Here is a 57,671-nt window from a genome sequence, read left to right on the forward strand (position 1 = left end):
CAGGCAGTCCTCGCCGGCACCGCCGGATTCGTCGCGGCAGCCCTGGTCAGGCGCATCCTGCCCGCGTACGTCATCACGACCGGGCTCCTGATCGCCGCCGTCGGCTTCGGGCTGACCGCGTACCTGGAGCCGACGTCGAGCCCGGCCCTGGTCGCGACCTCGCTCACGCTGGTCTCGTTCGGCGCGGGCATCGGCCTGACCCTGAGCAACGACATCATCATGAGCTCCATCAAACCCGAGCGAGCCGGACAGGCCGCCGCAACCTCCGAGACCGCCTACGAGATCGGCACGACGCTGGGTACGGCCGTGCTGGGTGGGATGCTCGTCGCCTGGTACACCAGGGCCTTCACCGCCGGAACCGAGGCACTGCACCTGCCGACGTCGCTCGCCGAACGGGCGTCCTCGACGATGGCGGAGGCCCTGCTGGTCGCCGGCGAGGTCGGCGGCGGCACCGGAGCCTCGATCGTCGACGCCGCCGCGACGGCGTTCACCGACGCGATCACCGTCACCGGCATGATCGGGTCAGCGATCATGGTCTGCGCCGCGATCTGGGCCTTCGTCACACTCCGGGGCGCCGCCGCGAACGCGGACCTCGCAGCGGAGCACGAGCACTGACCCGTACGGCTCGCCCCGCACGCCTCCGCAACGAAGCACCTCGATGTATCAAGGGTCCGGCTGCCACACTGGACGTACCCTCCCGCCACCGTCCGCCAGCGCACCCACCACCACCTCGCGGGCCTGTCCGGCAGCCCCGCCGGACGTGCCCAGTCCCGGGCGGGCACCGCACCCTCCACGTGAAGGAGCGCCATGAAACCGTCCCTCCGGGCCGTCCTGGCGGCGATCGTCCTCGCCGCCCCGCTGGCCCTGACCGCCCCCGCGCAGGCGGCCACCACCCTCACCATGCGCGGCGCCGACGTCTCGTCGCTGCAACGCAGCCTCGACCTCGGCGCGCGCTACTACAACGCCTCCGGCGCCCAGGCCGACCCCTACGACGTCCTCGCCGCCAAGGGCGTCAACCACCTACGACTGCGCGTCTGGAACAACCCGGTCAGCGGCTACAACAACAAGGCGAAGGTGCTCCAGCAGGCCAGGACGATCAAGGCCAAAGGCTTCAAGCTCCTGATCGACTTCCACTACTCGGACACCTGGGCCGACCCCGGCAAGCAGTATCCGCCCGCAGCCTGGGCCAACCACTCGCTGAGCCAACTGCAGACCGACGTCTACACCTACACCCACGACGTGTGCAGCGCCCTGAAGGCGCAGGGCACCACGCCGGACGCGGTACAGATCGGCAACGAGATCAACGTGGGCATGCTCTGGCCGACCGGGCGGGTCGTCAACAACGACTTCGCCCCGCTGGCGAGCCTGCTCAAGCAGGGCTACCAGGCCACCAAGGCGTGCAACAGCGGCACCCAGGTGTGGATCCACACGGCCAACGCCGACAGCCTCGCCAACGCCCGCTGGTTCTACGACGGCATCCGGGCACAGGGTGTCACCTGGGACGTCACCGCCCTGTCCTACTACTGCATGTGGCACGGCTCGCTGGCGAACCTGTACAACGTGATCGTCGACGTGAAGTCCCGCTACGGCAAGCCGGTGGTGCTCGCCGAGACCGCGTACCAGTTCACCACGGCCGACGCTGACCACCAGCCGAACGTCGTCCCCGGGACCGCGCTGTGCGACAACATCCCGGCCACCTGGGCCGGGCAGGCACAACAGTTCACCTGGGTCCAGAACACCGTGCGCAACGCCGGCGGCGTGGGCGTCTTCTACTGGGAGCCGACCTGGTACGCGATCCGGGGCAACGGTTGGGACCCGGCGGACATCAACGGCACCGGCAACGGTTGGGACAACATGGCCGTCTTCGACTGGACCGGACGCGTCAACCCACACGTGGTCTGGACCCCGTGACCCGCTGCCCGGGGGCCCGGCGGCTCAGTCGCAGGGCCCGCGGAGGGCAGAGGACGGCCGGGCCATGGACGGGTACCTACGACGCAACCGGCCACGCCGCACCACCAGCACCACGAGCGCGGATCACGTGCCTCGCCGCACCGGCCGACGGTCGCAAACGCACCGTCAGGCGTCAGCCGTGGACGAGGCGGCGACCGCGACGATCTCGATCTGCAACCGCAGTTCCTCGTGGAACTCCGCGAGCGAGCTGACCACGGCATGACGGGCAGGCCGATTGTCCGGGTCGGGAAACATCTTCTCCCACTCCCGATTGACCAGAGGGCGGTCGGTCAGGTCGGCCAGGAACAAGGTCATGTGGCCGATCTGGTCGCTGGTGATTCCTGCGGCGTGCAGAAACGCACCGAGGTTCTGGAACGCCTGCCTGATCTGCTCGGGTGGGTCCAGGTGCAACCGGCCGGTTGACGGATCCTTCCCGGTGATACCCGAGGAGAAGATCATGTTCCCCACCCGTACCCCCGCGGGGATCGGAGAGGCGTGTTCGAGATCGGGCAGGAAGATCCGGGATCGGCGAGGGGTCTTGCCGTCGGCGGTAGTCATGCTGTTTCCGTCCTCAGGGCTTGTGCCGTGGTGGTGGGGGTGTCAGCCGGAGCGCGTCGCGGCGAGTGCACCGCTACGGCAGTGCCGCCCGGGGTGATGTCGTTGCCCAGGTCCGGACGCCAGCCGAACCGGGCCGAGACGGTGTTCGCCGCTCTGACCAACAACGGGTGCAGCATCAGAAGCTCCTCCAGGGAGGCCGTGGTGGCCGGCACCGAGATGGAGATCGCGGCCTCGGCGATGCCGCGAGCGTTGCGGACCGGCGCGGCGATACAGCGAACTGCGTCCTCGTTCTCGCGTTCGTCGATGGCGAACCCACGGTGCCTCACCTCGACCAGGTCCCGTTCCAGCGATTCGACGGTCACCAGTGTGTAGTCGGTGCGTCGTTGCAGCGTGCAGCGCGCGATCAGCGCGGCGGCCTCATCCGCCGGCCGGTGAGCGAGCATCGCCTTGCCCAGCGCCGTGCAGTGCAACGGGAGTCGGGAGCCGACCCGGGAGTACGACCGTACCGGCATTCGGCTCTCGCGCTTGTCGATGTAGACGACGTCGGTGCCCTGGCGTTCGGCGAGCTTGACGGTGTGGCCGCAGGCTGCGGCGAGTTGAGTGAGTGCGTCCTCGGCGACCTCACGCAGGTCCATGTCCTCCAGCGCCCGGTTGGCCAGCGCGAAGAGTTGGCTCCCGAGGTGGTAGCGCTGTTGCTCGTCTCGGCGCACGAAGGACTGCGCCTCCATGGTCTGCAGCATCCGCAGGACCGACGACTTGTTGACGCCGAGCCGGGCGGAGAGGCGAGCGAGCGTGGACGCCTCCTCGGCGAGCAGGGTCAGTGCGGTCAGGGCGCGTTCGACGCCCTGGTTGGCGCGCGGAGGTTCGCCGCGCATCGGGTTGTTATCCACGGGGGCCTTCCTCGCTGCCGTTCCGGCTGGCGATCTCGATTGTTTCGAGCATGTTGACAGCGACTGAGACGAGGTTATAGTTCGGTGGTCCATAAGGCAACGCCGTTGCCTACAGGGCAACGACAGTCAGAGACCAGGCGACGACGGCGATGGTGTGACGCGCTCGACGCGCAGCCATCGGGTGTGCCGGCGTGCGGCCGGTGCGGTGGTCGAATCCGCGCCGGCCACGAGTCCCTCGTAGGACTCGGATGCGCGGCGACAGCGACGACTCGAATAGCCATATGGCTATTTATCACTTTACTTGGGCTGATTTGGAGTTTCGATGAACCGCAAAGTAGCCGGAGTTCTGGCAGCGGCGATGCTGATGACGACCGCAGCCTGCGGCAACGGTGGGGACGACGCCGGAGCAGGGGGTGCGGTCCGGTTGTTGCTGCCCACCGGAGCCTTCGAACGATCGATGCAGCCGGTCCTGTCGGCATTCACCGCGCAGACCGGCATCACCGTGGACGCCATCTCCATGCCCCAGGAGGACGCCCGCTCACGGCAGGTACTCGACCTCAACAACCGGTCCGGGAACATCGATCTGATTCTGCTCGACGACGTCGCCTGGCTCAGCGAGGTCGCGCCACAACTCGAACCCCTCAACGACCGCCTCGCCGCCGACAACGTCGACACCAGCGACTTCATCGGTCCCCTCGTCGACATCTTCAAGGTGGACGGCAAGCAGTACGCCTTTCCACTCGGCGTCAGCCCACGGACCCTGATCTACCGCACCGACCTGTTCGAGGCCGCCGGGCTGAAACCGCCCACCACCTACGAGGAGTTCCTCCAAGCGGCCCGAACACTGAACACCGGGGGAGTCTCCGGATTCACCGGCCCCTGGGGGCGTGCCTCCAGCAATGTCTCGATCTGGCTCGAACTCGCCTTCAACTACGGCATGGAGAGCGCCCTGAGCGCCGACGGGAAGAAGGCCGCCTTCAACAACCCGGCGGGCCTGGCCGCGTTCCGACTGATGGGTGACCTCTACACCGAGGGGCTCATGCCGCGGGACGCGATCGAGTTCGCCCACGACGGCACGCTCGTCTCCATGCAACGGGGTCAGGCGGCGATGACGATCCTGCCCACCACCTTCCTCCGCGCGATGAACAACCCGGCCGATTCCGAACATGCCGGCAAGTTCCAACTCGCCCCGATGTTCACCGCACCCGGTGTGGATCAGGCGCGGTACGTCGTCACCGGTTGGGGTTACGGCCTGTCCCAGCACTCCAAGAACAAGGACAACGCCTGGCAGTTGCTCACCTTCCTGCTCGAGAACTTCCAGCGGCCGACCGCCGATGCCGATCCGGAGCAGTTGATCCGCCCGGCCTCCACCACCGCTTTCGAGAACCCGCAGGTCAAGGAGATCTTCCCGGACGGACAAGCCGACATCGTTCGCAGCGCACTGGAGTCCCCGGAGACCCGGCCCGGCGTGGTGCAGTGGGGCGAGATCGAGACCGTCCTCGGTGAGTCGTTGCAGCAGGTGTTCCTCGGCAACGCGACTGCGGAGCGGGCGCTGGCGGATGCGGAGCGCCGGGTCAACGACATCCTCGCCGGCTGATCCCCACTCAGGAGGAGACCCGTGGACAAGGACACCCGGGACACGGGCGGCGGTGCCCCCGCATCGGCGACCGTACGCCTGGATGACGCGGCGGCGCGGCCCGACCGGGCCGCCGCGTCCCCCCACGGTGGCGGGGCCGAGCGCCCCGCCACCCGACGGCCACCCTGGTGGCGCAGCCGCACCGCACTGGGCTACCTGTTCGTGCTGGCCCCGATGCTGTTCCTCTTCGTGGTTCTGATCGTTCCGATCGGCTACAACCTCTGGGTCAGCCTGCACAGTTGGCGACTCACGTCGGTCACCGGGCCCGAGTTCGTCGGCCTGGCCAACTACATCGAGGTGTTGCAGACCCCGCGCTGGCGCGACACCATCGTGCGGACAGCGATCTTCGTCGTGCTCACGGTCGTCCTGCAGGTGATCGTCGGCTTCGGCACCGCACTCTTCCTGCACCGGCACTTCCCCAAGGCCAGAGCGCTGCGGGTGGCGCTGCTGCTGCCGATGATGGTCTCCGAGGTCGCCGTCGGGAACGTGTGGCGACTGCTCTACAACTACGACGGCGGGCTGCTCAACTGGGCACTCGGCCTGATCGGTGTGGACCGGGTCTTCTGGCTCGGCCCCGACATGGCCTTCTTCAGCATCGTGCTGACCGACGTCTGGCAGAACGCACCCTTCGTCACTCTGGTGATCTTCGCAGCGCTACAGACCATGCCCAAGGACATCCTGGAAGCCGCAGACCTCGACGGGGCAACCGGCTGGGCGCGCATCCGACAGATCATCGTGCCCGTCGTCCAACCCGCGGTGCTGCTGGTGCTGATCTTCCAGACCATGTTCGCCATCCGCTCGTTCGGCACCATCTGGATCCTCACCGAGGGTGGACCCGGCACCGCCACGACCCTGTTGTCGATCGACATCTTCCGGGTCGCGCTGCAGAGCTACGACGTCGGCCTGGCTTCCACTCTCTCGTGGTTCCTGGTCCTGATCAACCTGGTTGTCGCGATCATCTACATGAGGTGGCTTAAGCGTGATTCGCTCAGCTGAGACAGCCCCGGCGCCGGCCCCGCAGCCACAGGCGGGCGCCCGCCGTGCCCGCCGTTCGCTCACCCCCGGCCGGCTCCTGGCCTACCTGGTCGCCGGCACCCTGATCTTCGTCGCGCTCTTCCCCATCGTGTGGCTGTTCCTGGTCTCGATCATGCCATCGAACCTGATCCTGCGTCAGGACCCGACGTTCGTCTTCGCACCCACGTTGGAGCACTACCAGGCGATCTTCCAGTCCACCCGTTCCTCGGTGCTGCGCAACCTGACCAACTCCATCGTGGTCACCCTGGTCTCCACGGTCGCCTCGGTGGTGCTCGCCGTCTTCGGCGCATACGGCCTCGCCCGACTGCGACCCCGTGGTCACGCCAAGATGAGCCTGATCATCCTGGGTACCCGGATGCTGCCCCCGGTGGCCCTGGTCGTCCCGCTGTACGTCATCGCCAACCGCGCCGACCTCTTCGACACCCGCACCGCGCTGATCGTCCCCTACATCGCCCTGAACATCCCCCTGGCGACGTGGATGTTGCAGAGCTTCTTCCTGGATCTGCCGCGGGAACTGGAGGAGGCCGCCATGGTCGACGGCTGCAACCGTTGGACCGCCTTCTGGCGGGTCGTCCTGCCGTTGGCCGGGCCGGGCATCGCCGCAGCCAGCATCTTCTCCTTCATCCTTTCCTGGAACGACATGGTCATCGCCCTGCCACTGACCCTCTCCGACGCGGTCACCCTGCCGCCCTTCGCCTCCCAGGTCCGCGAGGAGGAGGGCGTGGCGTGGGGCCAGCTCGGCGCCGTCACCGTGCTGATCATGGCGCCGGTGATCGCCTTCACCCTCGCGGTGCAGCGCTGGATCATCAGCGGGCTGACCGCCGGAGCGTCCAAGGGTTGACCAACCGACTCCGAACCCACCCGCAAACCGACCGAGGAGCAGTGCATGAAGATCGCCAAGGTGGACGCCGTACCGCTGTCCTACCGATACAAGGAACTACCGATGCCGCTGGCCACCGGCCAGTCGTACAAGCGTGACGCGGTGATCGTGCGGGTGGAGGACAGCGACGGAGCGGTCGGCTACGGCGAGGCCTACCACGGCAAGGCGCCCACCGCCATCGCAGAGCTGATCAACACCACTCTCGGTGATCTGGTGCGCGGCGAGGACGCCGAACACACCGAGGCGATCTGGGCGAAGGTGTTCCGTCGTCAGGTCCGTGGCGCCGGCACCGGAGCGGCGGCCATGGCCGGACTCGGCGGCATCGACATGGCACTGTGGGATCTGCGGGGCAAGCGGCTCGGGCTGCCGGTGTACCGCCTCCTCGGCGGTGAACGCCGCGCCTTCCGGGCGTACGCCGGCGGCATTCGCCTCGGCTTCCAGCCGCCCGAGCAGCTGGCCGAGGAGGTCGACCGGCTCCGCAAGCTGGGCTACACCGCCGTGAAGATCCGCTTGGGCGACACCTATGCCAATGACGTGGCCCGGCTGCGTCAGGTTCGCGAGGAGGTCGGCGACGACTTCGACATCATGGTCGACATCAACCTCGGCTACAGCTACGACGAGATGTACCGGCTCCTGCCGAAGCTGGGTGACTACCACGTGACCTGGGTCGAGGAACCCTTCTCCCGTACCGACGTCGGCTCCCTGCGCCAGCTTCGCCGCCGCTCGCCGGTCCCGGTGGCCACCGGCGAACACCTGTTCGGCGTGCACGAGTTCCTGCCACTGCTCCAGGCCGAGGCGGTCGACTTCGTGCAGCCCGACCCGAGCAGCGGGGGCGGCGTGACCGAGCTGAAGAAGATCGGCGACCTCGCCCACGCCTTCCACGTACGGATCGCTCCGCACATCAGCAACACCCGGCTCAACCACGCCGCGGTCCTGCACGTCATGTCGGCACTGCCCAACGCCTACATCTACGAGGCCGATGCCACCGACAACCGGTACGCCGACGGACTGTGCACCGCTGCGCTGGACGTCGATGCCGACGGGCTGGTCTGGGCACCGGACCGACCGGGTCTGGGTGTGGAGGTGGACGAGTCCCTCTTCGCCGAGTTCCCGGTGATCGCCGGTTCCCCGCATTTGCAGGACCGGCCGCGGTGACCGCCTCGGGTCCGCCGGACGACCCGAGGCACCACACGTCAACCGCCGGTACGGCGACCCAGGTGCTGCTGGTCTACTCCACCCATTTCGACCTCGATCCGCCCGACGTGGCAGCACTGCGGGACCGCTTTCCGGCGGTGCGGTTCGTCGAACGTGACGCGGCCGAGGTCAACGCCGACGACCTGGCCGCCGCCGAGGTGCTGATCGGCTGGCCCACCGCCGACCTGGGGGCCGCGGCCCGGCTGCGCTGGCTACAACTACCGAGTGTCGGAGTGGACCGGCAGTTGCGCGAGTCCGGCTTTCCCCCGGGCGTGGCGGTCACCAACGCCCGGGGGGTGTTCGCGGTGCCCGCCGCCGAACACGCACTCGCGCTCACCCTGGCGCTACACCGGCAACTCCCGCTGCACGTCCGGCAGATGGCGACCCGCACCTGGCGGCGTAATCCGCGCTGCCGAGAACTGACCGGCTCGACGGTGCTGGTGGTCGGCCTCGGTGACATCGGCGAAGCGGTGGCACGACGCTTCGCCGCGCTGGGCTGCCGGGTCCTCGGTGTCCGCCGTGTCCCGAGCGGCACGACGCCGTCCTTCCTCGCCCAGGTCTGCGGTCCTGAGGCAATGGCGGAACTGGCGAGCGAGGCTGACGTGGTGGTGCTCGCGCTGCCGTCGACCCCGGCGACGAAGCGGGTGTTCGGCCGAACCGAGCTTGCTGCCCTGCACTCCGACGCGGTGCTGGTCAACGTCGGTCGAGGTGACGCCGTCGACGAGGCCGCGCTGATCGAGGCTCTGGCCGCCGGCCGAATCGGCGGTGCCGGGCTGGACGTCACCGAGGTCGAACCGCTGGCACCCGACTCACCGCTGTGGACCTTCGACAACGTCCTGATCACCTCTCACTCGGTCGGGGTCAGCCCGACCCGCAGCCGACGGCGAGCCGAGCTGTTCGCCGACAACCTCGATCGCTTCCTGTCCGGGCGCGCGTTGCGCAATCTGGTCGATCCGGCGAGGGGCTACTGACCGGACAGCGACCGACGGCCCGGAGACCTCGAAGGAGTGCCATGAGCCGGATTCCCCGACCTCGACCTGACGAGATGGACCCCGCCCAGCGGGCACTGCACCGCGAGCTGACCGCCGGTGACCGCGCGTCCAGCCCGGTTCCGGTGGCCGCCCCGGACGGGCGGCTGCTCGGACCGTTCAACGCGATGCTGCTCAATCCCGTACTGGGCGACGCGGTGCAGCGGCTCGGTGCCGCGATCCGGTATCACGGCCGGCTGTCGGACCGGGCCCGGGAAGTCGCCATCCTCACCGTAGCGGCGCACCGGGACTGCGCCTTCGAGCAGACCAGCCACGAGCCGATCGCGCTGGCCGCCGGACTGACCCGCGCGCAACTGGCCGCGATCCGTGCCGGTGCCGAACCTGCCCTGAGTGACGCCCAGGAACGGGCCGTGTACCGCGGCACCCGGCTGCTGCTGACCGGACGCGTCGGTGATCCGGAGTTTCGCGAGCTGGTCGACGCGCTCGGCGCCGACCGGTTGTTCGAACTCAGCACCCTGGTCGGTTACTACGACCTGCTCGCCGTCCAGTTGGACCTGTTCGGGGTGAGCTGAGGTGGGCCTGACCGTCCACCGGGCAGGTCGCCGGCCGGCGGGGTCTCGCTCTGCGGATAGCGTTCAGGCCGGCGGGCGTGTCGGCCGATCAGGTACACCACCGACCGGCAGACGGACGTGGTAGAGCGAGCCACCGGCAGCGATGTAGAGGTCACGCCGGTCCGCTCCGCCCCAGGTCATGTTGTGTGCCTTCTCCGGCACGTGGATGACCCGCAGCGTTCTGCCCGCCGGATCCAGGACGTGGATACCGCCTGGCCCGGTCACCAGGATCTCGCCGTCACGGCTGCAGAGCAGCCCGTCCGGGCGACCGGGACGCCGCGCATCGGACAGGCCGGCGGCGAGTACCGACCAGGGACCAACCGGCACCGGACCCTCCATCCGAACGGAACGGACCTCGGCCCGCTGCGTGTCGGCGACGTAGAGGCGGCCGGCGTCCGGGCTCAGGCAGATACCGTTCGGCTGGGCGAAGTCCGTGGCGAGCAGGTGCAGTCGCCCGTCCGGATCGACGCGGTAGACGCCCTGGAAGTCGAGCTGCTGCTCGCGAGGTACGCCCAGCCGTTCCCGTCGGCCGTAGGTGGGATCGGTGAAGTAGACGTCGCCGTCCGCCCCGACGATCAGGTCGTTGGGAGAGTTGAGTTCCCGACCCTGCCAGTGGCTGGCCACTGTCTCCACCGTGCCGTCGTCGGCCTCCCGGGTCACCCGACTGGTGGCATGCTCACAGGCCAGCAGCCGATGCACGGCATCGAGCGCCAGACCGTTGGCGAGGTTCGTGGGCCGGCGCAGCACCCGTACCCCCCGGTGCGGATGCCACGCCCGTCGCACGTCGTGCAGCAGATCGCTGAAGATCACTTCCCCGGTCGTCGGGTGATACAGCGGGCCCTCCGTGAAGCCGAACCCGGTGGCCAGCAGCCGGGGCCGGGGCGACATCGGTCAGCCGTCCTGACCGGCCGGCGTGTCCAGTGGGGCGACGTCCTGCCAGGCGCCGGACTGCACCGATCGCAGGATCGCGTCGTTGACCGCGACATTCGCCATCGCGTCGGCCACCGGGACGCTGAAGTCGCTGCCGTCGCGCACCGCCCGGACGAAGTGCCCGAACTCGGCGGCGAGGCTGCCGGCGAGCCGTCGGTCGACCTCGGCCGAATAGATGAACTCCGGCGTCGAGGTGCGACCCTCCGCCCAGATGGTGACGCCGCTGCCCTGAGTGTTCAGCTCGATCGTTCCGGCCGTGCCGACCAACTCCATACCGATCTTCAGGCCGGTGGGCATGTGCTCGGCGAGGCTCCAGCCGAAGCAGAGTTGCCCGACCGCTCCGCTGCTGAAACGGACCAGTGCCACGATCGCGTCCTCGGAGTCGACACCGAGGGTGGGCAGGTGTTTGGCGACCCGGGTGGCGCTGACGGCGACGATCCGCTCACCGGTGATCCACTGGATCGCGTCGACCTCGTGCACACCGAGATACCACAGCACCGAGCTGTTGCCCTTGTTGCGCACGCCCACCCGGCTGAAGCTGAGCCGGCTGGCCGAGCCGTGGAGGAACTCACCGAGCGCCCCGGCCAGGACCGCGTCACGCATGGCCAGGTAGCGACCGTCGAACCGGAACAACTGTCCGACCATCAGCCGGGCACCGCCGGCCTGCGCGGCCTCGCGCATCGCCTGCGCCGCCGACAGGCTGTGCGCCATCGGCTTCTCCACCAGCACCGCCCGCCCAGCCCGCAGCAGTGGCTCGGTCACGGTGTGGTGCAGCCGGTCGGGAACCGCCACGGTGAACGCCTCGATACCCGGTTCGGCCAGGGCATCAGCCACGCTGGTCACGTGCCGGCAACCGAACTCGGCGGCCACGGCGGCACCGGTGCTCGGATCGGGATCGACGATCAGGCGAAGGTCGGCCTCGGGGTTCTCGTGCAGGGCTCGGGCGTGTCGGCGGCCGAAGATGCCGGCGCCGACCACGGCGGCCGGCAGCGGAGCGGACTGCGTCATCTGGTGCTCTCCTCGGGTGTGTCCCGCCACGGCGGCGTCGCGGGGGCGGAATCGTGGCGGTGATCGGTCGGCTCGGGAAGCGGAAACTGGTCAAGGTCGGTGGGGGTGAGCCGCAGCCGGCTTGCCCGCTGCGCGCTGTCCACCATGTCCGGGCTGGTGCAGCCGGGAATCACCACGACCGACGGAGCCTGAGCGAGCACCCAGGCCAGGGCGATCTCATGGGGGGTGGCCCCGTGCCGCTCGGCCACCGGAGCCAGTGCGGGCAGCATCGTGGCCAGTTGCGGTGCACGGCGTCGGCCACCGAGCGGCCCCCACGCCAGGAAGGCGATACCGAGGTGGGCGCAGTGCCGCGCGGTCTCCAGTTCCTCCCGGTCGAACAGGGACAGCCGGTTCTGCACCGTGCTGATCGGCGCGATGGGGCGTACCCGCTCCAGCATCTCGATGTCGAAGTTGCTGACCCCGATCTGCTGGATCTTGCCCGCCTGCCGGAGTTCCTCGAGGGCGCCGACCGAGTCCTCGATCGGCACCGCCGGGTCCGGCCGGTGCAACTGGTAGAGAGGAAGGCTGTCCAACCCCAGTCGGGCCAGGCTGTCGTCACAGGCCCGCCGCAGGTACTCCGGGCGGCCGTGCTGGTGCCAGCCACCGTTCGGGCCGCGCCGCAACCCACCCTTGGTGGCCACCGTGACCCGGTCGAACCAGCGCGGGCCGAAGCGACGCATCGCCTCGGCCAGCAGGTGTTCGCCGTACCCGTGGTCGGCGTCGGTGAGGCAGTAGGAGTCCGCGGTGTCCAACAGCGGCACCCCGGTCTCGACGGCGTGCTCCAGGGTGTGCACGGCCTGATCGCGGTCGGGTCGGCCTTCGGCGGCCAAGGGAAGGGTGCCGAGTCCGAGACGGCCGACATTCAGCGTCACGCGGAGCTCCTTCCGTCGAAGTGCTGCTCAGCACGGATGTGAGGGGGGACTTGCGGTTGGACGAAGTATGCTGCATCTTCCATTGGAAGGAAAGTGCTTCTGCCTGACGGAAGGATTGCGATGCTCGTCACGTACCCCACGAATCCCACCGAGATGGCCGGCCTGAGCACGACCGAGCTCCGGGACCGATTCCTGCTGGCCGACCTGTTCGCCCCGGGGGAGGTACGACTGGCGCAGACCAACCACGACCGCCTGATCGTGGGCGGGGCCTGCCCCTCCGGCGGGTCCGTCGACCTGCCCGTCCCCGCCGACCTGCGCGCACAGCACTTCTGTGATCGACGTGAACTGGCCGTGGTCTGCCTGGACGGCACCGGCACGGTCGAGGTCGACGACGAGACGTACACCCTCGCCGCACTCGACGTGCTCTACGTGGGTCAGGGCAGCCGGAACGTGCGATTCGCCGGTACCGCCACCTACTACCTGGCATCAGCACCGGCACACCGCCGCGAGCCCACCCGACTGGCCCGCCGCGACGACGCCGAAGCGCTGCACCTCGGCGCGCCCGCCGAGGCCAACGTGCGGACGATCCGCAAGTACGTGCACTCCGGCGGCCTGGCCTCCAACCAGCTCGTCCTCGGCATCACGGAACTGGCCGAAGGCAGCGTCTGGAACACGATGCCCTGTCACCTGCACGAGCGGCGAACAGAGATCTACCTCTACTTCGGGCTGCCGGAGACGGGCCGCGTCATGCACCTGTGCGGCGAACCTCGGAACAGCCGCAGCCTGATCGTGGCCAACCAGCAAGCGGTGGTCTCGCCACCCTGGTCGATCCACTGCGGCGCCGGCACGAGCGCCTACTCCTTCGTCTGGGCCATGGCCGGCGAGAACACCGACTACACCGACGTGGATGTCGTCGACATGGACGACCTGCGGTGAGCGTCGCCACCACCAGGTCCGGCCGCCCACTCAGCGGCCGGACCGCCCTGGTGACCGGCACCCGGACCGGCATCGGCCGGGCCTGTGCGCTGGCGCTGGCCGACGCCGGAGCCGACCTTGTCTGCTGGGACCGGCAGAGCAACGACGACATCGCGGAGGCGGTGGCCGCCCGCGGTGCCACGGCGGAGACCATCCGGTGCGACCTGACCGACGAGCCCGCCGCCAGCCGCGAGGTCCGACGTCTGCTCGACCGGCGCCGAATCGACATCCTGGTCAACAACTCCGGCACCATCACGCGTGCGCCCGCGATCGACACACCGATGAGCGACTGGCGGCGCGTGCTGAACCTCAACCTCGACGCGGTCTTCGCCCTCACCCAGGCCGTCGGCGGGCAGATGCTCGCGCACGGCGACGGCCGGATCGTCACGATCGCCTCGCTGCTGTCGTTCCAGGGCGGCATCCTGGTGCCCGCCTACGCGGCCAGCAAGCATGCGGTGGTGGGGATGACCCGGGCCCTGGCCAACGAATGGGCCAGCCGTGGCGTCAATGTCAACGCCGTCGCGCCCGGCTACATCGCCACCAACAACACCGCCGCGCTGCGGGCCGACCCGGACCGCGAGGCGACCATCCGATCGCGGATTCCCGCCGGTCGCTGGGGCGCGCCCGAGGACGTCGCCGGACCAGTAGTATTCCTATCCGGCCCGGACTCGCGGTACATCCACGGGCACGTACTGGTCGTCGACGGTGGCTGGATGGGGCGCTGATCGTTGTGGCATCCGAGCCGGCAGGCGAACCTCTCTCCGCGGTCGAGAAGGTCGTCCGGGTCCTCGACGCCCTACCCACGGAACGCCGGGTGTCGAGCATCCGCCAGGTGGCCGGGCTGTCGCTGAGCACCACCCACCGGATCCTGGCGGAACTGATCGCCGTCGGCTGGGTACGCCAGGACCCGGACCGGGGCTACGTCCCCGACAGCGGACTGCTCAGCCTGGCGGGCCGCCTGCTCACCGACGTGGGCCACCCCGAGCGGGTCCGCCGGGCGCTGCAACAACTCGCCGACGCGTCCGGCCTCACCGTCCATCTCGGCGTACGTCAGGGCGACCAGGCGGTCTACACCGAGAAGCTCGACGGACCCGGTGCATACCGGCTGCGTTCCTACATCGGCCAGGCGGTCCATCTGCATTCGACGGCGCTCGGCAAAGCCGTCCTGGCCGGTCTGGACGAGACCGAGGTCGACGCGATCGCCGGACGCACCGGCCTGCCGGCCCTGACCTCGGCAACCATCACCACACCGTCGCGCCTCCGCGAGGCGCTGGACCAGGTGCGGAACCAGGGCTGGGCATACGATGCCGGGGAGAACGAGGAGCACACCCGCTGCCTCGGTGTGGCGGTGCGGGACAACCGTGGCGTACCGGTCGCCGGGGTCAGCGTCGCAGGCCTGGCCCACGACCTCGGTCCCGAGCGTGCGGTCGACCTGGTCGAGCTGGTGGACGGGGCCGCGCGCGAGGTCAGTCGCGCCTTCGGCGCCGTCGTGGGCTGACGACGCCCGAACGGAGCCGGTACACACACACCCGCACGATCCCACCAGAGGCGTCATCACGTCGCCGACCGGCAAGTGCGCCCCTCGGACACCGATCAGGGACGCCGTCGCCCCTGCCGCGCGCCGACCACCAGCAACCCGGCCAGCCCGAGCAGGACGACCACCACGGCGGCGAGGCCCGGACCCCGGTCGACGGTGAACGTGCCGGGTCGCCCTCCGGTGGTGCCCGCCTGCGCGGCGACGGCACCGACGGCGGCGGCGGGGTCGATGACACCCCAGCCGTAGCGGGGATCGGGCGTCCGTTCCTGGCCCAGCTCGGCGCCGTCGACGACGCGGGCGACCACGGCGGCGGCGTCCAGGTCCGGGTGGGCGGAACGGACCAGCGCGACCAGGCCGGCCACGAACGGCACGGCGAAGTCGGTGCCACTGGCCTCGACCTCCCCGCTGCCGCCCAGCCCGACACTGGCCACCGCGACGCCGGGTGCGAGCACGTCGACGGCCCGTTTCGGGTACGGGTACGCCGGTTCGTCGTCCGTGCCGACCGCCCCGACCCGCAGCAGCCCGTCGTACGGGCCGCCGCCGAGCGCGGAGCCGTCCGGCGGGGCGGCGACCACGAGCACCACGTCCGCGTCGGCCGAGAAGCCGAGTAGCGCGGCACGGTGCCCCTCGGTCAGGGTCACCTGCGCCGGCACCATCACCACGTCGGCACCGGCGTCGACCGCCAGCCCGACGGCGCGTACCACGTCGTCACCGGTGGCCCTCCCGTCGTGCAGCGGGATCCGGATCGGGAGGATCACGGCCCGGGGCGCCATCCCGGTGAAGTGGCTACCCGGGCGGGACTGCGCCGCGACGATTCCCGCCAGGGCGGTGCCCCGCCCGAGACAGTCGGTGTCACCCCGGCCGTCGGTGACGTCCACGTCGGCGCCGGGGCGGACCCGCCCGGCGAGCGCCGGCACGGTGGCGTCCACCCCGGAGTCGACCACGGCCACGGTCACCCCGTTGCCGGTGCTCCGCTGCCAGGCGACGCTCGGGGCGAGCCGCAACTGCGCCCACGGCACCGCCATGTCGCTGGTGGTGGCCGCCGACCCGCAACCGTCGCCGGACGCACGACCGCCGGCTCTCGGCGGTGCCGGCGCAGGCGGGGTCGGGACCCGGGTGGGCAGGAGCCCGTGCACCACCCCGTCGCCGTACGCGTCCCAGGGCAGCACGAGCAGCCAGCCGACCCGCAGCACCGTCGGGTCGGTGAGCACGCCTCCGTCCGGCTGGGTCCGGTCCTGGTTGAGCGCGACGATCGACAGGTAGCGGTCACCGCTGCCCAGCAGCCGGGTCGAGATGTCCCACAGCGACTCCGCCGCGCCGCTGTCGGTGCCCCGTACGACGTAGTACTTGACCTGGGACCCGGCCGGATTCGGCACCGGTTCCGCCCGGGCCGGCAACGGGACGCCGAGACACAGCAGCGCGGCGACCAACGGTGCGACGAACCGTCGTGGTGTTCCCAACGATCACACCTCCAGGTCACCGATCGCCCACGTCGACTGCCCCGCCGTCCGGTCGGTGGTCCACCGTGCAAGATACCCGTGTGCACCACAGCCATCGGCCGGTCACCACACTGACACCAACGGGTGAACCTGACCGGCATGGCATGCGTAGTGGGTGCGGCATCCGGGGTGCGACGCGAGCGGTTCACAGTCGGGAAGGGACGGTCGACGATGGGGCTTCGCGGCAGTCGACACCGTACCGGTGGCACGGTGGCCGTGGCCCTGGTGCTCGCCCTACTGACGCTTGCCACCGGCGTCCCGGCCCGTGCCGCCGCACCGACACCGTCGACCTCCGGCTCCACCGAGACCCGGTACTACGTCGTCGGCGTGACCGACCAGGGCACCCCGGAGTTCCTGTACCAGATCGCGGCCCGGACCCTCGGCGACGGCAACCGGTTCCGGGAGATCTTCGAACTCAATCGGGACCGGTTGCAGCCGGACGGTGAGCGGCTCACCGACCCGCTGGTGCTGCGCGAGGGCTGGCTGCTGGAGCTGCCGGCCGACGCCGACGGGCCGGGGGTGACGGTGGGACCGTTGCCGGAGATCACCGGGCCCGCCGCCACCGGCAGCGAGGCACCGGCTGCCGGAGCGCCGCCGAACGCCCCGGACCCCGACGGCATCGGCGGCTTCCTGTTCCGGTTGGCGGCCTTCGGCGTCATGGTGGTGCTGCTCGCGATCGTGCTGTGGATGCTGCGACGCGCACGCGCGGGACCGGACCCGGCCGTCACCGCGTCGGTCGGAGACCAGCCCGCGCCACCGGCTGACCGGGAGAACACCCCGGTGACCGGCGTGCTCGACACCCGGGCACCCGAGCCGCCGACGCCTGCGGTCGAGGACCCGGCTGGCACCGGAGCGCAGTTCCCCGTCCCGGACCGGAGGACCGTGGCCCCGGTGCCCGCTCCCGTCGGCTCGACCACCGAGGTCGGCCCGGACCACGCGAGCACCCCCGAACCCACCGAAGGACCGGACCACCCGGACGTGGCGGACCACCCGGAGGGCCCGGACCCGGCGGACGCCCCGATCGTCGCGTCGAGTTCCCGCGACGGGATCCAGCAGCGGCTCGCCTCCGGCCCGCCGCGACCCGCTGTCCACCCCCGCCCCGACGACCCGACCGGCGGGCATCCCACACTGCGCACCGAACTCGACGACCCCACCACCGCACTGCGGGTGCAACTCGTCGGCGCGGCCGGTCCGTCCGAACCTCCCGCGTACGCCTGGTTGGCCGACGACGAGCAGTTCACCGACGCCCGGGTCCCGGTCCTGCTCGGCCACCGCGACGGGTGGGCCCTCTGGGTCGACCTCGCGCGCACCCCTGACGTCCTGACCGTGACCGGCGACCCGGTCGCCTGCCGACAACGGGCTGTGACGATCGCCGAACAACTGCTGGCGGCAGGCGTGGACGTGGCGGCCGTCGGCGACGCGCTCGGCACCGACCCGCCGCGCGGAGTCCGGTGGCTGGACGAGTTCCCCCTCGACCTGTCCGACCTCGGCCCGGAGGCCGCCGTCGTGTTCAGCGGCGGGCTACGCGGCGCCCGGCTGCGGGCCGCGCGGCGGATGGCGGTGGACAGCGGCGGCAGGGTGGTGCCGGTGCTCTGCGGCAAGGTGCTCCGCGCCCGGTGGTCGATCGTGGACGAAGGGCCGACGCCGACCGCTCCGGTCAGCCCGGCTCAGTCCGACACCGGTACGGCCGACGACACCGGTACGGCCGACGACAACAGCACGGCAGTCGACGGCCCCGGCACGGCCACCCAGCCCTGAGTCGTCGGCCGGAACCTGCGGGTCACCGTCACCCGCGGATAGGCCCGGCTCGGTAGCACCAGAGCGGCCCCGGCAGCCCGTAGTCGCGGAGCCCGGGACCGCACCAACGGCAGGCTGCCCAGCCGATCCGCGGTGGCGGCGACGTCGATCGCCCGCCGCGCCGGCACCCGCAGCTCGACCAGCCAGTGGCCGTCCCGGACCCCGGGCTGCTCCCGGTGCAGGGGCAACCAACCGCCGGGCAGCGCCCGTGCGGCGAAGGGCACCAGCGCATAGCAGCGGCCGACCCGGGCCCGGGGCCAGCGGTCCGCGTCGTTGGGCAGCCCGGCCACCCCGTGCCGGGCCCCGGAACACCGCAACCAGACCGGCGCCGGCTCGTCGAACTCCTGCTCCAACGTGGACACCGAGGCCCGGTCCAGCGAGTACGCGGCGAGCAGCCGGATCCGATCGAGCCGACCGGCCGGCAGCAGGTACGCGTCGGCCTGCGCCAGCAGATGCTGCAGGTCCGCCGGCACGTGCAGGTCGAGCGAGGTGACCCGGACCGCTCCGCCCGGCGCCACCCGGGCCCGGAACAGGTACCCGCGTCGACGCCCGGCGGCGGCCTGCGCCAGGTCGGGACGACCGATCAGGAACAGCTCCGCAGCCGGTACGCCTCCGGCCAGCACCTCGGCGGGCGGCACCGGAGCCGTCACGTACAACTCGACCGGGGCGGTGTTCACCGGCAGGCCGTCGGTCAACCAGCTCACGCCGTACCCGGCGGGCCGTTGCGGATCGGCGGCCAGCACCGGCCGACGGCCCGGCGGTTCGTCGCCCGGCACGTCGGTCGGCGCCATGCCGGTCCGAGGAGCGGCCGTCAGGCCGGCCATGATCACCTCGGTGGTCGGCAGCAGCCGCCCGTCGGCGGTGCTCAGGTAACGCGGTGGCCCGCCGCAGTCGCTGTCCGGCTGATGGTCCTGCCACCGGCCCGGCGCGCCACCGGCGTCCAGCGCCCGCAGGTCACCGGAGTCGGCAAGGATCTCGGCGGTGCCACCGACCGGCGGCGTCCACACCGTCGCCCCACTGGCCTCGGCGAGCGCGACGAGCGCGGCGGCCAGCCGGACCCGTTCGGCCGGATCAGCCGGCCAGGTGAGCCACAGCCGCAGGTCACCGCCGTAGAGCGGCAGGACGGACAGGGCCGCGGCCAGCGCCGGGCCGGTCAGGATCTCCTGGGTGCCCCGGTAGTCGCCGACCAGGAACCCGGCGGACCGGACCGTGACGGCCACGGTGACCAGATCCGGGTCGCCCGGAGCGAGGCGGGCCACCGCCGCCCGCCGGGCGGTGAAGTCGGCCCGGGTGGCCAGCGCCAGCCCACCGGGCAGCGCCAGCGCGACCGTCCCGGTCCGGGCCTGCACGGTCCCGTCGACCAGGTCGAACCAGCCGGGCAGCGACGAATCCAGACCCGGCGGCTGGATCACCATCCAGTCGACCGGGTTGCCGCCGGCCCGCTCCACGGCGACCGCGTCCCGCGGTGCCTCCGGCTCCGTGGGCAGCCACCGGTGCCGGACGTCGGCGCCCGCCGGTGTGATCAGCACGTCCTGCCCGAGCATCGCGGCGACCTCGCGGAACAGGCTCGCCCGGCGCTCCCCGTCGGCGGTCAGCATCCGCACGTCGTCACCGGCGGCCCCCGAGCGGCGTACCAGGTCGGCGATGTCCTTCGCGGTCAGCGCCGGGCCGGCCGACCCGAGCGCCGCCAGCGCGCCGTCCGGTCGCGGCTCCAACCAGACGTCGAACAGTCCCTCCACCCGGCGGTGCCGGGCCACGTCGAGGCGACGGATCTGAGGGGGACCGCCGGACGCCGCGCGCGCGATGGGCCGCATATCGTCCATCTATAGCACCGCCGTACGACCTATGTGGATCACCGGCGACACACGCGATGAACCGGTCCGGCGCGGCGTGCGTAGTGCAGGCGTCGACATGGGGTGGACCCACCCGAGCGGAGGAGGCTGTCGGTGACGACACAGCGGCGTCTGTGGATCCGATGGTGGTGCGGTCTGCTCGTGCTGGCCGTCGTCGCGTCGCTGGCCACAGCGCGTCCGGCGGACGCCGCCCCGGTGGAGACCTACGCCAAGTACTACGTCGTCACCTCGTCCTACCAGGGCGAGCCGGAGCGACTGTCGGTGATCACACAGCGGTTCCTGGGCACCACGGCACGGACCACCGACGTCCTGCACCTCAACGCCGGCCGGGTGCAACCCGACGGCGGCCGGCTCACCGACCCGGACACGCTGCGTCCGGGCTGGATCATCGTGCTGCCCTGGGACGCCTACGGCGAGGGAGTCCGCTACGGCATGCTCTCCGCCGTCGGCGCGCCCACCCCGACGCCGGGCCCCCGACCGTCGACCGACCCGACCCCGAGGCAGTCCCCGGCGCCCGACACCGGCCGCTGCGCGGTCGCGGCCGGTCCGCAGACCGGCTCGGACTGGGCCCGGCAGGAACTGGCCGCCGAGCAGGCGTGGGCACTCACCGAGGGCAGCGGCGTCCTGGTCGCGGTGGTCGACTCCGGAGTGGACGGCAGCCGACCCGCGCTCGGCGGGCGGGTCACCACCGGGGTCGACATCGTCGCCGGCAACGAACGCGGCGACGTCGACTGTCTCGGCTCCGGCACCGCGATGGCCGGCATCATCGCCGCCCGGGCCGACGGAACCGAGACCGGCGGCGGCATCGCCCCCGCCTCGGCCGTGCTGCCCGTGCGGGTGGTGACGACGACCCCACAGGCGCGGGCCGCCGACGTGGCCACCGGCATCGAGGTCGCCGTCTCCGCCGGCAGCACCGTGGTGGCGCTCGGCGGATACGTCGACCCGGCCACCCCGGAGGTGGCCGCGGCTATCCGCGCCGCGCTCGCGCACGACGTGGTCGTCGTGGCCGGCGCCGCGACGACCACCGACCCCGCGACCGGGCCCGACGACGCGGACGGTCTGCTGCGGGTCGCCGGCGTCGGGGCCGACGGCCAGCTGGCCGCCGACTACCGCAGCGGTGCGGTGGACCTGGTCGCCCCCGCCATCGACATCGCCACCCTCGTCGCCGGCAGGGACGGGACGCGGGCCGGCAGCGGCACCCAGTACGCGGTCGCGTTCGTCGCAGGAGCCGCCGCGCTGGTCCGGGCGGCGCTGCCCAACCTCGACGCCGCAGCGGTGGCCCACCGGCTGCGGGTCACCGCGAACCCGGCCGCCTCGCGGGTACCGGACCCGCTGACCGGCTTCGGCATGGTCGACGCCGGCGCGGCCGTGACCGCGAGGCTGTCCGAGGAGGAACGGCACGACGAACTCGCCACCCTCGGCGACGACGCGTCCCCCGGACCGGCGGCGGTGGCCGCGCTGGTGGTGCTCCTGCTGGCCGCGGCGGCCGGAGGTCTCGCCTGGTGGTCACGACGGTTCCGCGACCGGCCCGGCGGCACGATCCCCGACGACGTGCCGAGCCACGACCACCAGCACCGGCACGACGATGATCTGCCGGCCCGACCGCCGGCCGACCGGATCGGCTGAGAGGAGACGGCGGTGCCCGTCGGACGTACGGTCTCCCGAGCTGCGCTCGGCTTCTGTGTCGCGGTCACGGCGCTGGTCGTACCGGCGGCCCCCGCCCACTCCCGACAGAACGAACCGCCGGCCCTGCCGACGGTGACCGACGGGTGCGTCGGCGCGTCACCGGTCACCGTCACGGGGATGCCGTGGGCGGTGGCCCGGCTGGGACCGTCGGCGGCCTGGCCACTGACCCGGGGGGCCGGGGTGACCGTGGCGGTGGTCGACAGCGGGGTCAGCGCCACCGCGCCGGCACTTCGTGGAGCCGTGTCGGCTGGTCGGGACGTGACCGACGGTGCCCGCGCCGACCGGGACTGCCTCGGCCGGGGCACCACGCTGGCCGGGATCGTCGCCGCCCGCCCGGTCAGCGGCACCGCAGTCGTCGGGATCGCCCCGGCGGCGACGGTGCTGCCGATCCGGATCATCGGTCGCGACGGGCGGGTGCCGCCGACCGGGCTCGCCGACGGGATCCGGGCCGCCACCACCCTCGGTGCCGACGTGATCCTCGTGGGCACCGGCCGTCCCGGCACCGACGACCGGCTCGCCTCGGCGGTCGCCGAGGCCGTGGCCCGCGACATCGTCGTGGTCGCCGCCGTCAACGACCGGGCTACACCGTCGTCGGCCACCTCGCCACCGGCCTGGTATCCGGCCGCGTTCGCGCAGGTGCTGGCCGTCGGCGGGATCGACCCGGACGGCGTCCCGACCGAGGACAGCGCACCGTCGGCCGGCGTCGACCTGGTGGCGCCCGCCACCGGCGCGGTCAGCGTCGCACCCACCGGTACCGGCCACTACCGGGTCGGTGGTCCCGCCGTCGCCGCCGCGTACGTCGCCGGAACCGCCGCGCTGGTGCGGTCGTACCACCCGGAGCTGACCCAGGCGCAGGTCCGCGACCGGCTGCGGCTGACCGCCGAACCACCGTCGGTGCCGGGCGACCCCCGGCTGGGCGCCGGCACCGTCGACCCGTACGCGGCGGTCACCGTGATCGACCCGACGCTGACCGGCACCCCGACCCGCGAACCGGTCCCGGCGGCCGTCCTGGCACCCGTCCCGGCGGCGGATCCGGCGGTCCGCCGCGCCGCCGTGGCGACCACCCTCCTGCTCCTGTCGACCGCCGTGGCACTGCTCTCGATCGCGGTCCTGCGGCGTGGCCGACGCCGCCGCTGGGATCCGCGCTGACCGCAGGTCATCCGGCGACGCCGGCCACCGCCCCGGCCGACGGCGACAGCTCCGGCGGCGGCGTCCACCCGGTCTGGATCAGTCGATGCCCCCGGCGGGTGCACAGCAGCGCGCGCCCCGGCGGCAGGATGCGCGGCTTGGTGTTGCCGAGCAGCGGCCCCTCCGACGGCGGACAGGACAGCGCCAGGTCGGGACTGTTCGTCTCCTGTAGCCGACGGATCAGCGGGTCCATCGACATCCGCATCACCCCGGCCGCACCCCGCGTCAGGACCAGGTGGAAGCCGATGTCGGTGCCCTGCGGCAGGAACGGGATCAGCGGGGCCAGCGGACTGTCGTGGCCGGCCAGCAGGTCGTAGTCGTCGACGAGGACGAACAGCCGGGGCCCGGTCCACCAGTCCCGGCGACGCAGTTGCTCCGGCGTGACGTCGGTGCCCGGCATCCGGCTGCGCAGCCCCTCGACCGCACTGGCCACGGTCTCCTTCGTGGCCCCCGGGGACACCGAGTACCCGAGCCGGTACGGCGCGGGGACGGAGTCGAACAGCCGCCGACGGTAGTCCACCACCATGATCCGGGCCTCCTTCGGCGTGAACCGCCGGGTCACCCCGTCGACCAGCAGGCGCAGCAGACTGGTCTTGCCGCTCTCCGTGTCGCCCAGGGCGGTCAGGTGCGGCACCTCCTCGAAGTTGTGCCAGACCGGCTGCATCCGCTCCTCGTCGATGCCGAGGGCCACCCGCAGGTCGCCGTCCGGCGGCGGCAGCTCGGTGGCCGGCAGCAGGGCCGGCAGCGTACGCACCGGCGGCGCGGGCGGCCCGGCCCAGAAGTCCCGCACCGACGCGGTCAGGTCCCGGGCCCCCTCGGCCACGCTGTCCGCGTCACCGCAACCGTCGATGCGCGGGAGCCCGCCGAGGAAGTGCATCTTCTGTGCCGTCAGCCCCCGACCGGGCAGGTGCGGCACCGTGGCTGCCAGTCGCAGGTCGATGGCGGAGTCGACGGCGTCACCGAGACGCAGTTCCAGCCGGGTGCCGAGCTGGTCCCGCATGCCGTGGTGCACCTCGGACCAGCGGGCGGCGGTGAGCAGCACGTGCACCCCGAAGTTGAGCCCCCGCGCGACGATCTGCCGGATGGCGGTGTCCGCGGCCTCGAACTCCTGCCGCAACGTGAACCAACCGTCGACCACCAGGAACACGTCACCGTACGGGTCGTCGGTGATCGTGCCGTCGGCCCGCGCCCGCCGGTAGGTGGCCATCGAGTCGACGCCGAGACTGCCGAAACGTCGCTCCCGCTCGGTGACCAGGGCACCGATCTCGGCGACGATGCGGCTCACCCGGTCGATCTCCAGCCGCCCGGCGACGCTGCCCACGTGCGGCAGGTCGGCGATCGTCGACAGGGTGCCCCCGCCGAAGTCCAGACAGTAGAACTGCACCTGCGCCGGGCTGTGGGTCAACGCCAACCCGCAGATCAACGTACGCAGCAGTGTGCTCTTGCCGCTCTGCGGACCTCCGGCGATGCCCACGTGCCCACCGATGCCGGCCAGGTCCACCACCATCAGCTCACGGACCTGCTCGAACGGCTTGTCCACGAACCCCACCGGCACCGCCAGGCGACCGGCGCCGGGCCAGTCCGCGGCCCGCAGCCCGGCCTGCGGATCCGGGGCCAGCGCCGGCAGCAACTGGTCCAGCGTCGGCGCGGCGGACAGCGGCGGCAGCCACACCTGATGCGCCGGCGGCCCCTGGTCGACGAGCTGGGACACGACGACCGACAACACACTCGGCGCCGTCACGTCGGCCTCGCCCGGTGGCACCTCCGCCGGTGTCCGGGGCGCCTGCGTCGGGGTGCGGTACGGCACGTGCTCCAACAGATACGGCACCAACTGCCGCTGCACCACGTCCTGCCGCGACCGGACGGCCCTGGGCCGGTGCGCACCGGAGACGTACGCGGCCTTGAACCGGATCAGCGTCGACACGTCGGTCCGCAGATAACCGTTGCCGGGCTGACTGGGCAACTCGTGCGCGTCCGGCACACCGATCACCGACCGCGACTCCATCGACGAGAACGTCCGCAGCCCGATCCGGTACGACAGGTGCGACTCCAACTGGGCGATCCGACCGTCGTCGAGGCGCTGACTGGCCAACAGCAGATGCACCGCGAGCGACCGTCCCAGCCGACCGATCATGACGAACAGGTCGATGAAGTCACGGTGCGCGGCGAGCAGTTCACTGAACTCGTCGACCACGACGAACAACGTGGGCAACGGATCCAGCGGAGCGCCCTGAGCGCGGGCACGTTCGTAGTCCAGCGCCGAACTGTAGCCACCGGCCTGCCGCAGCAGCTCCTGCCGGCGGACCAGCTCCCCGTGCAACGCGTCGCGCATCCGGCTCACCAGCGCCGCCTCGTCGGCCAGGTTGGTGATCACCGCCGAGGTGTGCGGCAGCCGGTCCAGCCCCAGGAACGTGGCACCGCCCTTGAAGTCCACCAGGATCAGGTTCAGCGTCTCACTGGAGTGTGTCGCCGCGAGCGCCAGCACGAGGGTACGCAGCAGCTCGCTCTTGCCCGAGCCGGTCGCCCCGATCAGCATGCCGTGCGGACCCATCCCGCCCAGCGCCGACTCCTTGATGTCCAACTCCACCGGCGCACCGTCGGAGTCCACCCCGATCGGCACCCGCAGCCGGTCCGTCGCCGACCGGGGCGCCCAGGCGACGTCGAGATCGAGCCGGCTCAGGTCGGCGACCCCGAGCAGCGCCCCCAGGTCGAGGTCGGAGTCGAGCGCCTCGGCGACCGGCTCGGTGGCGACCCCGAGCCGGTACGGCGACAGGATCCGCGCCACCGCCCGGGCCCGGGCGACACTGAGCCGGTCGGCGCGGGCCAACGGCGACCGTTTCTCCCGACCGACCGCGTCGTGCCGCACCATCTCCAACCGGTCCTCGACCAGGTCGAGCCAGAGCAGATGCCGGGGCGTACTGGCCGGCGCGGTGCCGATGCCGACCAGCACCGCGTTGCGGTAACCGCCGGAGGCCATCCGGGCCCCGGTCGGGATCCGCCCACCGTCACAGACGACCAGCACGTACGGCTCGTCGCGACTCGGCGTGGCACCCTGCTCGTAGCGCGGCCGGGCGAGGAACCCCTCACCGAGCAGCCGCTCCACCCCCTCGATGCTCTCCGCGACCAGCCGCGTGGCCCCGGCCGCGTCCTGCTCGACCGGATGCTGGACGTGCGGTAGCCACTTGGCCCACTCCCAGGCGGCGGCACCCTCACCACCCAGACACAGCGCGAGCACCACCTCCTCGGGCGCGTGCAGGGTCACCAACTGGGTGATCATCGCGCGTAGCACCGCACGGACACCGTCGGCGTCACCGGTGAACCGGATCAGCGCGAAACCGCGCAGGAACACGGCGACCGGCTGGTCCTCGAGCGTGCTGTACGCCTTGATGAAGCGGCGCAGCGACTTCGCCGCCAACGGCTCCAGATCCTCGATCGGCTTGGTCTGCAACGGCACGATCGGGGTGGCCAAGCGCGCGCGGCCGGTGCCCAGCCGAACCTCCAGGAAGTCCGGATGGCTGGCCCGCCGCTCCCACCGCCGCGACGTCATCGCCACCGACCACAGCGCACCCGGGTCGGGGTGCCGCCAGGCGCCCGCGTCGCGCTGCTGCGCCACGGTACGTCGTACCCGGCGGCGGTTCTGCGCCAGGTAGCGCAGATAGTCGCGGCGGTCGCCGCCGAGCCGACGCTTGCGCTCACCGCCGGAACTCATCATCAGGCCGATCAGCATCCCGCCCATCGCGACCACCATCAGACCGATCATCACCCAGGTCATCGCGCCCCGGCCGCCACCGACGAACATGAGCATCATGACGCCGGACATCACCATCATCGGCATGATCGTCATGACCTGACGCAGCCCACCGGACTGCGTCTCGGGCAGTTCGGGCGGCTCCTGGAGACTGATCTCACCCGCCGGCATCTCCGGGCCGTTACGCCGCGCCGGTCGCCGGAACACCACTGTGGTCACGGTCCGCCCTCCTGTCCCCGCTGCGGGCCGCCCGACCGACCGCCCGCGCGCTCCTACTACGCACCGATCCGGGCGACGGGTCAGAAAAAATTCCGCACCTGCGTTGAACCGCCTCGGAGACGGCCCGTAGAGAGGGCATGACCATCGCCGTTGGTGAGCAGATGTGCCGACTGGTCGTCTGCGGACCGGACCGGCAGATCGAGCTGGCCGTACCCGCCCAGGTGCTGGTCGCCGACCTGCTGCCGGCGCTGCTGCACCACCTCGGGGAGGACCTGGCGGACACCGGGCTGCTGCACGGCGGCTGGGTGCTGCAGCGCCTCGGCGCACCACCGTTCGACGAGGACGGCACCGTCGCCTCCCTCGGTCTCCGCGACGGCGACACGGTGCACCTGCGCCCGCGCGCCGAACAGATCCCGCCGGTCGACTTCGACGACCTGATCGACGGCGTGGCCACCGGAGCCCGCGCCCGGTCCGGCCTGTGGCGACCGCAGATGGTGCGCTGGGCGGCGCTCGGCGCACTCGGTGTACTGCTCGGCACCGGCGTCGCCGTGCTGGCGGCAGCCGGCCCACCCGTACCCCGCCTGCTCTGCGCGGCCGGGCTCGCGCTGGGTTGCCTGGCCGCCGCGTTCGCGCTCACCCGCGCCGTCGGTGACCGGGCCGCCGGCACGGTGTTCCTGGTCGCCGCCGTCGCCCACGCCGGCCTCGCCGGACTGCTGGTGCCGGAGATCAGCCGCCCCGACGCCACCCTGACGGTGGACGGCCCACGGCTCGTCGTCGCGGCGACCGCCGTGTTCACCACCGCCGCCCTCGGCCGGATCCTGCTCGGCCGGGCCGGTCCACTCTTCGCGGCCGTCCTCACCGCGGCCCTGTTCACCGCCGCCGGCGCCGCACTCGCCGCGTTCGTCCCGATGAGCACCGTCCGGGCCGCCGCCGTCGTCGCGGTCGCCGCCACCATCGCCGGTACGGCCGTGCCCCTGCTCGCCTTCCGCCTCGCCGGACTGCACCTCGAACCGCTGCCCGTGCAGCCGGAGCATCTGCAGGACGGCATCGACCCCGAGCCGAGCGAACCGCTGCTGACCCGCACCGCCACCGCCGACCGCTACATGACCGCGCTGCACACCGGCCTGGCCGCCGTCACGCTCGGCGCCCTGACGCTGGTCGGCGCCGCCGACGGCTGGGCGGCACCGACCCTCGTCGTCCTCGTCGCCACCGTACGGCTGCTCGCCGCCCGCCCGATGACCAGCGCCTGGCACCGACTCGCACTGTGCGCACCGGCCGTGCTCGGACTGGCCACGGTGGTGCTGCACGTGAGTACCACCGGCACCGGCTGGCCGCGCCTACTGGTCCCGGTCGTGCTGGTGCCGATCGGCGCGGCCCTGCTGGTCACCACCGCCCGCACCCTGCCCGGTCGGCGGCTCATGCCGTACTGGGGACGCATCGGCGACCTGACCCACACCCTGGCGATGGTCGCGGTCTTCCCGGTCCTGCTCGCCGTCCTCGACGTCTACGCCTTCGCCCGGGCCCTGGGCGGCTGAGGGGCGTGCAGTCACGTCGGGACCAGGTGCAGGCCCAGTCGTATGTGCTGGGCCGACTCACCGGTGCGCTGGTGGCGGGGGAGCCGGAGACACCGGAGAACCCGCACCGTCGCATCCTGGTCGGCAGCCTCGCCGGACTGCTGGTCGCCGCCCTGGTCGTCGCCGGCTTCGCGGTCTACGGCTTCCTGCGCCCCGGCGGCGCCGACAGTTGGCGAGCGCCCCGACAACTCGTCGTCGAGAAGGAGACCGGCAGCCGGTACGTCCTCGTCGACGGCACGCTGCGCCCGGTGCTCAACTACACCTCCGCCCGGCTGATCTTCGGCGCCGTCCCCAAGGTCGTCTCGGTCTCCGGCCGCTCGCTGGCCGACGTGCCACGCGGTCGCCCGCTCGGCATCGTCGGCGCCCCCGACGCCCTGCCCGCACCCGGAGCGCTCGCCGGCACCGCCTGGCACGTCTGTGCGCAGGCAACCCGGGACGGCGCGGGCACCCCGGCCACCACGACCACCCTGGCGGTCGACCGGTCGGCGACCGACACCCCGCTTCCCGCGGAACAGGCGGTGGTCGCCCGCGTCGCGGCCGGTCCGACGTTCCTGGTCTGGCAGGGGCGCCGCTTCGCGTTGACCCGCGACTGGCTGAGCCGGGCCTTCGGCTACGACGGCGTACCCGTCCTGGTCGAGCCCGGCTGGTTGGAGCAACTGCCGGTCGGCCCGGACCTCGCACCGGTGCCCGTACCCGACCGGGGCCGACCGGGTCCCGAGGTGGACGGCCGCCCCACCCGGATCGGTCAACTCTTCGTGGTCCGCGTCGCCGGCCTGCCCGAACGTCACTACCTGCTGCACCGCGACGGGCTCAGCCAGCTCGGTCCACTGGCCCACGGCCTGGTGGAGAGCGACCCGGACACGGCCGGGGCGTACCGGCCCGCGCCGGTGGCGCCGACGGCGATGAGCCCCGCCGCGCTGGCCCGGCTGCCGGTCTCCGCCCAGCCGACCGTCCCCGCCGACCTGCCACCCACCCCGCCGACGCGGGCCGAACCCGGGCCGGGCCGGGTCTGGTGCGTGCGGCACACCGACGGCGGCGGCATCGGGGTGACGTCACGACCACCCCTGACCGCACCGGCCGCCCGCACCGTCGACGGCACCGGTGTCACCCGTACCGCCCGGACGGCCGGCGCGGTGTCGGTCGCCCCCGGGGTCGGCGGCCTGGTCCGGCTCGGTCGCCCCGGTCAGCTTCCCGGCACCGGCTACTTCCTGGTCACCGATGCCGGGATCAAGTACCCGCTGGCCGACCCGTCCGTCGCCGAGGTCCTCGGCTACCCCCTGGACGGCGCGGCGACGGTGACCAGAGGGCTGTTGGACCTGCTGCCGACCGGACCGTTGCTCGACCCCGAGCTGGCCCGCAGATGACCGGCACCGCGACCGCGACGGCCGGACGGACCGGACACCCGACACGAAGGAGAGCGAGATGCCCGCACAGAACGAAGTAGACGAACAGACCATCCGCCAACTGCTGTCGGCGTTCGAGGTGGCGATGGCCAACTGCAACGCCGCCGACGCCAGCGTCGACGCGGTCAACTCGTCGATGCAGTGGCACGGCGAGGCCCGCACCCTCTACGGACAGGAGCTGTCCAACTGGCGCGGCGGCCTCAACCAGGTCCGCAACGGCCTGGAGATGCTGCGGACCGCGATGAGCCAGTACCTCCAGGCGACCAGCAACGCCGAGCTGGAGACCTCCTCGCACTCCCGCTGGTACCAGGGCGACTGACCGCCTCCTGCGACGAAAGGAATCCCCGATGGCCACCTACGGACTCAACCCCGACGGACTGCTCGGCAGCGGCGAGGAGCTGCGCGGCGTCACCCGGTCGATCGACAACGCCCTCGACGAGCTGAACGCCGTCGTCAACCGGTTCATCACGATGAACCTCGGCGGTGCCGCCGAATCGTACCGGGCGGCGCAGACCGTCTGGGAGGGCGGAATGACGACGATGAACAACTCGCTCGGCTCCGGTGCCGCCGCCATCGACCGGATCCGCGAGACGTACCAGGTCGCGGACGCACAGGGCGCGGCCCTGTTCCAGGGCAACCTCTGAACGGGGTACGCGAATGCCGATCCACGTCGACGACGGGATGCTCAACGACTTCGTCGCCGTCAACATGACCCTGGCCACGCAGGCGCCCGGCGCGGCGCAGGGACCGATCAACAACCTGGTCATCCGTCCCGGACACGAGAACTTCGTGGTCGGGCAGACCCTCGCCAACCTGATCCGCACCAACGGCTCCGCGATCCAGGCCCGGCTGGACGAGATCGGCACCCTGTCCGCCACCCGCGGGCAGCAGTTGCGGGCGTTCATGGCGCTCACCGACGGTGCCGAGACGCTCAACGAGATGTCGGCCGCCGAGTTCGGCAGCCGGCTGCCGGCCTTCTGACCACCCTCGGGCCCGGGCACGACCTGCGACAACGGAAGGAGCAACATGACCCAGCCTGGTGACGCGTTCACCGGTAGCCGGTCCATGGAGTGGATGCCGGCGTTGCGGGACGTGCTCGGGTCCGAGGAACAGGCGGACCCGGGGGTCGCGGCCCGCAACACCTGGATCCAGCTCGACACCTCGTTCTGGCAGGTGACCGAGAACGGCAACCAGAGTCCGTGGAACCACTGGATGCCCGGTGACCAGGAGGGCTGGAACCGGATCACCCTCTATCGCAAACGCCGGCACGGCGGCCGGGACTCCCGGATGTACTTCCAGCTCATCCGGGGCTGGGTCACCTTCTTCGAAGGCGGCGACGACTCCCCGGCCAGCCATTCGCAGCGGACGGTGAACGCCAGCGGTCCGATCGTCTCCGGCATCCGCGCCAACCAGTTCCTGGACGCCCAGACCTTCTCCGACGCCGCCCACCTCTACTGGCAGGTGACGGACTGGCTGATGAACGGCGGCCAACCGGCCGTGCGGGCCGTGGTCGACCGGATCGACCAGGACCGGGCCGGCTTCGACGGTACGGCCGCCGACGCGTTCGTCTTCGCCATGGCCGACATGGCCCGGACCATGCTCTATCTCAAGGAGAACATCACCGAACAGGGCGACTGGGTCCAACTGCTCAACGACAACAGCACCGCGATCGGCACCTTCAAGACCGCGATGGAGAACGCCTGGAACGCGTTCGTCGCCTACCGCTACCACGACCCGAACTGGCTGGTGTGGCAGGTGCTGCGCGCCATGGAGCGCCAGGTCGACGAGCACGACGCGCGGACGAGTAGTGGGACCTGGACGGCCGGGCCCGAACAGCCGTGGACGTTCTCCTTCCCGGACCAGGGCCTCGGCACGTACGACCTGATGAGCAACGACGGCTGGAACCAACTGAACGACGCGATGAAGTCGACCTGGGTCAGCAACCTGGAGGCGTTGAACCTCGCCTCGGTCAACGCCACCCAGGCGCTCATCACCAGCTTCAACCTGACGATCCAGGCGATGCGAGGCGGGGTCTTCCCGCTGTACCGGGGCGTCTACTACTCGCCGCAGGACGACAACCCGTTCGGCAACGGTCCGAACAACCCGTTCGGCAACGGTCCGGGCGGGGGCGGCTCCGGCGGCTCCGACTTCGGCGGTGGGCCGGGCGGTGACGAGTTCGGCGCGAACATCGGCGGTGGCGGGAACGACGGCGGCTCCGGCGGCGCGGAGTTCGGTGGCGGTGGCTCGGGCGGCGCCGACTTCGGCGGTGGGCCGGGTGGTGAGGGCTTCGGCGGTGCGAACGTCGGCGGCGGTCCGGGGGGTTCCGGCTCCAGCGGATCCTTCGACCCGTCCGGCCTCGGCGCCGGGGGATCCGGCGGCGGGTCGGGCGGAGCGTTCGGCAGCGGTGGCGCGGGTGGGGGGTCCACCGGAGGGCCGTCCGCCGGTGGATTCGACCCGTCCGGTCTTGGTGGCGGCGGATCCAGCGGCACTGTCGGCCTCGATGGGCTGGGCGGTGGTACCGGCGGTGTCGGCGGTGGGATCGGCAGCGGCGGTACGGCCGGTTCCGGCTCCTTCCTGCCCGGCCTGGGCGGTGGTGTCGTGGGCGGCACGCCCGGTGGTGGGACGTCCGGTGGCGGTTCCCGATCCGGTTCCGGCGGTAGCGGCGGCCTGGGCGGCCTCACCCCGCCGTCCGCGCCGAATCCGGCGGGTGGTGACTCGGGTGTCGTCGGCGGTCCGGGCCGTGACGGCTCGGCGTCGGGCGGCGTGTCGACCGGCGGCAGCGGCGGCCTGGGTGGCCTGACGCCGCCGTCCACGTCGTACCCCTCGGTCGTCGACCCGGGGGCGGTCGGCGGTGTGGGCTCCGGTGGCTTCGACTCCGGCGGCTCGTCGGCCGGCCCCAACGGCGGTGCCGTCATCGGTCCGATCGGCGAACCACCGCCCGGCTACGTGCCGGGCTCGGCCCTACCCGGCTTCGCCGGCGTGGCCGGCACCGGCACCGGCGCGGTCACCAGTGGCGGGTTCATGGCCGGTGCACCGTTCGGACCCGCCGGGGCAGCCGGTGCCGCCGGCGCCGGGATACCCGGGACGGGCGGCATGGGCGGCTTCCCGATGATGCCGCCGATGGGTGGCCTGGGGCAGGGCGGCGGTCGCGACAACGACAAGGACCGCGAACGGACCACCTGGCTCGCCGAGGAGGAAGAGGTGTGGGGCACCGATCCCGACTGCGCCCCGGCCGTGATCGGTCGCGACGACCTCGACGAGGCGGACTCCGGTGAGGGTACGCGTCCCGGCCGGTCGAACGTGCCGTCGCGTGGCCCGGGATCGCCGTACGGCCCGACGCACCGGGACACCACCCGGCGTCGGAACTAGTGAGGAGGTAACGACATGCCCGGTCCCATGCAGGACCAGATCGAGCAGGCGTACGCCGAACTGGCCGCCAGCCAGGCGGCGATCGCCGACGTGCAGTCCCGTCTGGACGGCTCCGAGACGAGCGTGACGTCGAAGAACCGGGTCATCACGGTCACCGTCAACAGCCGTGGCGATCTCGTCGACATCCGGTTCCTGAGCCGGTCGTACCGCAGCATGCCGTCGGCCGAGCTGGCGACCCTGCTCGTCGACACCGTCGGAGCGGCCCGACAGCAGGCCCAGGCAGCCGTCGCCGCCGCCTTCGCCGCGGTCCTGCCGCCCGGGATGCCGGTCCTCGACATGATCAACGGAGAGGCCGACTTCGAGTCGATGATGCGCGACGCGATCCGGTTGGTGAACGACCCGTGGCCCGGCGCCGACCCGCCTCCGTCCCGGCCGACCGGGGCAGCGGCGGCAGACAGCGGTGACGGCACCGGGAGCCGACCGTGAGCGCCCCGCTGTCGGCGGACACGGACCGGCTGCGGCAGGAGGCGTTCGCCGCCTACTTCGCCCACATGCAGGCGGTCGTCGAGACGTTCGAGGGTGAGGTGGGTGCGAACACCCCGGTCGTGCTCAGCGTCCGCGGCGAGGTCGACGAGGCGGTCGCCGCCGACCTGGACCGCGAGTTGCCGCTGGCGAGGTACGTGCTGACCGGCCTGCGGGAGCTGGCGGTCGGCGATGGCAGCCGCGTGGCGGATCTGGCCGCGCTGCTGGCCAGGTACGAGGCGGAGAACGGGGACACGGCGACCGGCTGGTCCGGCAACGGTCCGGTGCGTACCTGACGGTGTCGGACCGGGGGAGGTGAGCGGAGATGGGGATCGAGGCGTCGGACGACCTCGCCGGTTTTCTCAAGTGGATCTCGGGGGAGGACTTCCCCGGGACCGACGAGGATCGCCTGTTCGGGCTCTCCCGGGCCTACAGCGGCGCGGCCGACGGGGTCGACTCCGCCCTTCCGCTCCTCGTCGACGCCGTCCGCTCCATCCGACGCGGTGTGTCCGGCCGGGCCGACGAGGCGTTCGTCGAGTCGATGCAGGGGTACGTCCGCAACCCCGGCTACCTCGCCGTCGCCGCCGACCAACTGCGTGACCTCGGCGCCAAGAGCCGCGCCTCGGGAACCCAGGTCCAGTACGTCAAGATGATGATCATCGGTGCGTTGATCCAGTTGATGATCGACTTCATCGTGGCCCTCGCCTTCTCGTTCTTCAACCCGGGCGCGGCCCTGAACTGGCTGGCGGCCCGGGTCGCCGTGTTCCGCTTCCTGGTCCGTACGCTGCTCGGCCGGCTGATCCAGATGGTCGCCGTCAACCAGGTGATCGGCATCGGCCTGCAGGTGCTGATGGACGCCATCGTCCAGCGGCTGCAACTGTCGATGGGCACCCGCGACCGTTGGGACGGCAAGCTGACCCGCGACGCCGCGGCGGTCGGCGCGCTCGGTGGCGCGGTCTCCACCTTCCTCGGTCCGGCGATCAACCTCCTGGCCCGGCGGCTCGGCGGCCCCGGTGCGCGAGCGCTGACCGACGCCGGTGCCGACTCGGTGCCTCCGCCCGGCACGACGTTCCGCCAGGCGCTGACCACACCCGAACCCAGGCCGACCGGGCGTCAGGCCACCGCCGACGCGGCCGGTGAGATGGCCTCCGAGGCCGCCGTCGAATACCTGACCGAGGGCCTCTACGGCGTGATGACCGGCCAGGGATGGAACGTCGGTGGTGCGGCGGCGGTCTCCGGCGCGGTGTCCGGCGCGGCCAGCGCCGCCGGCACGAACATCGGCGACGCGATCCGGCCGGGCCCCGACGGCGGCACCCGGGACACCGAGTCCGATGGGGACGCGCCCAGTCGCACGACGCCCACCCCGGATCCCACCTCGAAGTCCTCGCCTCCACCGCCCCCGGACGCCTCGTCGGCTCCCGACACCCTGCCGCCCCTTGACGTGCCCTCGTCGGCCGACACCCCGCCGCCCGGCCCGGACGGTGCCGGAGCACCCGCCGTATCCGACGGCACCGGCACACCCGTCGTGGTCGGTGTTCCCGGAGGGCCCTCCGACGGCAGATCCACCACCGCCGCCGGACCGGTCCCGGCCACCACCCCCGGCACACCCGGGGGCCGGGATGTCGACCGGTCAGGATCATCGCCGTCGGACGGCACCGGGGCCGTCTCCGGACAGCAGGGTGACCCGTCGGGGCCGCGTCCGGCCGGCGGACCGTCAGCGGCGGGCGGACCGGTGGCAGCGGGTGCCGTCACCGGCAACGGTGTCGCGAGCCCTCCGACCACCATCGGCGGGAACGGCACCGCCGACCCGTCGAGCACCGGCGCAGCCCCGTCGAACGACGCCCGGCCATCGGCGGTCCCGGCGGCAGCCGTCACCACGTCGGGCGGGCCGTTCGTCACGCAACCGGCACCGTCTGCCGCGCCCGCGCCCCCGGCGCCCCCCGCACCCTCGATGGGCGGCCAAGGGGCCGCGACCCCCACCCCGGTCACCGCACCCAACGCCGCAACCACGCCCGCACCCAGCACCGGCACGCCCCCGAACGGCGGCGGATCGACCGCCGCCGCCACGAACGGCGGGCCGTCGCCCACACGCCCCGCCGCCCCCACGCCGGTGCCGGCGGCGGCGACCACGATCACCCCGGCCGGTACCACGGTCTCGTCCACCGGCCCGGCACCCACCGGCCCGGCACCCACCGGCCCGGCACCCACCGGCCCGGCACCCACCGGCCCGGCACCCACCGGCCCGGCACCCACCGGGTCATCCGGCACGCCGTCACCCGCTACGCCGTCATCCGGCACGCCGTCGAACGGTCCGGTGCCGGTCCGGCCGGCGGCCGTGGCGGGCACGGTTGCCACCCCCGTACCGTCACCGGTGTCGTCGACCTCCACCGCCGCGCCGACGCCGGTGCCGTCCGCCTCGACCACCACCGCCTCCGCGTCGCCGCCCACCGCCCCGCTCGCCGGCCGGCCGGGAGCCGTGCCCCCTGCGGCCACCACCGGGGCGAGCACCGGCACCGTCACGCCGAGCCTCAGCCCGGCCACCCCGCCCGCCCGCACCCCGACGGACACCGCCCCGCAGACGAACGGTGGACCGCGTGGGGACCTCCGAGCGCGGGACGCCGGGTCGGGAACCGAGGCGATGCCGCGAACCGATCCCCCACCGGACGCCACGGTCGTCCAGCGCGACTACCCGTGGCTTCCCGGGATCAACCCGCACCGGCATCGGAAGGGCGAGTTCGGCACCAACTGCGTACTCACCGCGATCGTCACCGACCTGGCGTTCACCGAGAGACTGCGACCCGGTGAACGCCTACAGTCGTCACCGTCCACGCTGGCTCCACTGGAGCATTTGACCCGCTACCGCGACCGGGCACCGGTGGCCGTGGCGGACTTCGCCGCCGTCACCCGAGTCATGCGGTCCGCGCCGCAGGGCTCCCGGGGCATCGTCGTCGTACACGTCACGGGTCGGGACTTCGCCCACGCGTTCAACGTGATCCACGACCACAACGGGGTGGTCTTCCTCGACGGCCAGAACGGTACGGTCGCCGACCTCACGATTCAGCCCGACACGGTGCTGTTCGTGCCGACCACGGACGGCGTACCGGTCGACGGCCCGGTCCGGGGTTTGGACGTGCCGATCGGCGGTCGCTCGTCGGACACCACCGGCGGACGGCTGGACGCGCCCGCCGGAACCGGTACGGACTCCGACGGCGACGCCGAGACGGCACTGCTCACCGTCGACCACCCGGAAGGGGAGGTTCCCGCGCCGGACCCGCTCGACGACGGCCTGGTGGCGGTCGGCTACCTGGCCGCCGGCTCACTGGGTGCCGCCGAGGTGGTCCGGGTGACCGGCCTCGCCGAGGTCGAGCAGGCCGCGCGAGACCTCGTCCGGCAGCGCGGCAGCCGGAAGGTCCGCGGCCTCGACGAGTTCCTCCGCCGGCTGCACAACGACGCCGACGGCAGCGGCGACCTGCACGGGCTCGTCGGTCGAGGGGAGCACGTCCCGGTCACCGTCGACGGTCGGCAGGTGGAACTGCGCGTCTCGGTGACGCTCGACGAGCTGCGCCGCACCCCTGACCAGGACCCGGACACCGTGCTGACCCGGATCGACCGGGCGGGTGCGGTCACCACCACGAGCGGCGTCACCAAGTCGAAGAGCGGTGGCGTCGACGCCTCGCTGACGGTGAGCCCGGCTGGCGCCGTCGAGCCCGGTATCGTCGGCGGTGGACTCAACCTGCACGCCACCCTCCGGCGGCTGACGCAGGCACTGTCCACGCTCCGGTCCCTGGTGACCCACCGGCAGGCCCGGCCGAGCAACGGCGCGGACCGGATCGCGGCGCGGGCGACGTACCGGTTGGAGCTGTGGGAACGCGCCGCCGACGGGACCAACCAGCAGGTCGGCCCGGCCCGGGAGGTACCCACCGAGGCGATCCTGAAGATTCCCCGGCACGCCCTGGTCGCCGACCGGAACGAACAGCGCGCCGAGGGACTCGGACCGTCGACCGTCCCCCGGGTACACCAGGTCGAGGCCGCAGTCGTACCCGAGCTGTGGCGACTGGCCGAGCGCACGCTGCCACCCGGGCTGTTCGCGGTCGGCTCGGCGAGCCGAGCCGAACTGTCCCGCCTGCTCAGCGCCCGCAACGTCGAGGCGGCACTGGAGGAGTTCACCGGCGGGCTGCGCATCCCGGCCCTGTGGAACGAGACGACCAACGAGGTCGCCGGGCCGTTCACCATCACGGCCGGCAGCGCCGAGCACACCCTCCGGTCCACCGCCACCGACGTGGTGTTGCGCGACAGCGCGCAACTGGTGGTCGCCAACGAGCACAGCGCGGCGGCCTCGTCGAGTTTCGGGGCGGCGCTCCAGGCCGGGTGGAACGGGCCGCGCGACGAGACGGGCGTACCGCTGACCGGGTCGGTCAGCGTCGGCGTCTCCGGCCGCCGGGAACAGGCGGCGCTGGGCGGCGGCAGCGGCGGACGCAAGCGGGCGGTCATCTACACCGGCGAGACCGAGTTACGCGACTACCCGGTCACCTGGAGAATCCAGGGTGCCGGGATCGACGAGGTCTCCACCGAACCCGACCACCTCTTCGTCCGGGCGGCGACCGACCTGCCGCCGGACCTGCCCACCGGCCAGGGCGCCCGCCTGCCGGACGACGCCCAGGTGATGACCGGACCGCTCGGCGACGGCGCGGTACGGGACGTGACCGGGCTCGCCGAGGTCCTCGCCGACATCGAGACCGTCCTGCGGGCGCACCCGGGCTTCGTCGTCGACGGACCGGCACCGGTGGACACCATCCGCACCCTGCGGGACCTGATGGAGCACCGCCGCAACGAGGAGTCACTGCGGACCGCCCTGAGCCAGCCGGCGGTACGCGCCATGGTGGACAGCCTCTTCGACACCGGGATCGTGGTGGAGCTGAAGCGGTACGGCTGGTACCGCAACGAGTACGTCCGGATCGTGCTGACCGCGACCCGGACCGCGGGACGCCGCACCGGCCAGTCCCAGTCGATCTCGATGCGGGAGACCGACATCGGTGGCGACCGCGCGCAGGCCCACACCTCGGTCAGTCGGGACTACCAGGCCGGCATCCGCTTCGGCTTCTTCGACCGCTGGCGCAAGCCGTCGTCGCGGGCGTTGGCCGCCGCCGGCGTCGGCTACCAGTACACCCGCAGCAACGGACGCAAGCTGGCGACCGGACAGCAGCTCGCCCAGGTGGAGATGTCGGTCAGCCCGACGCCGAAGGACGGCCGGACCACCGCCCGCGAGTACGAACTGGATCTCGACTTCCAGGTGGAGGTCTCCTCGTACACCCGCCCCCGGGCGCTGTACCGCACCGTCACCGGCGGCCTGCTGTCGCACCGCAGCGACCGGCGGTGGATCGAGCTGCCGGACGGGCAGCACCTGGACACCGGCCACCTGGAGTTCTCCGGCACCCCGCAGACCATCCGGCTTCGGCCCGGCCGGATGCGGATCTGGTTGTCCGAGTTGTGGGCCGACCGGATGGGGGTCGAGGAGCCGGCCCCCCGGCCGGACGGTGCCACGGACGACCGGGCAGTCCCGGTCCTTCACGACGTCACCGAAGCCGCACCGCCGCCGCTGCCCTTCGCCGGCCTGCCGCTGCGCTTCCACACCGAGGGCGTCGGTCCGCTCGCCCCGATCCGGGACGCGGCGCTCGACCTGCTCGAAGGACTGCCGCACGGCGACGTGCTGACGTCCCCGGGGAGCGCGTCCCGTAGCCAGATCGACGCGTTCTTCACCCCCGAGTTCGCCAACGGGCGGACCCGTAACCTGATCAGTCCCGGCGAGACCTCGGGCACGCTGTTCGCCGGAGGAGTGTTCCGCGACGACCTCGGCTCGTTGCAGGTCGCGTTCGCGCCGACCGCCTTCCGCCCGGTCGACCCCGGCTCCTGGGAACTCGAGTCGTCGATGGCGGGCAGCTACCCGATCACCTCGGCGCAGGTGACCGGGGGAATGCACACCCTGCGGCTGTTCGGGCTGTTCGGGCACCGGGGCGACGGCGACTACGCCGGCAGCGCCGGCCTGCAACCCGGTGTGCAGTGGCACAACGACCTGCGGACCACGACGGCCACCGACACCGGTGGTGCCGAACGCAACGTCGTCCAGAGCGGCGCGTTCGTGTTCTACCGGGTCGACGGCGACTGGCACCTGACCGCACGGACCCGGTGGGCCGGCGCCTCCGACTTCCTCACCGGCCAGATCGGCGTCCGACACCAGCGGGTGTCCGTCGAGAACGGCCTGCTCATCGCCGTCGCCCTCCGCGACGTCCAGACCACCAACGCCTGGATCGAACAGCACAACGCCGACCCGGCCAACGCCGACCGGCAGATCCCGACTCTGCCGCTGCCGCCGGATCCGCCCACCCCACCGGCGACCATCCACCTGCCTCCGGCGACCGGTGCCCCGACCTGGCGGATCCCGGACAACCTGACGCTGGACTCCGGCGACCTGGGCCGAGCCTGGGTGGACAACCTGGGCGGCCCGGACCTCTACCAGCAGATTCGGGACCGGCTCCGGGAGCAGGGCGTCGACCTGCTCCCGGACGAGCCGCTGCGGGATCCGCTCGGCAACGTCGGCCGGGCCAAGGCGATCTTCGGCCGGTTCGGCCTGGCCGCGTTCGTCGACAGCCTGCTCTCCAACGACCTACTGGTACGTCTCTACGACCGGCGGCGTATGCGCCGGTTCGCCTTCGTGGCGCGGACGACCACCGGAGTCGACGTCCGGATCCGGGCCCGACTCACCCCGCCGCGCCTGGCAGAGATCATCTCCGACCCGACCGAGATCGAGTACTACACGAAGGCCAACCACACCGTCGCCGTGGACAGGTCGAGAGGCATCACCGTCGACGTCAGTGGGAGCTACGTCCCCGGGCGGGACACCAGTGGCAGCGACCCGGAGAACCCCCCCAAGCACCACGGCGGAGTGTTCGGCGCCGGCCCCGGTGCCCGCCTCGGACACCAGAGCGACGCGGACCGGTCCACCGCCACGGCAGCGGTCGACGAGCGCGTCGTCACCGGAACCGGACCACTGATCGAGTTCGAGAGCATCCTCGAACTGACCGTCACCACCTCGGACACGAACCGGAGCGCCCCGATCCGGGTACCGATCCGACTGCGGATCCCCGAGTCCGCCACCCGGGTCCGCGAACCCGTACCGGAAGCGCCGTCCGCAGACCGGCCCACCGGCGGACCACGGGCGCTGACCTCCGCACAGACCGAACCGAACGCCGTACGGCGGTGGCAGCGCGGCGGCACCCGCCTGCCGACCGAGGCGATGGTCACCTCCTTCCCCGCCGCGCGGGCGTCCGAGGACGCCGCCCGGATGGCGGTCGCCGCCCACGCGCGCACCTCGCGTCTCCAGCGGGCCATCGGCACCGACCCGCTGCGCAATCCACGGTCCATCGTCCCGGCAGCCGTTCACGACCAGGCCACCCCGGAATGGTCCAAGGCCCAGTACCCCCGGATCGCGAACGAGGGCGTCACGACCGGGCTGACCGGCCCCGGCATCGCGCCGCGCTACCGCGCGATCCTCGAACGGTACGCGCGCCTCGGCCCGCCGTCGCTGGCCCGGATCGTCACCGACGACCGGATGGAACGACCCAAACAGATATCGGTGGCGACCGTTACCCAGACGCAGTCCCGCAACCTCGCCGGCTTCGAGGTCGACCTCCGTACCGGGACCTCCGGCATCAACCCGGTCACCCGACACGACGCGCCGATGCCGGGCCAGCTCGGAGTCGGCTCGGGCAGCGCCGCCCGGTCCGGTACGACCGCCAACACCGGCTCGAACGTGAAGTACCGGGGTCGCACGATGGTCTTCACCTTCACAGTGCAGGAACGACACGTGGTCCGCGACCCGACGGACCCGCTCGGGGACCGGGCCGGCGCCGAGGTGACGCTGCCCGGCACGATCGAGGTGCAGGTACCCGAGGAGGTCGCCCGGGCCAACGGCTGGCTCGACGACACCGACCCGGCCCGCCGCCACGCCATCGACTCGACGGTGGCGGCCTGGGAGAACGCGTTGACGAGCCGGGCCGACTGGTTGCAGAGGGCAGCCGAGTGGCGTGCCGCCGAGGCCGAGCTACGCGACCTTCCCCCGGACGCGACAGACGTCCGACGCGACCAGGCCGAAGCGGAGGCCACGGCGGCCCGGATCGAGAGCCGGGCGGCCCAGGAGCGATACCTCCAGGCCAGAGCGGACGCCGAGGGGCTTGCCGACCGGCTGGCCGCGGGCCGCGCCCGACAACCGGCCGACGTCACCGCCCACCGCATCCCGGCGTTGCCGGAGAACGAAGCAGCCCGACGACGGTTCGAGCAGGCTCGTGGCCAGGCCCTGCACACCCTCGCCCTGACCACCGCCGAGGACCTGGCGACCGCCCTGGACCGCCACACCGCAGACTTCCGGACGGCGCTGCGCCGACCGCGCTCCGCCACCGTCGACCAACTGCGCCACCTGGCGACCGCCCGGGCGCACCGGGACCAGCTCGTTCAACTCGCCGACCAGGTGCGTCGCGGTGAGCTGACTCCGGAGGCGGTCGACGACGCGGGCCGGGAGCCAACCGGACGACCCGGTGTCGACCAGCGGCTGGTGCACCTGGCCGAGGCCGCCCGCGCACTGCTCGACCAGGTCACGGCGAACGCGCCCGCCGAGCCCGACCTGACCCCGGTGTTGCGGGCCCAGCGCCGAGTGCTGCGTCACCAGCTCCCACCACCCGGCGCAGGGCAGCGCGCCTGGTTCCAGACCAGGTCCGTGCGGATCCAGCACACCGTGGCCGGGCTCCAGCGCACCGCAGCCAGGCTCACGCACACCGCGGGTGGACTCCACCGCAAAGCCGCCGGGCGCGACCTGCACAAGGAGTTCCGCCGTCTGGTCGGACCCGGCGGTCGAGCCGGCGGCGACCACCTGCTGGCGCGAGCCGCCGCCCTCCTCGCCCTGGCCGAGGAGATCGAGGCCGCCTGGCACACCGGCACGACCGAAGCCGCCGCCCGGTACGCCTCCGAGTTCACCGACCGGCCCCTGTCGCCTGCACCCCCGCCCGGTCTGCCACCGGTCGACCGGGCCACCGTCGACCGGCGACTCGCGGCACTCGACCCCGACACACTGGTCCCACTGCGACACCGGGTGGACGCCATCGTCGCCGCCCGCAGCGCCGGTACGCCGCAATCGGCCGCCGCCCTGCTCGACCACGCTTACCGGGTCACCGCCGCGCTGCTCGACGGCACCGATCCGCACGTCGTCGCCCGCCGGCTGGCCCACACCCGGGCTCCGTCGACCGACACCGACCCCCCGACGCACCCGGTCGAGCACAGCCGTCGACGGACCGCCCGTCCCGCCGGAGACCGTCGCAGAGGTGCGACCAGGAGCGAGTCGCGCCGCACCGACGCCCCGGCCACCCGGGACCGGCTCCGTGCCGACCTGCTCGGAGGGCTGTCCCAGGAACGCCGCAACGACCTCGACGACAGGATCCGGCTGCTCGGGCTCGACGACGGGCAGCCGGTGATGCTGCTCTGGGTACGCCGCCCCGCACCGGAACCGGGCACGTACCCCGAACCCGACCTGCCGGACGTCCTCCTGGAGCAACTCGCGGGGGAGTACCAGACCCGACACCCGACCGGACGGGTCCTGCTGATCGGCGACGACCCCGGCCCTGCCCTGCGGAACCGCCGTCCCGACCTGTTCACCGACCCTCACCTGACCGGCGCACCGCCGACGGCCGACCCGAACGCCGACGACCGTGCCGACCAGGCGTACCTCCTGGACCGGCTCCGACAGGACGGCCACCGGCCACTGCTCTCGGTCGACGTGTCGGGCGACACCGCCGACCTGTCCGCGCTGCTCGGCATCGACACCGTGCACCTCGAACGAGGCGCGTCGCGAGGCGACCCCACCGATCGGGTCGCCCACTCCGGTGATGCGCCGGACGGTCCGGTCCCGCAGCGGGACGCGTCGGTGTCGACATGGCGTCGGCAGCGGTTCGAGGCCCCGACCGAGTGGCTCGTCCACCACGCCCGACTCGCCCACATCGTCGATCAGCTCCCCGCCGACGCCACCGTCGCGCAACGACGGACACACCTGCGCGAACTGTGGGAGGCGGTCGACGACTGGCGGCAGACGGTGACGGAGCAGGAGGTCCGGCTCACCGCCTCGGCCGACGACGCGCCCGACTGGATCGGCCGAGGCGAGGCCCTGGCCGAATCGCTGCTGGCCGCCTACGTCGCCCTCGACCCGGAGGCCGTCCCCGCGCATCTGCCCGACCCGCTGGTCGGTCCGGTCCTGGACCATCGGATCGCGGCCGCCCACGCCCTGATCGTCGAGCTGGACCCGACCCGGTATCTGCGACTGACGCCGGGAGAACTGGACCGGATCTTCGCACCGCCCGAGGGGACGCGGCGAGCCGGACACGAGGGCCCTCCCGACCGGTCCGGTCGCGACGAGACCACGCGGACCGACCGCACCGACCAGGACGACGAGGACACGCACGGGGTGCCGCTCGGCTGGCAGGCGCGGCAGGAACGGGGTCTCCTCATCGTCGAGACCGACGGCCTGCGCAGCGTCGACCGGGACGGCGGGTCCCCCCGCCCACCTGGACCACCGCCCCCCGGACACGGTCCGACCGACGGGGACGGTCCGACCGACGGCCGGCCAGAGGGTGCGGACCTCGATCAGGACCGCGACCCGGCCGCGGCGAAGGACGACGCCCACACCGGTGGGTCGCCGCACCAGCGGTCCCGGCAGGACACCGGCGGTCACCAGCGACACGCCAACGCCCCGGCGGACCGATCCGCCGGCAGCCGGCCCGAGGTCGGGCAGACCATCGCCGACGCGCGGCGGCTGCTGACCGTCGCACAGACCCGACAGATGGTCGACGGCCTGCGCGACCACATCGACCGCATGCTGTCCCGCGTGCCGCACGACAGCCCGGACCACGCCGAGCTGCGCCGGTTGCACGAACGCACCCGGGCCTGGCGTCCGGTCGGAATCCCGATCGACGTGCCCGGTGCCGGGCGGCTGCGGCTGCGTGACGTTCCCGACGACCGCGACTGTCTGTTCTGGGCAGTGCTCGAAGCGAGTCGGCGGCAACGTGTGCCGCTGCCCGGCGACCCGGCCGACCCGGCGGACCTCCGCGCCCGTGCCGCCGACCTGATAGCGCAGCAGCCGGCGAGGTTCGAGCCACACCTCGGTCGTACCGCCGGCCGGATCATCGCCGACCAGCTCCATCATCAGCACGCCGACACCCGACTCACCCCCGGCTGGGAGTACGTGCCGCCCACCGCCGAGACCCGGGAGTCCTGGCGTGCCGAGGCGGAGCTCGACGAACTACGGCGTCGGGCCAGGGCACACGACGTGGTCGGCGTCGACGACCTCACCCGGGAGGACCTGCGCGCCCTGCTGACCGCCGAGGACCCGACCACCGCTCGGACCCTCGCCGACCACGTTCGCACCGCCGTCGCCGAGCGGGAGCAACGGCAGCCGAGGGTGCAGTGGCTCCGGGAGGTCGCCGACCGGATCGACCGTGGTGACCGCAACGTCCTCGGGATGCTGGCCGTCCACTTCACCGGCCGCGACGAGGCCGGCAACGCCGAGGTGGTCAGGCTGGTCCTCGACACCGTCGAACGGCACGGCCGGACACCCAGCGGTGTGGAACTGCTGGAGGCCGCGATGCGGCAGCGCGACCTGTGGAATTCGGCGATCGGCGACGACCTGCCGACGGCCCTGGCCGTGGCCCTCGACCTCAACATCGTCGTGGTCCCCATCGACCGGGACCGCGACCGCGTGCCGTTCGTGGCCGGGGTTCCCCTGCCACTGCGGTCCGAGGCGCACCACGCCCTCTACCTCGCCCGCAGCTTCAACCACTTCCAGTCCCTCGAACCGACCGACGGCACCGCATCGGCGAGCACCGTCCGGTGGCACCGCTCCGATCTCAGTCCGACCGCACTGCGCCAGGCCGTCGACGCCGTCGTCATGCGGTACGACCTGTCCCCACCGGTCGACCCGACGTTTCTCGACGGACTGCGCACCCGGGTCCAGGAGGCACTGTTCCAGGGCACCGACCCGGTGGCCGCCGCCGACCGGTTCGCCGCCGTCCACGGCCACCTCCCCACGACCTTCCAGGCGGGACCATGACCGAGCAGCCCTCTCTCGCGCTGCACCACCTCCTGCTCCGCCTCGACGGGCACTTCCCCGACGACCTGGTCAGCGAGGCCCGCACCTGGCTGGCCGAGGGCCTGGTGCGCGACGTGGCCGAAGCGGTCGTGTTCACCGCGCTGACCGGTGACGTCCCGCTGACGGCCGCTGACGTCGTCGTACTCTCCGAGACGCTGTCGTCGTCGGGGGCCGACACCGCCGCCCTCGCCGAGGTCCGCCGCACCGACGGGCCGCCGCTACCCATGTACGCGCTGGCGCCCGCCGACCCCACCGCGCTGGCCGAACAGCGGCTACCGGCCATCCTCGACCTCACCAGCGGATACGTCGGCCCGGGTGCACCGGACCCGGCGGACACCGCGATCGTCGCCTCGATGCCGGCGCTCACCGGCGTCGAGGCGCTGTGGCGGTCGTGGCGCTACCCGACCGACGGCACCCCACCCCGACGCGTCTACCTCGTGCACCGACCCGACGGGCCGTTGCCGACGGCCGCCGCCCGGTTGCAGGCCGTGCTCCGCGAGGCGGGGGAGAGCACACCACTGGTGCAGGTCTTCGACGACGAGACGGCCCTGCCCGCGCAGCATCGGATCGCCCTGGGCTGTGCGGCGCTGCTGTGGACACCCCGGCCACCCGCCCCGGTCCGGTTCGCCGAGTCGCCCGGCTGCGCCCCCGACCAGCCCCGCCTCGACGGGCCGGACCGCGATCGGGTGCTGACCCGTCTCGCGTACGGAGTGCCGCTGCTGACCACCGCGACGTTCCTGGACGACGCCCTGGACCGCACCCGGATCGGGGCCGTACCCACGGACCTGCGCACCGACGGGGAGTGGATCTGGAGCGACATGGTGACCTACTACCTCGACCGGCACCGGCTCGCACCCGGGCCCACCTTCCTGGCCCACCTGCGCGCCTGTGGCCCGCACCCACCCCAGGTCGGACCCGCCGCACTGCACCGTGCCCGGGCCGCGCTGTGGGCGACGACCACGGGTCGACGGGAAACTGCGCGCCGACCGTGAACCGCGCCGGTCCGGCGGTCGTAGTGGGGGCACTCGGGCCGGGACGCCCACCACCGGCGGAAGGGAGAACCGCGGATGGCCGCGACGACGGTGGCGGTGACAGGGGTGCTGACCGAACCGGTCGGCGACGCGCTGCTGCTGCGCACCGCGGCCGAGGACCGGGATGCGGTGGTACGCCTCGTCGGGTCGCTGCCCGTCGAGACCGACCGGGTCACGGTGGTCAGCACGCCGCAGGTAACCGCCCTGCCGCAGTTCTTCGTGGTGCTGTCCCGGGTGCTCGGGGCGGAGCTGGGCGGCAGCGCCGACGGGATCCGGCTGCTGCCGCTCGGCGACTACGCCGACCGTTCCGTCGTCGACCGGGCCGCACGAGGACTGGCGGAGCGGATCGGTCAGGCGGTGACGATCCCACGAGATCCGCTCCCGGGGGATCAGACCGGGTTGACCGGCCCGTACGAGTGGCTGGTCTACCCACCCGGCCGCCCGGCCGGAACCGGCCACGTCTGGCCCACCCCGGCACCGTCGACCCGTCCCACCCCGCCGGGTCGACGCACCGCCACCGGCTGGTCGTTGCTGGACACCGGCTCACCCGTCACCGGTGCGCCCGCTACCGGGACCACCGCGGCGGGATACGTGGTGGAGATCGAGGTCGGCCCGACCGGGTTCCGGATCGCCGGTCGACCGGCACCACCGGCGACCCTGGCCGCCCTGCTCACGACGGTCCGGGCAGACGATCACCAGCCGATGGTGCTGGTCGTCACCGGCACGGCACCGACCGGTCCGGCCGCCGCCGGACTGATCTTCGGTGGACTGGCCACCGCCCTCGGCGAACCGATCCTCGTCTGCACCGACATCGTCACCGCGGCCGTCGACGGAACCCTGACGACCCCGGCGACGTTCCATCGCTGGCCGCCCCGCGTCGGTACCACCGCCCCACGTGCGCAGGAGGTCGGTGCCACGCTGCCCGTCACCCCGGTGCCGGACGGCCCTGCGGCGAGCGACGGGCCGACGCCCCTGGCCCCTGCCATGATCATCGAGCTGTGCGACGGCGACCGGTGGCGCGCGCCGAAGACCGTCGAACCCGCCGACAGCGCCCTGCCCCCGGACGGACCGAGGCCCGATCCGGCGCGGGTCCCGGCGCCCGCGCCGGCAGCACCGCCGGACCCGACCGACACCGAGCCGCGCCGTACCGACTCGGCGCAAGCCGCCTCCGTCCGGCCCGCCACCGACACTCCCGTCACGATCCCCGTGCACGCGGTCGGCCCGCCCGCGGATGCCGGTGTTCCGTCGGTCCTGGCGTCCGGCGAGACGCCGCCCGACGTACCGGCGGACACCGGGTCGGCCCCGCCGCCGCACCGGCCCACCAGCCCGGGGGACCCGCACCCGGAGCGGGCGTCCGGACCGCTCCCGTCCCGCGCCGTCGCCCGCCGGCTCGACGACAGGTGGGGCCCGGACGACCGGACCCGGCTCCGACAGGTGCTCGACGGCCGCTACGACGGGTACGCCCGGATGGTGACCCGGGTGCTGGCCGAGGAGCCCGGCCTCCGGGCCGCCGGCACCGCCGCCGACGTGGTCGCCGCACTGGTCGCCCTGTGCGCGTACGGCGGATCCGAGCGCGACCGGATCAACGCCACCCTGCGCGGCGGCACCGACGACACCCCGGACCGGCTGCTGCTCGCCCGGGGCGCCCTGCACGGACTGCGTCGGCTGCCCACCGTCCTCGGAGCGGTGCACGCCCACGGCGAGGTCCCCGCCCCGCTCCTCGCCGGCTACCGGCCCGGCGACGAACTGGTCGAGCCCGCCTTCGTCGACGTGGACCTGGTCCGGCGGCCGGCCCCGGCGGCCACCGTGGAGTTCGCCGTCTGGTCGGCCACCGCCCGCCGCGTCGACCGGTTCGGATCAGGGGCCCTCTTCCCGCCCGGCAGCCGCTTCGTGGTGCTCGCGGTCGACCCGGCCGAGACCGACGACCGACCGGCCCGGGTACTGCTCGGTGACCTGACCGGTGTCGGGCCGCAACCCGCCCACGCGGTCGGCCGGATGCGCGACCGACTGCGTCAGGCACTGGAACAGGACGCCGCGCCACCGTCCGACACCGCCGCTCCGCACGCGCCCCACCCGCTGCTGCGGTTCGCGCCCGGCCTGCACGACGACGGCCGACGTCTCGTCCCCGATGCCACCGGTCCGGCATCCGACCCCGAACGTGGAGGTACCCGACCGTGAGCCAGGGTGTGCTGTCGGTCTCCCAGACCGATCCGGACTGCCTGCCGACCATCTCCGACGCGCTCGCGCTGGCCCGCCCGGGCGCCACCGTCGCCGTGCAGCCGGGCGTCTACCGGGAACGGCTACGACTCACCGGCGACGTGACCCTGGTCGCCGAGGACGGTCGAGGGTCGGTCACCGTACACGGCGTCGGTGGTCCGGCGGTGTTCCAGTCCGGTGGCACCGTGGTGCTGCGCGGGCTGGTCCTCACCGGCGGCGACGAGGCGTTCCCGACGGTCCAGATCGCCACCGGCACGCTGCGCATGACCCAGTGCGAGGTACGCGCCGACGCGGTGGTCGGCGTGCACGCCGCCGCCGGTCGCCTCGAACTGGGCGACTGCCTTCTCAGCAATCCGGGCGGCGCCGGTCTCCTGATCGACGGCGGTGCGGCCGGTACGGTCACCGCCACCACCGTGCGCGACGTGGGAGCGGCGGCCGTCGTCATCGCCGGCGGCGCCGACCCGGTCCTACGTGACTGCACGGTCACCGGCGTGCGGGGCGCGGGCGTGCTGTCCACCCGTGCCGGTCGGGGCCTGGTGGTCGGCTGCGACATCAGCGCGGTCGACGGCCCGGCCGTCGCGGTCGAGCAGGACGGCGCGCTACGCGTCGAACGCTGCGTCGTGCACGACAGCCCCGGCTCCGGGCTGATCACCACCGGCGGCCGACCGGTCCTCGACGACTGCGAGTTCCGCGACCTCGGCGGGCACGGCGTCGTCGTCTCCGGGGACGCCGATCCGACCGCCCGTCGGTGCACCGTCACCGGCACCGCCGGCCACGGCGTGATCGTGCTGGAGAACGCCACCGGCGCGCTGCTCGACTGCCGGATCAGCGCGACCCGGGCGGCTGCGTTCGCCGTCACCGGATCGGCCACACCCCGGGTCGAGGGCGGCCGGATCGACGGCGGTACCGGGATCGCGGTGCTGCTCGACGGTCCGGTCGGCGGCACGTTCACCGGGGTGCGCGTCGACGGTGGCCGGACCGGATTCCTGGTGCGCGCCGGTGCGGACCCGGTGCTGACCGACGCGACGGTCCGCGACTGCACCGGCTACGGCGTCGAATCCGTCGACGGCGGCCGTGGCACCGTCCAGGGCGGCACGTTCACCGGCGGCACGGCCACGGTGCGGGCGGCCGCCGACGGCACGCTGACCCTGACCGACTGCCGGATCCGTGGCGGCGGTGTCGGGTTGCTCGTCGACGAGGGCGGATCGGTCACCGGGACCTCCTGCGATGTCAGTGAGACCGGCGGGTCCGGTGCCGACGTCGGCGCCCGCGCACGGCTGCGGCTGGCGCACAGTCGGGTGCACGGCTGCGCCGGCTCCGGCATCCGGTTCGCCGGCCGGTCCGCGGGGCGGCTCGACCGGTGCGAGATCTTCGACAACGCCGGCGACGGCGTGGTGATGGAGACGCTGGAGCCCGTCTCGATGGACGGCACGACCGTCCGTGGCAACGCCGGCCGACAGGTGCGCCGGACCGGACCCGTACCGGCGGAGGACGACCCCCGTCAGGACGGCCCCGCACCGGCCGACCGACCCGCCCCGACGACGACCGGCGTCCCGGCACCGGAACCACCCGCCGCCGCGGACGGGCCGGACCGACCGGGCGGCGACCCGGCCACCCCGTTGTTGGCGGAACTCGACGCCCTGGTCGGACTCACCGCGGTCAAACGGGAGGTGGCGACCATGGTCGGACTGCACCGGGTGGCGCAGCGCCGCAGCGCCGCCGGCCTGCCGATGCCGCCGATGTCCCGGCACATGGTCTTCGCCGGTGCGCCCGGCACCGGCAAGACGACGGTGGCCCGCCTGTACGGCCAGATCCTGGCCGCCCTCCAGGTGCTGCCCGGCGGACAACTGGTCGAGGTGTCCCGCGCCGACCTGGTCGCCGAGCACGTCGGCGGCACGGCGGTGAAGACCACACAACGGTTCACCGAGGCGATCGGCGGCGTGCTGTTCCTCGACGAGGCGTACACGCTGGCGCCGGTCGACGGTGGCGGCGGACACGACTTCGGTCGGGAGGCGATCGACACCCTGGTCAAACTCATGGAGGACCACCGCGACGAGGTGGTGGTGATCGTCGCCGGATACTCCCCGCAGATGCGGGCCTTCCTCGACTCGAACCCGGGGCTGGCATCCCGCTTCTCCCGCACCGTCGAGTTCGACAGCTACACCGACGACGAACTGGTCACCATCGTCGAGCGGCTGTGCAGCACCCATCACTACTCGCTGGAGTACGACACCCGCCTGGCGCTGACCGGATGGTTCCGGGCGATGCCACGCGGCGAGTCGTTCGGCAACGCCCGGGTCGCCCGCAAGGTGTTCGAGGACATGATCGGCCGGCAGGCGTTCCGGCTCTCCGAGGCCGGCGCCTCCTCCGGCGTGGAACTGGCCCAGCTACTGCCGCAGGACCTCGGTGTCGCGCCCGAGGCCGAAGGCAGCCCGGGTACGCCGCGACTCTCCGAACTGGACCTGCTGCTCGGCGAACTCGGCAACATGATCGGACTCGCCGGGGTCAAGCGTGAGGTGGCCGAACTGATCGACCTGCTGGCCAACATCCGCCAACGGGTCCGCGCCGGACTGCCCGCCCCGTCGGTCTCGCGGCACCTGGTCTTCTCCGGCCCACCCGGCACCGGCAAGACCACCGTCGCCCGCCTCTACGGCCGGCTGCTCCACGCGCTCGGGGTGCTGGCGGCCGGGCAACTGGTCGAGGTGGCCCGCGCCGACCTGGTCGGTGAGTACGTGGGCCACACCGCGCACCGGACCAAGGAGGCGTTCGAACGGGCCCGCGGCGGTGTCCTCTTCATCGACGAGGCGTACACCCTCGCGCCGCCGGACGCCCGCAACGACTTCGGACGGGAGGCGATCGACACCCTGGTCAAGCTCATGGAGGACCACCGCGACGAGGTGGTGGTGATCGCCGCCGGATACGAGACGGAGATGGCTGCCTTCCTGGCCGCCAACGCCGGCCTGCAGTCCCGCTTCACCCGCCGCATCCACTTCGACGACTACTCACCGGACGAACTCGTCGCGATCTTCGAGGGACTGGCCCGCGCCAGCGGCTACGAATGCCCGGGCGACACGTTGACGGCCCTACGTGGCCATTTCGAGAAGGTGGAGACCGGCCGTACGTTCGGCAACGGCCGGTACGCCCGGCAACTGCTCGACGAGGTGGTCACCCGGCAGGCGCGTCGGCTCCGCTCGGTCACCGCCCCCAGCGTCGACGAACTGCGGACCCTACGGGTCGACGACGTCCACGCCCGCCCGACCGTCCACAGGTGACATCGGTGAGCATGCGCGAGTCGGTACCGGATCGTAAAGTGACGCCCGTATGCTGTCGCCCGCACCGTCGGCACACGAAGCCGGACAGGGCCAGGGAGCGTGCCCCGACCCGGCGCCGACGGTCGCCGGACAGGAGAGGCGGGTCGGTGGCGACGGTGTCGAGCGGGGCCGGTGCGGACGCCTCAGCCACACCGGACGAGACACCGACACCCGGTGCCGACACCCGGATGAGCCTGATCTACGAGACCCACGCCGAACCACTGTTCCGCTTCCTGCTCAGGCTCTCGCTCGGGGCCCGACACATCGCCGAGGACCTGTTGCAGGAGACGATGGTCCGGGCCTGGCGCCACATCGACCACCTGTCGTCGGACCCGGAGACCCAGCGCCGCTGGCTGTTCACCGTGGCCCGACGGATCGCGATCGACGCGGCGCGGGCCCGACAGGCCCGCCCCACCGAGGTCGGCGCCGTCGACGTCTCCCGGATGCCGACCACGACCGACCACGTCGAGGAGATCGTCGCCGTGCACACCGTCCACGACGCCCTGCCGAGGCTCAAGCCCGAGCAGCGTACGGTGTTGATCGACCTGTACTTCCACGGCCGCTCCACCGCCGAGATCGCCGCCCGGCTCGACATCCCCGAGGGTACGGTCAAGTCCCGCGCCCACTACGGGCTGCGGGCACTGCGCGCCATCGTCGGGCCGACGGACGGGGTATGACATGTGCCATCCGCCGCAGCACCGCATCAACCCGGAACCGCGTGATGACTGACCTCCACAGCGACCACGCGGCAGCGCGGCAGACCTGTGCCCTCTATCTGGCCGGCGCGCTGGACCCGGTGGCCGAGGCCGCCTTCGAGGTGCATCTCGCCAGCTGCACGGAGTGCCTCGACGAGTGCGACCGGGTGGGACCCGTCGCGCTGGCCCTGGCACAGCTCGACGACGAGCCGTCCGACCTGGACCCGCACCCCACGCCCGGATCCGTGGCCGTCGTGCCCACGGACACCGCCCCCACCGACGCGCCCACCGTGGCACCGGCCCCTCGGTCCGGCGAGGTCGACGACCAGTCCGGCGCCCGACCGACCTCCACCGGCCCGCAGGGGCGGACGGCCCCGACCGGTCCCCGCGGCGCCCGCCCGGCCACCACCCGACGCCGGTTCTCCCGCCGACTACGGCTCGCCGCCGGCGCACTGGCCGCGACCGTCGTCCTCGCCGGTGCCCTGGCCGTCGGGTTGCCCCGGCTGACCGGCGAACCGACGGTGGTCACCCCGGTCGGTGTCGCGACCGCCGAAGGCGTCGGCGGCGGTTCGGCGCGCCTGTCGGTCTCGATCGCCGAGACCGACGGCCGATCGACCATCGTCGCCAGCGTCGTCGGGTTGGAGACCGGAGTCCGCTACCGACTCTTCGGCGTCACCCGCGACGGGCAGACCCACGAGGTGGTCGAGTGGGACGGCCGGCCCGGCGCGCAGGAGATCAGCGGTGAACTCGACACGACCCTCGCCGAACTGACCTTCTTCACCGTCGCCCGCATGGACGGCGGCCCGGTCGTCTCGGCCCGCCTGGACCCGGTCACCCCCACGCCGACCGACTGACTCTCAGCCCCGACGCCACTTCTGATTGGCCGTACCGGAGCAGGTCCACAACTGCAGCCGGGTGCCCCAGTCCCGGATGTCGACGCACTTGTCGGTGTGCGGGTTGACGATGTCGCCCGCACTGGTCAGCCGGAACTGCTGGGCCCAACCACCGTTGCAGTCGGCGAGCTGAACGGCGGTGCCGTCGGTGGTGCCCGCCCAGGCCAGGTCCATGCACTTGCCGAGCGCCATCATCGTGCCCTTGCTGAACGACCACTTCTGGCCGACGTTGCCGGAGACACACCCCGCCATCTGCAACTGGGCACCATCCACCGACCTTGCCCCGGGCACCTCGATGCAGCGGTTCTCCCAACCGATCATCGGCCGCCCGGGGTAGCTGGGCGCGGTCGTCGCCGCGGGTGGCGTCGTGCGGGCCGGGGTCGCTCGGGCCGGGGTGGGGACGACCGGCGTCGGTGGGGCCGGTGGGGCCGGTGGGGCCGGCGGGGGCGACGGGGGAGCGCCGGCGAGCGGCGGTGCCGAGGGGCCACCCGACCTCGGGCCGGCGGTCGGCGTGGCCGGGGGCGCACCGAGCCGTGGGTCCCGCGCGTAGTGCTCGGCGTACGCCAGCACCATGCCGGTGAAGTCGCGCAGCCCGGCCGCATCCGGCACTCCACCGGCCTGCTGCACCACGGTCGTACCCCACTGGTAGGCGGCCAGGGCGATCGGATACGGGTCCGCCCCGAGGCCGGCCAGCTCACCGGAGAGGCTGCACATCGCCCGCCCCAGGGTCGGGATCGCCACGGTCGGATCCCACGGCGAGGCGGACGGCTCGGCGTAACGGGCCCAGATCGCCGGCAGGAACTGGGCGATGCCCTGCCCGCCGTTGGGGCCGAGCAGGTTGGGGTTGAAGCCGGACGACGCCATCAGTTGCGCCGCCACCCGGGCCGGGGTCACCGTCGCACACACCTTCCCGGCGGACAGCACCAGATCGAGGTAGGCGCCGGGTACCGGTCGGGGCGCGGTGCCCGGCGACGGCGCGGCCTCGACCGGGCGCGGCGGTGGGGTCGGCTCGGCGGTGGCGGCCAGGTCCGGCCGGCCGGCATAGCCCTCGGCGTAGGCGGCGACCGTCGTGACGTAGTCCTCAGCGGACGCCGGCACGCCGCCGGCCGCGCGGACCGCGGCGACGCCGGAGTGGTACGCCGCCAGCGCCAACCGCCACGGATCACCGCTGACACCGGCGTGGCGCACCTGACCGACCAGGTCACACACGTGGCGGGCGAGCGCCAGGATGTTGGCCGTGGCGTCCAGCCGGGGCGCCTGCGGCCACGGGGCCCACCGCTGCCACGTCTCCTCGCTGAGAGCGGCCACGCCGGCGCCACCGGCGGCGGAGCGTTGATTGACCTCGAAGCCCGACGCCGCCATCACCTGACCGGCGAGTCGCGCCGGAGTCAGCGCGGGACACGACAGGGCGGCCGCGACGATCGCCGTCGCCTGGTCGGCCGGTACGTCCTTGCCGACCAGGACAGCCGGTTCGGCGGTCGCAGTGCCGATGCTGGACGCCACGGCGGCGACTCCGAGCATGGCGAGTACTCCGGTGATCGCCACCGCCCGGCGCATCCGCACGTCGAGCCGACGGTAGCGAGCACCGAGGCGGCCGGCCAGGTTGCCGATCCGGCGGATGGCGTCGGCACCAGACGTCCCCTGCACAGCGACCCTCCTCGTCGTGGAATCCGCTGCCTACTACGCCCGTGGGTCGACCGGAGTTCACGGCCGATCGTCACGAATCGAAGCCTACTGTCCGCCACGACCGCCGTACGGCCCGCGTCCACCGTGGGGCCGTGGCCGGCGCATGGGCGAGGTACGGAATCGTTCGGTTTGCGCCAGGACCGGAAGGGCAACTATCTGCCTCGGCCCGCACGAGGTTCGCGATGGAGGTTGCCGTCATGTCGGTGGACGCGTTGGTGGAGACGAAGCGACCGGGATGGCCGGAGATCCTCGTCGGGCTGGCCGTCATGGCGGTGGTCGGCTACGGCCTACCGATCACCCTCGACCGGACCGGGGTCACCGACGGGTTCAGCCCGGTCACGTCCGGCCTCATCCTGGCCGCCCTCTCGGGTGTCGCCGGTCTCCTCGCGTTCGCCGCCGCCGCCCGCATCCGCTCCACGAACTGGAGCGACCTCGGCATCCGCCCGACGACCGGCCGTTGGCTGCTGATCGGGGTCGCCGGTGGTCTGGTCGCCCTGGTCGTCTCCCGGCTCGTCGCCGCCACGGTCTACTACCTCACCGGCCCGTCCGAGAACATCCAACAGCCGTATCTCGACGCGGCCGGCGACGGCATCCTCACGCTGATCCTGTCGTTCCTGTTCCTGGCGGTCCTCACGCCCATCGGCGAGGAGTTCCTGTTTCGCGGGATCGTCACCACGGCACTGCTGCGCTACGGCACGGTCGTGGGTGTCGTCGGCAGCTCACTGATCTTCGCGCTGATGCACGGCCTGAACCTCGTCTTCGTGACCGCACTGGTCGTCGGCCTGGTCGCCGCCGAAGTGTTCCGCCGCAGCGGTTCCATCTGGCCCGCCGTCGCGGTGCACGTCACCAACAACCTGCTCGGGCAGGTGCTGGCCCTGCTCGTGGCCGGCGCGGCCTGACCGGACCCTGGCACGCGCCGACACACCGGGATGCTCGTAGCTGTGGCACCGGTTCGGTGTCACAGCGGACGTCGGCGAGGGGCCAGGTACGCGACGGGCGCTCGGCGTCTACCGCGACCAGGATGACTTCCTAGGATGCCCTGGGAGGTGTGGGCGGCGAAATCGCTTGTCGATTGATGCTCTGCCTGCCTAGCCTGCACGGCTGTGCAGACCCCTTCCCTCCCGACTCACTTGGTGCGCCGGTGAGTCAGCGTCTTCGTGAGATCGCCCGCCAGACCGTGTCCATCGCCGAGTCCGGCCGCTATCGCAATGGTTACGGTGACGAGGTCGTCATCGGCGACGCGGTGCGGGCCGCCGTCGCCGGCACGCGGCACCACCTGCCCGACGACGTGTTGCACGGGGAGAGCACGGCGCCCGGTGTCGGCCGGGTGGAGGTGACGCACGAGTCGACGTTGCAGGCGGCCTCCCGGCTGGGACCCGCAGCGGCCTGTCTGGTGTTCGCCTCCGCGAAGAACCCGGGAGGCGGCTTCCTGGGCGGGGCGAAGGCACAGGAGGAGAGCATCGCCCGCTCGTCGGCGCTGTACCCGTGTCTGCTCGCGGCGCCGGACTTCTACGCGTTCCATCGTGCGCAGCGGGATCTGCGGTACAGCGACCGGGTCGTCTACTCGCCGGGGGTTTCGGTGTTCCGGGACGACAAGGGCACCCTCCTCGACCGGCCGTACCTGACGTCGTTCCTGACCGCGGCGGCGCCGAACCTGGGCGCGGTCCTCCGCAACCAACCCGAGCACGCGGCGGA

The 57,671-nt window shown here is 72.6% G+C and carries 39 protein-coding genes (2 of these 39 cut by a window edge); 30 read left to right on the forward strand and 9 right to left on the reverse strand.

Features of this window, described 5'->3' with window-relative positions; genetic code table 11:
• Nucleotides 1–615, forward strand: the end of a protein-coding gene (locus ACIBMZ_RS16095; RefSeq protein ID WP_396694355.1) for an MFS transporter. 930 nt of this gene lie to the left of the window's left edge; the window shows 615 of its 1,545 coding nt (coding positions 931–1,545); its start codon lies off the left edge, out of view; its stop codon occupies nucleotides 613–615.
• Nucleotides 616–807: 192 nt separating this feature from the next.
• Nucleotides 808–1,911, forward strand: a complete 1,104-nt coding sequence (locus ACIBMZ_RS16100) for an arabinogalactan endo-beta-1,4-galactanase (RefSeq protein WP_396694357.1) — start codon at nucleotides 808–810, stop codon at nucleotides 1,909–1,911.
• A gap of 165 nt (nucleotides 1,912–2,076) precedes the next feature.
• Here the strand turns inward: ACIBMZ_RS16100 and ACIBMZ_RS16105 are convergent, their stop codons facing one another.
• Together ACIBMZ_RS16105 and ACIBMZ_RS16110 are read right to left on the reverse strand one after the other, a co-directional pair.
• On the reverse strand, nucleotides 2,077–2,508 hold the full coding sequence (locus ACIBMZ_RS16105; protein ID WP_396694359.1) for a RidA family protein: 432 nt from the start codon (nucleotides 2,506–2,508) through the stop codon (nucleotides 2,077–2,079).
• The gene (locus ACIBMZ_RS16110; RefSeq protein WP_396694361.1) at nucleotides 2,505–3,398 is read right to left on the reverse strand and encodes an IclR family transcriptional regulator; all 894 of its coding nucleotides are present in this window, start codon (nucleotides 3,396–3,398) and stop codon (nucleotides 2,505–2,507) included. Before ACIBMZ_RS16110 ends, ACIBMZ_RS16105 begins: the two co-directional genes overlap by 4 nt.
• Nucleotides 3,399–3,720: 322 nt before the next feature.
• Between ACIBMZ_RS16110 and ACIBMZ_RS16115 the strand changes: the two genes are divergently transcribed.
• Genes ACIBMZ_RS16115 through ACIBMZ_RS16140 form a run of 6 tightly spaced genes read left to right on the forward strand, consistent with a single transcriptional unit; the run spans nucleotide 3,721 to nucleotide 9,704 of the window.
• Nucleotides 3,721–4,995 carry an ABC transporter substrate-binding protein gene (locus tag ACIBMZ_RS16115; RefSeq protein ID WP_396694362.1) on the forward strand — a complete coding sequence of 425 codons (1,275 nt, stop codon included), beginning with the start codon at nucleotides 3,721–3,723 and terminating at the stop codon, nucleotides 4,993–4,995.
• Nucleotides 4,996–5,016: 21 nt separating this feature from the next.
• Nucleotides 5,017–6,030 carry a carbohydrate ABC transporter permease gene (locus ACIBMZ_RS16120; RefSeq protein ID WP_396694364.1) on the forward strand — a complete coding sequence of 338 codons (1,014 nt, stop codon included), beginning with the start codon at nucleotides 5,017–5,019 and terminating at the stop codon, nucleotides 6,028–6,030.
• Nucleotides 6,014–6,910, forward strand: a complete 897-nt coding sequence (locus tag ACIBMZ_RS16125; RefSeq protein WP_396694366.1) for a carbohydrate ABC transporter permease — start codon at nucleotides 6,014–6,016, stop codon at nucleotides 6,908–6,910. Before ACIBMZ_RS16120 ends, ACIBMZ_RS16125 begins: the two co-directional genes overlap by 17 nt.
• A gap of 45 nt (nucleotides 6,911–6,955) precedes the next feature.
• Nucleotides 6,956–8,104 carry a mandelate racemase/muconate lactonizing enzyme family protein gene (locus ACIBMZ_RS16130; protein WP_396694368.1) on the forward strand — a complete coding sequence of 383 codons (1,149 nt, stop codon included), beginning with the start codon at nucleotides 6,956–6,958 and terminating at the stop codon, nucleotides 8,102–8,104.
• Nucleotides 8,101–9,114, forward strand: a complete 1,014-nt coding sequence (locus ACIBMZ_RS16135; protein ID WP_396694370.1) for a D-2-hydroxyacid dehydrogenase — start codon at nucleotides 8,101–8,103, stop codon at nucleotides 9,112–9,114. Before ACIBMZ_RS16130 ends, ACIBMZ_RS16135 begins: the two co-directional genes overlap by 4 nt.
• A gap of 41 nt (nucleotides 9,115–9,155) precedes the next feature.
• Nucleotides 9,156–9,704: a carboxymuconolactone decarboxylase family protein gene (locus ACIBMZ_RS16140; protein WP_396694372.1), complete on the forward strand. Its 549-nt coding sequence runs from the start codon at nucleotides 9,156–9,158 to the stop codon at nucleotides 9,702–9,704.
• Nucleotides 9,705–9,767: 63 nt separating this feature from the next.
• Here the strand turns inward: ACIBMZ_RS16140 and ACIBMZ_RS16145 are convergent, their stop codons facing one another.
• Genes ACIBMZ_RS16145 through ACIBMZ_RS16155 form a run of 3 tightly spaced genes read right to left on the reverse strand, consistent with a single transcriptional unit; the run spans nucleotide 9,768 to nucleotide 12,592 of the window.
• A complete protein-coding gene (locus ACIBMZ_RS16145) occupies nucleotides 9,768–10,631 on the reverse strand; it encodes an SMP-30/gluconolactonase/LRE family protein (protein WP_396694374.1) in 864 nt (287 codons plus the stop codon).
• A 3-nt stretch (nucleotides 10,632–10,634) separates the two neighbouring features.
• Nucleotides 10,635–11,681, reverse strand: coding sequence for a Gfo/Idh/MocA family protein (locus tag ACIBMZ_RS16150; protein WP_396694376.1), 1,047 nt, complete (start codon nucleotides 11,679–11,681; stop codon nucleotides 10,635–10,637).
• Nucleotides 11,678–12,592, reverse strand: a complete 915-nt coding sequence (locus ACIBMZ_RS16155) for an aldo/keto reductase (RefSeq protein WP_396694378.1) — start codon at nucleotides 12,590–12,592, stop codon at nucleotides 11,678–11,680. Before ACIBMZ_RS16155 ends, ACIBMZ_RS16150 begins: the two co-directional genes overlap by 4 nt.
• Nucleotides 12,593–12,712: 120 nt before the next feature.
• Here ACIBMZ_RS16155 and kduI point away from each other — a divergent pair, with 120 nt between their 5' ends.
• Genes kduI through ACIBMZ_RS16170 form a run of 3 tightly spaced genes read left to right on the forward strand, consistent with a single transcriptional unit; the run spans nucleotide 12,713 to nucleotide 15,065 of the window.
• Nucleotides 12,713–13,528 (forward strand): 5-dehydro-4-deoxy-D-glucuronate isomerase, encoded by an 816-nt coding sequence (gene kduI, locus ACIBMZ_RS16160; protein WP_396694380.1) that lies wholly within the window; start codon nucleotides 12,713–12,715, stop codon nucleotides 13,526–13,528.
• A complete protein-coding gene (locus ACIBMZ_RS16165) occupies nucleotides 13,525–14,292 on the forward strand; it encodes an SDR family oxidoreductase (RefSeq protein ID WP_396694382.1) in 768 nt (255 codons plus the stop codon). The genes kduI and ACIBMZ_RS16165 overlap by 4 nt, the downstream gene beginning before the upstream one ends.
• Nucleotides 14,293–14,297: 5 nt before the next feature.
• Nucleotides 14,298–15,065: an IclR family transcriptional regulator gene (locus ACIBMZ_RS16170; RefSeq protein WP_396694384.1), complete on the forward strand. Its 768-nt coding sequence runs from the start codon at nucleotides 14,298–14,300 to the stop codon at nucleotides 15,063–15,065.
• A gap of 95 nt (nucleotides 15,066–15,160) precedes the next feature.
• Here the strand turns inward: ACIBMZ_RS16170 and ACIBMZ_RS16175 are convergent, their stop codons facing one another.
• Nucleotides 15,161–16,564: a S8 family serine peptidase gene (locus ACIBMZ_RS16175; protein ID WP_396694386.1), complete on the reverse strand. Its 1,404-nt coding sequence runs from the start codon at nucleotides 16,562–16,564 to the stop codon at nucleotides 15,161–15,163.
• Nucleotides 16,565–16,774: 210 nt separating this feature from the next.
• On the opposite strand from ACIBMZ_RS16175, the gene ACIBMZ_RS16180 reads away from it, so the two are divergent.
• Complete coding sequence (locus tag ACIBMZ_RS16180) at nucleotides 16,775–18,361, forward strand: hypothetical protein (protein ID WP_396694388.1); 1,587 nt, start codon at nucleotides 16,775–16,777, stop codon at nucleotides 18,359–18,361.
• On the opposite strand, the gene ACIBMZ_RS16185 is transcribed toward ACIBMZ_RS16180, so the two are convergent.
• Nucleotides 18,271–20,223: a hypothetical protein gene (locus ACIBMZ_RS16185; protein ID WP_396694390.1), complete on the reverse strand. Its 1,953-nt coding sequence runs from the start codon at nucleotides 20,221–20,223 to the stop codon at nucleotides 18,271–18,273. The genes ACIBMZ_RS16180 and ACIBMZ_RS16185 overlap by 91 nt on opposite strands.
• Before the next feature lie 123 nt (nucleotides 20,224–20,346).
• Between ACIBMZ_RS16185 and ACIBMZ_RS16190 the strand changes: the two genes are divergently transcribed.
• Both ACIBMZ_RS16190 and ACIBMZ_RS16195 read left to right on the forward strand, forming a co-directional pair.
• Nucleotides 20,347–21,879, forward strand: coding sequence for a S8 family serine peptidase (locus tag ACIBMZ_RS16190; protein WP_396694391.1), 1,533 nt, complete (start codon nucleotides 20,347–20,349; stop codon nucleotides 21,877–21,879).
• Between the two features lie 12 nt (nucleotides 21,880–21,891).
• Nucleotides 21,892–23,088: a S8 family serine peptidase gene (locus tag ACIBMZ_RS16195; RefSeq protein WP_396694393.1), complete on the forward strand. Its 1,197-nt coding sequence runs from the start codon at nucleotides 21,892–21,894 to the stop codon at nucleotides 23,086–23,088.
• 7 nt (nucleotides 23,089–23,095) lie between these two features.
• Here the strand turns inward: ACIBMZ_RS16195 and eccCa are convergent, their stop codons facing one another.
• Nucleotides 23,096–27,094, reverse strand: coding sequence for a type VII secretion protein EccCa (eccCa, locus tag ACIBMZ_RS16200; protein ID WP_396694395.1), 3,999 nt, complete (start codon nucleotides 27,092–27,094; stop codon nucleotides 23,096–23,098).
• 137 nt (nucleotides 27,095–27,231) lie between these two features.
• Here eccCa and eccD point away from each other — a divergent pair, with 137 nt between their 5' ends.
• The 14 genes from eccD (at nucleotide 27,232) to ACIBMZ_RS16270 (ending at nucleotide 54,251) form a co-directional block, all read left to right on the forward strand.
• Nucleotides 27,232–28,629: a type VII secretion integral membrane protein EccD gene (gene eccD, locus ACIBMZ_RS16205; protein ID WP_396694397.1), complete on the forward strand. Its 1,398-nt coding sequence runs from the start codon at nucleotides 27,232–27,234 to the stop codon at nucleotides 28,627–28,629.
• 5 nt (nucleotides 28,630–28,634) lie between these two features.
• Complete coding sequence (gene eccB, locus ACIBMZ_RS16210; protein ID WP_396694399.1) at nucleotides 28,635–30,032, forward strand: type VII secretion protein EccB; 1,398 nt, start codon at nucleotides 28,635–28,637, stop codon at nucleotides 30,030–30,032.
• A 58-nt stretch (nucleotides 30,033–30,090) separates the two neighbouring features.
• Entirely contained in the window at nucleotides 30,091–30,390 is a 300-nt protein-coding gene (locus tag ACIBMZ_RS16215) for a hypothetical protein (protein WP_396694401.1), read from the forward strand.
• A gap of 28 nt (nucleotides 30,391–30,418) precedes the next feature.
• Nucleotides 30,419–30,715: a WXG100 family type VII secretion target gene (locus ACIBMZ_RS16220; protein WP_387256962.1), complete on the forward strand. Its 297-nt coding sequence runs from the start codon at nucleotides 30,419–30,421 to the stop codon at nucleotides 30,713–30,715.
• Between the two features lie 13 nt (nucleotides 30,716–30,728).
• Entirely contained in the window at nucleotides 30,729–31,052 is a 324-nt protein-coding gene (locus ACIBMZ_RS16225; protein WP_131053792.1) for a hypothetical protein, read from the forward strand.
• A 45-nt stretch (nucleotides 31,053–31,097) separates the two neighbouring features.
• A complete protein-coding gene (locus ACIBMZ_RS16230) occupies nucleotides 31,098–33,440 on the forward strand; it encodes a hypothetical protein (protein ID WP_396694403.1) in 2,343 nt (780 codons plus the stop codon).
• A gap of 15 nt (nucleotides 33,441–33,455) precedes the next feature.
• Entirely contained in the window at nucleotides 33,456–33,926 is a 471-nt protein-coding gene (locus tag ACIBMZ_RS16235) for a YbaB/EbfC family nucleoid-associated protein (RefSeq protein WP_396694405.1), read from the forward strand.
• Nucleotides 33,923–34,258 (forward strand): hypothetical protein, encoded by a 336-nt coding sequence (locus ACIBMZ_RS16240; RefSeq protein WP_131053789.1) that lies wholly within the window; start codon nucleotides 33,923–33,925, stop codon nucleotides 34,256–34,258. Before ACIBMZ_RS16235 ends, ACIBMZ_RS16240 begins: the two co-directional genes overlap by 4 nt.
• Nucleotides 34,259–34,287: 29 nt before the next feature.
• The gene (locus tag ACIBMZ_RS16245; protein ID WP_396694407.1) at nucleotides 34,288–46,104 is read left to right on the forward strand and encodes a toxin glutamine deamidase domain-containing protein; all 11,817 of its coding nucleotides are present in this window, start codon (nucleotides 34,288–34,290) and stop codon (nucleotides 46,102–46,104) included.
• A complete protein-coding gene (locus ACIBMZ_RS16250) occupies nucleotides 46,101–47,135 on the forward strand; it encodes a hypothetical protein (protein ID WP_396694409.1) in 1,035 nt (344 codons plus the stop codon). Before ACIBMZ_RS16245 ends, ACIBMZ_RS16250 begins: the two co-directional genes overlap by 4 nt.
• 75 nt (nucleotides 47,136–47,210) lie before the next feature.
• Complete coding sequence (locus ACIBMZ_RS16255; RefSeq protein WP_396694411.1) at nucleotides 47,211–49,352, forward strand: hypothetical protein; 2,142 nt, start codon at nucleotides 47,211–47,213, stop codon at nucleotides 49,350–49,352.
• Nucleotides 49,349–52,663, forward strand: a complete 3,315-nt coding sequence (locus tag ACIBMZ_RS16260) for a right-handed parallel beta-helix repeat-containing protein (protein WP_396694413.1) — start codon at nucleotides 49,349–49,351, stop codon at nucleotides 52,661–52,663. The genes ACIBMZ_RS16255 and ACIBMZ_RS16260 overlap by 4 nt, the downstream gene beginning before the upstream one ends.
• Nucleotides 52,664–52,809: 146 nt before the next feature.
• The gene (locus ACIBMZ_RS16265) at nucleotides 52,810–53,379 is read left to right on the forward strand and encodes a sigma-70 family RNA polymerase sigma factor (protein ID WP_396694415.1); all 570 of its coding nucleotides are present in this window, start codon (nucleotides 52,810–52,812) and stop codon (nucleotides 53,377–53,379) included.
• Between the two features lie 44 nt (nucleotides 53,380–53,423).
• On the forward strand, nucleotides 53,424–54,251 hold the full coding sequence (locus ACIBMZ_RS16270; RefSeq protein WP_396694417.1) for a zf-HC2 domain-containing protein: 828 nt from the start codon (nucleotides 53,424–53,426) through the stop codon (nucleotides 54,249–54,251).
• A gap of 3 nt (nucleotides 54,252–54,254) precedes the next feature.
• Here ACIBMZ_RS16270 and ACIBMZ_RS16275 read toward each other — a convergent pair whose 3' ends face one another.
• Entirely contained in the window at nucleotides 54,255–55,937 is a 1,683-nt protein-coding gene (locus ACIBMZ_RS16275) for a ricin-type beta-trefoil lectin domain protein (RefSeq protein WP_396694418.1), read from the reverse strand.
• A 221-nt stretch (nucleotides 55,938–56,158) separates the two neighbouring features.
• Here ACIBMZ_RS16275 and ACIBMZ_RS16280 point away from each other — a divergent pair, with 221 nt between their 5' ends.
• Together ACIBMZ_RS16280 and ACIBMZ_RS16285 are read left to right on the forward strand one after the other, a co-directional pair.
• Complete coding sequence (locus tag ACIBMZ_RS16280) at nucleotides 56,159–56,875, forward strand: lysostaphin resistance A-like protein (RefSeq protein WP_396694420.1); 717 nt, start codon at nucleotides 56,159–56,161, stop codon at nucleotides 56,873–56,875.
• A 242-nt stretch (nucleotides 56,876–57,117) separates the two neighbouring features.
• Nucleotides 57,118–57,671, forward strand: partial view of a TIGR02452 family protein gene (locus tag ACIBMZ_RS16285; RefSeq protein WP_396694422.1) — the 5' portion only. Its footprint extends 277 nt past the window's final position; 554 of the gene's 831 nt are visible here — the first part of the coding sequence; its start codon is at nucleotides 57,118–57,120; its stop codon lies beyond the right edge, outside the window.

It is taken from the genome of Micromonospora sp. NPDC049900 (assembly GCF_044461025.1).
Classification (GTDB): domain Bacteria; phylum Actinomycetota; class Actinomycetes; order Mycobacteriales; family Micromonosporaceae; genus Micromonospora.

What these genes read in the sequence shown, in the direction of transcription:
- ACIBMZ_RS16230 (WP_396694403.1), top strand. Translation starts at nt 31,098, where the DNA reads ATGACCCAGCCTGGTGACGCGTTCACCGGTAGCCGGTCCATGGAGTGG.
- ACIBMZ_RS16100 (WP_396694357.1), top strand. Translation starts at nt 808, where the DNA reads ATGAAACCGTCCCTCCGGGCCGTCCTGGCGGCGATCGTCCTCGCCGCC.
- kduI (WP_396694380.1), top strand. Translation starts at nt 12,713, where the DNA reads ATGCTCGTCACGTACCCCACGAATCCCACCGAGATGGCCGGCCTGAGC.
- ACIBMZ_RS16225 (WP_131053792.1), top strand. Translation starts at nt 30,729, where the DNA reads ATGCCGATCCACGTCGACGACGGGATGCTCAACGACTTCGTCGCCGTC.
- ACIBMZ_RS16220 (WP_387256962.1), top strand. Translation starts at nt 30,419, where the DNA reads ATGGCCACCTACGGACTCAACCCCGACGGACTGCTCGGCAGCGGCGAG.
- ACIBMZ_RS16150 (WP_396694376.1), bottom strand. Translation starts at nt 11,681, where the DNA reads ATGACGCAGTCCGCTCCGCTGCCGGCCGCCGTGGTCGGCGCCGGCATC.
- ACIBMZ_RS16145 (WP_396694374.1), bottom strand. Translation starts at nt 10,631, where the DNA reads ATGTCGCCCCGGCCCCGGCTGCTGGCCACCGGGTTCGGCTTCACGGAG.
- eccD (WP_396694397.1), top strand. Translation starts at nt 27,232, where the DNA reads ATGACCATCGCCGTTGGTGAGCAGATGTGCCGACTGGTCGTCTGCGGA.
- ACIBMZ_RS16250 (WP_396694409.1), top strand. Translation starts at nt 46,101, where the DNA reads ATGACCGAGCAGCCCTCTCTCGCGCTGCACCACCTCCTGCTCCGCCTC.
- ACIBMZ_RS16140 (WP_396694372.1), top strand. Translation starts at nt 9,156, where the DNA reads ATGAGCCGGATTCCCCGACCTCGACCTGACGAGATGGACCCCGCCCAG.
- ACIBMZ_RS16115 (WP_396694362.1), top strand. Translation starts at nt 3,721, where the DNA reads ATGAACCGCAAAGTAGCCGGAGTTCTGGCAGCGGCGATGCTGATGACG.
- ACIBMZ_RS16280 (WP_396694420.1), top strand. Translation starts at nt 56,159, where the DNA reads ATGGAGGTTGCCGTCATGTCGGTGGACGCGTTGGTGGAGACGAAGCGA.
- ACIBMZ_RS16105 (WP_396694359.1), bottom strand. Translation starts at nt 2,508, where the DNA reads ATGACTACCGCCGACGGCAAGACCCCTCGCCGATCCCGGATCTTCCTG.
- ACIBMZ_RS16235 (WP_396694405.1), top strand. Translation starts at nt 33,456, where the DNA reads ATGCCCGGTCCCATGCAGGACCAGATCGAGCAGGCGTACGCCGAACTG.
- ACIBMZ_RS16215 (WP_396694401.1), top strand. Translation starts at nt 30,091, where the DNA reads ATGCCCGCACAGAACGAAGTAGACGAACAGACCATCCGCCAACTGCTG.
- ACIBMZ_RS16270 (WP_396694417.1), top strand. Translation starts at nt 53,424, where the DNA reads ATGACTGACCTCCACAGCGACCACGCGGCAGCGCGGCAGACCTGTGCC.
- ACIBMZ_RS16180 (WP_396694388.1), top strand. Translation starts at nt 16,775, where the DNA reads ATGGGGCTTCGCGGCAGTCGACACCGTACCGGTGGCACGGTGGCCGTG.
- ACIBMZ_RS16130 (WP_396694368.1), top strand. Translation starts at nt 6,956, where the DNA reads ATGAAGATCGCCAAGGTGGACGCCGTACCGCTGTCCTACCGATACAAG.
- ACIBMZ_RS16185 (WP_396694390.1), bottom strand. Translation starts at nt 20,223, where the DNA reads ATGGACGATATGCGGCCCATCGCGCGCGCGGCGTCCGGCGGTCCCCCT.
- ACIBMZ_RS16245 (WP_396694407.1), top strand. Translation starts at nt 34,288, where the DNA reads ATGGGGATCGAGGCGTCGGACGACCTCGCCGGTTTTCTCAAGTGGATC.
- ACIBMZ_RS16255 (WP_396694411.1), top strand. Translation starts at nt 47,211, where the DNA reads ATGGCCGCGACGACGGTGGCGGTGACAGGGGTGCTGACCGAACCGGTC.